This window comes from Dyella kyungheensis, from assembly GCF_016905005.1.
In the GTDB taxonomy this organism is placed as follows: Bacteria; Pseudomonadota; Gammaproteobacteria; order Xanthomonadales; family Rhodanobacteraceae; genus Dyella; species Dyella kyungheensis.
The window spans coordinates 1-56178 of sequence record NZ_JADIKC010000004.1 but is presented as its reverse complement, the minus strand read 5'-3'; the positions used below and the strand labels follow the sequence as shown (position 1 = coordinate 56178).

General features: G+C 63.1%; 55 protein-coding genes and 1 rRNA gene (1 of these 56 only partly in view). 16 read left to right on the top strand and 40 right to left on the bottom strand.

From position 1 onward, the window contains the following. From ftsX to ISP20_RS10200, 3 genes are all read right to left on the bottom strand, one after another. On the bottom strand, positions 1–342 hold the 5' end (the start) of the coding sequence (gene ftsX / locus ISP20_RS10210; protein WP_239535649.1) for a permease-like cell division protein FtsX. The gene continues 660 nt to the left of window position 1, outside the view; only the first 342 of its 1002 coding nucleotides appear in the window; it begins with the start codon at positions 340–342; its stop codon lies beyond the left edge, outside the window. Continuing rightward, positions 339–1016, bottom strand: a complete 678-nt coding sequence (gene ftsE / locus ISP20_RS10205) for a cell division ATP-binding protein FtsE (RefSeq protein ID WP_204635992.1) — start codon at positions 1014–1016, stop codon at positions 339–341. Before ftsE ends, ftsX begins: the two co-directional genes overlap by 4 nt. 118 nt (positions 1017–1134) lie before the next feature. Next, positions 1135–2844: a DEAD/DEAH box helicase gene (locus tag ISP20_RS10200; RefSeq protein WP_204636196.1), complete on the bottom strand. Its 1710-nt coding sequence runs from the start codon at positions 2842–2844 to the stop codon at positions 1135–1137. Between the two features lie 451 nt (positions 2845–3295). Between ISP20_RS10200 and trxA the strand changes: the two genes are divergently transcribed. Continuing rightward, the gene (gene trxA / locus ISP20_RS10195) at positions 3296–3622 is read left to right on the top strand and encodes a thioredoxin TrxA (protein ID WP_204635991.1); all 327 of its coding nucleotides are present in this window, start codon (positions 3296–3298) and stop codon (positions 3620–3622) included. A 182-nt stretch (positions 3623–3804) separates the two neighbouring features. After that, positions 3805–5553, top strand: coding sequence for a transcription termination factor Rho (gene rho / locus ISP20_RS10190; RefSeq protein WP_204635990.1), 1749 nt, complete (start codon positions 3805–3807; stop codon positions 5551–5553). A gap of 72 nt (positions 5554–5625) precedes the next feature. Here rho and ISP20_RS10185 read toward each other — a convergent pair whose 3' ends face one another. The 4 genes from ISP20_RS10185 to ISP20_RS10170 all read right to left on the bottom strand — a co-directional run bounded on the left by ISP20_RS10185 (position 5626) and on the right by ISP20_RS10170 (position 8871). Further along, the gene (locus ISP20_RS10185) at positions 5626–6204 is read right to left on the bottom strand and encodes an OmpA family protein (protein ID WP_204635989.1); all 579 of its coding nucleotides are present in this window, start codon (positions 6202–6204) and stop codon (positions 5626–5628) included. A 253-nt stretch (positions 6205–6457) separates the two neighbouring features. Next, positions 6458–6706, bottom strand: coding sequence for a hypothetical protein (locus tag ISP20_RS10180; protein ID WP_204635988.1), 249 nt, complete (start codon positions 6704–6706; stop codon positions 6458–6460). An 84-nt stretch (positions 6707–6790) separates the two neighbouring features. Then, on the bottom strand, positions 6791–8341 hold the full coding sequence (locus ISP20_RS10175; protein WP_204635987.1) for a methyl-accepting chemotaxis protein: 1551 nt from the start codon (positions 8339–8341) through the stop codon (positions 6791–6793). A gap of 134 nt (positions 8342–8475) precedes the next feature. Next, positions 8476–8871, bottom strand: a complete 396-nt coding sequence (locus ISP20_RS10170) for a GFA family protein (protein WP_239535647.1) — start codon at positions 8869–8871, stop codon at positions 8476–8478. An 85-nt stretch (positions 8872–8956) separates the two neighbouring features. Here ISP20_RS10170 and ISP20_RS10165 point away from each other — a divergent pair, with 85 nt between their 5' ends. Then, a complete protein-coding gene (locus ISP20_RS10165) occupies positions 8957–9832 on the top strand; it encodes an endonuclease/exonuclease/phosphatase family protein (RefSeq protein ID WP_204635986.1) in 876 nt (291 codons plus the stop codon). 114 nt (positions 9833–9946) lie between these two features. Here the strand turns inward: ISP20_RS10165 and rsgA are convergent, their stop codons facing one another. From rsgA to ISP20_RS10140, 5 genes are all read right to left on the bottom strand, one after another. Then, positions 9947–11005: a ribosome small subunit-dependent GTPase A gene (gene rsgA, locus ISP20_RS10160; RefSeq protein WP_204635985.1), complete on the bottom strand. Its 1059-nt coding sequence runs from the start codon at positions 11003–11005 to the stop codon at positions 9947–9949. Between the two features lie 280 nt (positions 11006–11285). Beyond that, positions 11286–11675 (bottom strand): hypothetical protein, encoded by a 390-nt coding sequence (locus tag ISP20_RS10155; RefSeq protein WP_204635984.1) that lies wholly within the window; start codon positions 11673–11675, stop codon positions 11286–11288. 72 nt (positions 11676–11747) lie between these two features. Further along, complete coding sequence (locus ISP20_RS10150) at positions 11748–12266, bottom strand: PH domain-containing protein (RefSeq protein WP_204635983.1); 519 nt, start codon at positions 12264–12266, stop codon at positions 11748–11750. A gap of 84 nt (positions 12267–12350) precedes the next feature. Then, positions 12351–12704 carry a YciI family protein gene (locus tag ISP20_RS10145; protein ID WP_204635982.1) on the bottom strand — a complete coding sequence of 118 codons (354 nt, stop codon included), beginning with the start codon at positions 12702–12704 and terminating at the stop codon, positions 12351–12353. Positions 12705–12754: 50 nt separating this feature from the next. After that, the gene (locus ISP20_RS10140; protein WP_204635981.1) at positions 12755–13399 is read right to left on the bottom strand and encodes a glutathione S-transferase family protein; all 645 of its coding nucleotides are present in this window, start codon (positions 13397–13399) and stop codon (positions 12755–12757) included. 112 nt (positions 13400–13511) lie between these two features. On the opposite strand from ISP20_RS10140, the gene ISP20_RS10135 reads away from it, so the two are divergent. Continuing rightward, positions 13512–14099 (top strand): TetR/AcrR family transcriptional regulator, encoded by a 588-nt coding sequence (locus ISP20_RS10135; protein WP_204635980.1) that lies wholly within the window; start codon positions 13512–13514, stop codon positions 14097–14099. Here ISP20_RS10135 and ISP20_RS10130 read toward each other — a convergent pair. The 3 genes from ISP20_RS10130 to ISP20_RS10120 all read right to left on the bottom strand — a co-directional run bounded on the left by ISP20_RS10130 (position 14086) and on the right by ISP20_RS10120 (position 15677). Continuing rightward, positions 14086–14403: a hypothetical protein gene (locus ISP20_RS10130; RefSeq protein ID WP_204635979.1), complete on the bottom strand. Its 318-nt coding sequence runs from the start codon at positions 14401–14403 to the stop codon at positions 14086–14088. The genes ISP20_RS10135 and ISP20_RS10130 overlap by 14 nt on opposite strands. 346 nt (positions 14404–14749) lie before the next feature. Further along, positions 14750–15280, bottom strand: a complete 531-nt coding sequence (locus ISP20_RS10125) for a DUF6630 family protein (protein WP_204635978.1) — start codon at positions 15278–15280, stop codon at positions 14750–14752. Positions 15281–15359: 79 nt separating this feature from the next. Next, positions 15360–15677 carry a hypothetical protein gene (locus ISP20_RS10120; protein ID WP_204635977.1) on the bottom strand — a complete coding sequence of 106 codons (318 nt, stop codon included), beginning with the start codon at positions 15675–15677 and terminating at the stop codon, positions 15360–15362. A 196-nt stretch (positions 15678–15873) separates the two neighbouring features. Between ISP20_RS10120 and ISP20_RS10115 the strand changes: the two genes are divergently transcribed. After that, entirely contained in the window at positions 15874–16866 is a 993-nt protein-coding gene (locus ISP20_RS10115) for a restriction endonuclease (protein ID WP_204635976.1), read from the top strand. A gap of 107 nt (positions 16867–16973) precedes the next feature. Continuing rightward, complete coding sequence (locus ISP20_RS10110; RefSeq protein WP_204635975.1) at positions 16974–17570, top strand: TMEM175 family protein; 597 nt, start codon at positions 16974–16976, stop codon at positions 17568–17570. A 431-nt stretch (positions 17571–18001) separates the two neighbouring features. Here the strand turns inward: ISP20_RS10110 and ISP20_RS10105 are convergent, their stop codons facing one another. After that, positions 18002–19045: a YbbN family protein gene (locus ISP20_RS10105; RefSeq protein ID WP_204635974.1), complete on the bottom strand. Its 1044-nt coding sequence runs from the start codon at positions 19043–19045 to the stop codon at positions 18002–18004. A 298-nt stretch (positions 19046–19343) separates the two neighbouring features. Continuing rightward, positions 19344–20126 (bottom strand): AAC(3) family N-acetyltransferase, encoded by a 783-nt coding sequence (locus tag ISP20_RS10100; protein WP_204635973.1) that lies wholly within the window; start codon positions 20124–20126, stop codon positions 19344–19346. 38 nt (positions 20127–20164) lie between these two features. Between ISP20_RS10100 and ISP20_RS10095 the strand changes: the two genes are divergently transcribed. Together ISP20_RS10095 and ISP20_RS10090 are read left to right on the top strand one after the other, a co-directional pair. Next, positions 20165–20512 carry a hypothetical protein gene (locus ISP20_RS10095; RefSeq protein ID WP_204635972.1) on the top strand — a complete coding sequence of 116 codons (348 nt, stop codon included), beginning with the start codon at positions 20165–20167 and terminating at the stop codon, positions 20510–20512. A gap of 419 nt (positions 20513–20931) precedes the next feature. Continuing rightward, positions 20932–21132: a hypothetical protein gene (locus tag ISP20_RS10090; RefSeq protein ID WP_204635971.1), complete on the top strand. Its 201-nt coding sequence runs from the start codon at positions 20932–20934 to the stop codon at positions 21130–21132. Positions 21133–21377: 245 nt separating this feature from the next. Here the strand turns inward: ISP20_RS10090 and ISP20_RS10085 are convergent, their stop codons facing one another. The 3 genes from ISP20_RS10085 to ISP20_RS10075 form a co-directional block, all read right to left on the bottom strand. Beyond that, a complete protein-coding gene (locus tag ISP20_RS10085; protein ID WP_204635970.1) occupies positions 21378–21743 on the bottom strand; it encodes a hypothetical protein in 366 nt (121 codons plus the stop codon). A gap of 10 nt (positions 21744–21753) precedes the next feature. Beyond that, positions 21754–22095, bottom strand: a complete 342-nt coding sequence (locus tag ISP20_RS10080) for a HigA family addiction module antitoxin (RefSeq protein WP_204635969.1) — start codon at positions 22093–22095, stop codon at positions 21754–21756. Positions 22096–22233: 138 nt separating this feature from the next. Further along, a complete protein-coding gene (locus tag ISP20_RS10075; RefSeq protein ID WP_204635968.1) occupies positions 22234–22578 on the bottom strand; it encodes a hypothetical protein in 345 nt (114 codons plus the stop codon). 376 nt (positions 22579–22954) lie between these two features. Here ISP20_RS10075 and ISP20_RS10070 point away from each other — a divergent pair, with 376 nt between their 5' ends. Next, a complete protein-coding gene (locus ISP20_RS10070) occupies positions 22955–23896 on the top strand; it encodes an alpha/beta hydrolase family protein (RefSeq protein ID WP_204635967.1) in 942 nt (313 codons plus the stop codon). A 225-nt stretch (positions 23897–24121) separates the two neighbouring features. On the opposite strand, the gene ISP20_RS10065 is transcribed toward ISP20_RS10070, so the two are convergent. The 5 genes from ISP20_RS10065 to ISP20_RS10045 all read right to left on the bottom strand — a co-directional run bounded on the left by ISP20_RS10065 (position 24122) and on the right by ISP20_RS10045 (position 30850). After that, entirely contained in the window at positions 24122–24619 is a 498-nt protein-coding gene (locus ISP20_RS10065; protein WP_204635966.1) for a hypothetical protein, read from the bottom strand. A gap of 117 nt (positions 24620–24736) precedes the next feature. Beyond that, a complete protein-coding gene (locus ISP20_RS10060; RefSeq protein WP_204635965.1) occupies positions 24737–26824 on the bottom strand; it encodes an AAA family ATPase in 2088 nt (695 codons plus the stop codon). 221 nt (positions 26825–27045) lie between these two features. Continuing rightward, complete coding sequence (locus ISP20_RS10055) at positions 27046–27792, bottom strand: TSCPD domain-containing protein (RefSeq protein ID WP_204635964.1); 747 nt, start codon at positions 27790–27792, stop codon at positions 27046–27048. A gap of 209 nt (positions 27793–28001) precedes the next feature. Then, entirely contained in the window at positions 28002–28586 is a 585-nt protein-coding gene (locus tag ISP20_RS10050) for a histidine biosynthesis protein HisIE (protein ID WP_204635963.1), read from the bottom strand. A 116-nt stretch (positions 28587–28702) separates the two neighbouring features. Beyond that, positions 28703–30850, bottom strand: coding sequence for an adenosylcobalamin-dependent ribonucleoside-diphosphate reductase (locus tag ISP20_RS10045; protein WP_204635962.1), 2148 nt, complete (start codon positions 30848–30850; stop codon positions 28703–28705). A gap of 350 nt (positions 30851–31200) precedes the next feature. On the opposite strand from ISP20_RS10045, the gene ISP20_RS10040 reads away from it, so the two are divergent. From ISP20_RS10040 to ISP20_RS10020, 5 genes are all read left to right on the top strand, one after another. Beyond that, a complete protein-coding gene (locus ISP20_RS10040) occupies positions 31201–32571 on the top strand; it encodes a Do family serine endopeptidase (RefSeq protein ID WP_204635961.1) in 1371 nt (456 codons plus the stop codon). A 267-nt stretch (positions 32572–32838) separates the two neighbouring features. Then, the gene (locus tag ISP20_RS10035) at positions 32839–34020 is read left to right on the top strand and encodes a LysM peptidoglycan-binding domain-containing protein (RefSeq protein ID WP_204635960.1); all 1182 of its coding nucleotides are present in this window, start codon (positions 32839–32841) and stop codon (positions 34018–34020) included. An 11-nt stretch (positions 34021–34031) separates the two neighbouring features. Beyond that, positions 34032–34727, top strand: a complete 696-nt coding sequence (locus ISP20_RS10030) for an HAD-IA family hydrolase (RefSeq protein WP_204635959.1) — start codon at positions 34032–34034, stop codon at positions 34725–34727. A gap of 510 nt (positions 34728–35237) precedes the next feature. Then, positions 35238–36617, top strand: coding sequence for a leucyl aminopeptidase family protein (locus ISP20_RS10025; RefSeq protein ID WP_204635958.1), 1380 nt, complete (start codon positions 35238–35240; stop codon positions 36615–36617). Positions 36618–36904: 287 nt separating this feature from the next. Further along, complete coding sequence (locus ISP20_RS10020) at positions 36905–38641, top strand: M1 family metallopeptidase (protein ID WP_204635957.1); 1737 nt, start codon at positions 36905–36907, stop codon at positions 38639–38641. A gap of 282 nt (positions 38642–38923) precedes the next feature. Here ISP20_RS10020 and ISP20_RS10015 read toward each other — a convergent pair whose 3' ends face one another. The 12 genes from ISP20_RS10015 to ISP20_RS09960 form a co-directional block, all read right to left on the bottom strand. Further along, complete coding sequence (locus ISP20_RS10015; RefSeq protein ID WP_204635956.1) at positions 38924–41176, bottom strand: carboxy terminal-processing peptidase; 2253 nt, start codon at positions 41174–41176, stop codon at positions 38924–38926. An 18-nt stretch (positions 41177–41194) separates the two neighbouring features. After that, on the bottom strand, positions 41195–42196 hold the full coding sequence (gene lipA / locus ISP20_RS10010) for a lipoyl synthase (RefSeq protein WP_204635955.1): 1002 nt from the start codon (positions 42194–42196) through the stop codon (positions 41195–41197). A gap of 10 nt (positions 42197–42206) precedes the next feature. Then, positions 42207–42875 carry a lipoyl(octanoyl) transferase LipB gene (gene lipB / locus ISP20_RS10005; protein ID WP_156171363.1) on the bottom strand — a complete coding sequence of 223 codons (669 nt, stop codon included), beginning with the start codon at positions 42873–42875 and terminating at the stop codon, positions 42207–42209. A gap of 129 nt (positions 42876–43004) precedes the next feature. Further along, a complete protein-coding gene (locus ISP20_RS10000) occupies positions 43005–43292 on the bottom strand; it encodes a YbeD family protein (protein WP_204635954.1) in 288 nt (95 codons plus the stop codon). Between the two features lie 13 nt (positions 43293–43305). Further along, positions 43306–44538, bottom strand: a complete 1233-nt coding sequence (locus ISP20_RS09995; protein WP_204635953.1) for a D-alanyl-D-alanine carboxypeptidase family protein — start codon at positions 44536–44538, stop codon at positions 43306–43308. 58 nt (positions 44539–44596) lie between these two features. After that, positions 44597–45541, bottom strand: coding sequence for a septal ring lytic transglycosylase RlpA family protein (locus ISP20_RS09990; protein WP_204635952.1), 945 nt, complete (start codon positions 45539–45541; stop codon positions 44597–44599). Continuing rightward, positions 45538–46566, bottom strand: a complete 1029-nt coding sequence (mltB, locus tag ISP20_RS09985; RefSeq protein WP_204635951.1) for a lytic murein transglycosylase B — start codon at positions 46564–46566, stop codon at positions 45538–45540. The genes ISP20_RS09990 and mltB overlap by 4 nt, the downstream gene beginning before the upstream one ends. 155 nt (positions 46567–46721) lie before the next feature. Beyond that, positions 46722–47792, bottom strand: a complete 1071-nt coding sequence (gene rodA, locus ISP20_RS09980) for a rod shape-determining protein RodA (protein ID WP_239535675.1) — start codon at positions 47790–47792, stop codon at positions 46722–46724. A 44-nt stretch (positions 47793–47836) separates the two neighbouring features. Beyond that, positions 47837–49840, bottom strand: coding sequence for a penicillin-binding protein 2 (gene mrdA, locus ISP20_RS09975; RefSeq protein WP_204635949.1), 2004 nt, complete (start codon positions 49838–49840; stop codon positions 47837–47839). 4 nt (positions 49841–49844) lie between these two features. Then, entirely contained in the window at positions 49845–50330 is a 486-nt protein-coding gene (mreD, locus tag ISP20_RS09970) for a rod shape-determining protein MreD (RefSeq protein ID WP_204635948.1), read from the bottom strand. Continuing rightward, entirely contained in the window at positions 50327–51316 is a 990-nt protein-coding gene (gene mreC / locus ISP20_RS09965) for a rod shape-determining protein MreC (protein WP_204635947.1), read from the bottom strand. The genes mreD and mreC overlap by 4 nt, the downstream gene beginning before the upstream one ends. Before the next feature lie 26 nt (positions 51317–51342). Next, positions 51343–52389 (bottom strand): rod shape-determining protein, encoded by a 1047-nt coding sequence (locus tag ISP20_RS09960; protein ID WP_204635946.1) that lies wholly within the window; start codon positions 52387–52389, stop codon positions 51343–51345. A 281-nt stretch (positions 52390–52670) separates the two neighbouring features. Between ISP20_RS09960 and ISP20_RS09955 the strand changes: the two genes are divergently transcribed. Then, the gene (locus ISP20_RS09955; RefSeq protein ID WP_204635945.1) at positions 52671–53606 is read left to right on the top strand and encodes a carbohydrate kinase family protein; all 936 of its coding nucleotides are present in this window, start codon (positions 52671–52673) and stop codon (positions 53604–53606) included. A gap of 56 nt (positions 53607–53662) precedes the next feature. On the opposite strand, the gene glpK is transcribed toward ISP20_RS09955, so the two are convergent. Together glpK and ISP20_RS09945 are read right to left on the bottom strand one after the other, a co-directional pair. After that, positions 53663–55162 carry a glycerol kinase GlpK gene (gene glpK, locus ISP20_RS09950; RefSeq protein ID WP_204635944.1) on the bottom strand — a complete coding sequence of 500 codons (1500 nt, stop codon included), beginning with the start codon at positions 55160–55162 and terminating at the stop codon, positions 53663–53665. 64 nt (positions 55163–55226) lie between these two features. Then, the gene (locus tag ISP20_RS09945) at positions 55227–55787 is read right to left on the bottom strand and encodes a TIGR00645 family protein (RefSeq protein ID WP_204635943.1); all 561 of its coding nucleotides are present in this window, start codon (positions 55785–55787) and stop codon (positions 55227–55229) included. 23 nt (positions 55788–55810) lie between these two features. On the opposite strand from ISP20_RS09945, the gene ISP20_RS09940 reads away from it, so the two are divergent. Then, on the top strand, positions 55811–56089 hold the full coding sequence (locus tag ISP20_RS09940) for a hypothetical protein (protein ID WP_204635942.1): 279 nt from the start codon (positions 55811–55813) through the stop codon (positions 56087–56089). 10 nt (positions 56090–56099) lie between these two features. On the opposite strand, the gene rrf is transcribed toward ISP20_RS09940, so the two are convergent. After that, positions 56100–56178 (bottom strand): 5S ribosomal RNA (rrf, locus tag ISP20_RS21840); the annotation flags it as partial.

The following is a 56178-nucleotide window of genomic DNA, read 5'->3' as shown; positions in this document are numbered from 1 at the left end:
CTTCTTGGCCAGCATGTCCGCCGACGACACGCTCTGTCCCGGCTGCAGGAACAGGCTGATGGTCTGGTTCTGGCCCAGCGCATCGCCCATTTTCTGCAGGTTGCCCAGCAGCAGGTAGAAGGTGAGCGGCAGGGCCAGCGCAATGGCCATCACCGCGACCGTGAGCAAGGTGCCCACCGGACGCGACATCAGCCGGCGCAGGCTCGCGGCCGCGCTCCAGCCGTGATGCTCGCGCCAGCTGGCCACCGGCCGCGGCTTGCTGCGGATGCCGCGCGACTGGTCGGAGGTCAGCGGGCTTTCCATGGGAAATTCTTTCTGGGGAAATTCAAACTGGTTGCTCATAGCACCTCCTGTGCGGCCACGTCGGCTACCAGGCGACCGTGATCGAGCACGATCACGCGCTTCTTCATGCGCTTGATCAGCGGCAGGTCGTGGCTGGCGATCAGCACGGTGGTGCCCACGCTCTGGAATTCGGCGAACAAGCCCATGATTTCCACCGCCAGCGTGGGGTCGAGATTGCCGGTGGGTTCGTCCGCGATCAGCAGCGTGGGTTTGGCCACGATGGCGCGGGCGATGCCCACGCGCTGCTGCTCGCCCGCCGAAAGCGTGGCCGGCAGTTGGCGTTCGTAGGAAAGCAGGCCCACCTTTTCCAGCGCGGCGCGGACGCGCTTGCTGCGTTCGGCAGGCGCCATGCCGCCGATCATCAGCGGCAGCTCGACATTGGCGAAGATGGTGCGATCCATCAGCAGGCGGTGATCCTGGAACACCATGCCCAGGCGGCGGCGCAACTTGGGAATGCCTGCGCGGCCGATCTTGGCCAGGTTCTGCCCGTCGAGGGTGACGATGCCGTGCGAGGGCCGCTCGATCAGGCCGAGCAATTTGAGCAAGGTGCTTTTGCCGGCGCCCGAGTGGCCGGTCACGAAGGCCATCTCGCCGGTCGCCACTTCAAAGGAAAGTTGCGACAGGGCCTCGTGGCCGCCTTCATAGCGTTTGCTGACTTGGTCGAAGCGGATCACCGCGTGTCCCCGATCCTGAATGGACGAAGGATAAGGGATGCGCGCGTGAAGGTCAGTGCTTTTGCGCAGCCGTGCTGCCGCGGGTTCAGCCCGCGACAGCCTTAGGCAAACGAGATGCTCAGCGACCGGTGAACAAACGGCTCAGTCGACGGAAGAAGCCGACCCTCTTCGGCGCTTCCAGCGCATCGCCCGACTTGCTCGGGGTGATGGCGACGTGGCGCGACGGACGCGAGTGGGCGCTCTCGCCATTGCTGCGCTCACGCGGCGGACGACGCTCGCCACGCGGTGCGCGCGTGCCTTCGGCGGCCGTGTTGGCCGTGCCCTCGGCGACGGCGACATCACCTTCGCGACGACGGTTGCGACCGCCACGACGGCGACGACGCTTGCGCTCGGCAGCCTCGCCCGTTTCGGCCTGGGCCGCAGCCGGAGCGGCGTCCTTCTGCACCACGGCTTCGGCCACCGGCGCCTCGACCCGCGGCTTCCTCGGCTCACGCGGCTTGTCGCCACGCGGGCGATCGCCGCCACGGCCACCGCCGCTGCGCGAACCCTTGCGGGGCGAACCGTCCTTCTCGCGCTGTTCGACCTTGTCGCCGAACGCGGCGCTGTCGGCGGCGACTTCCGCCATGTACTGGGCATCCTGCTCGCGCGGCTTGGGCATCACCAGCAGCTCGGCTTCGATGTTCGCCACCGGGATGCGCTGGCCGATATAGGTCTCGATATCGGGCAGGCTCATCGCGTAGAGGTCGCAGGCGAAGCTGATCGCATCGCCCTCGGCACCCAGGCGCGCGGTGCGGCCGATGCGGTGCACGTAATCTTCCGCATCCTGCGGCAGGTCGTAGTTGAAGACGTGGCTGACGGCCGGGATGTGCAGGCCGCGCGCGGCCACGTCGGTGCACACCAGGATGTCGAGCTGGCCTTCCTGGAAACGCTGCAGCAGCTTCTGGCGCTTGAGCTGGGGCACATCACCCGACAGCGCGCCCACGCGGTAGCCGTAACGCTTGAGGCGATCGGTGATCTTCTCGGCGGCGGCCTTGGTGTTGACGAAGATGATGCTGCGCTCGGCCTTGGTGCGCTCGAGCAGGTTGAGCAGCAGCGGCATCTTCTCTTCCTTGGCGGGGAAGTAGACCAGCTGGCGCACGCGGTCGGCGGTGACGTTTTCCGTCTCCACTTCCAGCTTTTCGGCGTTGTGCATGTGCTCGTAGGCCAGCTCCAGCACGCGATGGCTGAGCGTGGCGGAGAACAGCAGCACCTGGCGCTGCTCGCGCGCCGGCAGGCGGCGGAAGATGAAGCGCACGTCCTTGATGAAGCCGAGGTCGAACATGCGGTCGGCTTCGTCGATCACCATCACTTCGACGGCGTCGAGGCTGAACACGTGCTGCTTGAAGTAGTCCAGCAGGCGGCCCGGCGTGGCGATGATGATGTCGCAGCCATCCTTGAGCTGTTGGCGCTGCTTGTCGTAATCGACGCCGCCGTAGATGAGCGCCGTGCGCAGGCCGGTGTAGCGGCCGACGGACTTGGCGTCCTTTTCGATCTGGATGGCCAGCTCGCGGGTGGGCGCAATGACCAGGGCGCGCGGATCGCTGTCCTTGCGCTCGGCCACGGCCGGCGTGGTCAGCAGGCGATTCATCATCGCCACCAGGAACGCGCAGGTCTTGCCCGTGCCCGTCTGTGCCTGGCCGGCGACGTCGCGTCCGGCCAGCGCGACCGGCAAGGTCAACGCCTGGATCGGCGTGCAGCGGGTGAAGCCCGCTTCGTCGAGGCCTTGCTGGAGCAGCGGATGGAGGTCGAAATTGGTGAAAAAGGTATCGGTGAGTACGGTTTGGGACATTGCCATATGGGATTTGATGCAGGCAGCGCCGTGAGGCGGCCGCCTGGCTCCTTGCCGGTGAGACGCAAACAAGGAACGGGTGGATGGTCGGCGCGGCCGGGACGTGGCGACAGGCGGAATCCATGCGGATTGCGCGGGCCGGCGACACGTGTCCCAGGCTGGCGCCGGCGGGAGCGGCGACGTTGCGACAGCTCCGCTGGCATAGGTCAAAGCACTGCAATCAGCTAAGCCCTTGTTCAACAAGGGCTTCCCTTTCACCTATGTCAACGGAGCCGTCCTTGGCCGCCCTTGAATCGCTTGAATCGCGCCCCGAGTTACGTTGCAATGGAGGCCTGCCGCAACGGCTTGAAGACTTCCTTTCGGTACGACCCCGCGTTTCATGGGCACCCCAGTGTAGCCGATGCTGGGCGCGCGGTCGTGAAACCCTCATACGCTACCTTCGGAGACCCCGGTGAGCGACCTGATTACCCATGTAAGCGATGACGCCTTCGAGCAGGAAGTGCTCAATTCCGATACCCCCGTGCTGCTCGACTTCTGGGCGGAATGGTGCGGCCCGTGCAAGGCCATCGCGCCGATCCTGGACGAGCTGGCCCAGCAGTACGAAGGCAAGCTGCGCATCGCCAAGATCAACATCGACCACAACCAGAAGACGCCCCGCAACTACGGCGTCCGTGGCATCCCGACCCTGATGGTGTTCAAGAACGGCAAGGTCGAGGCCACCCAGATCGGTGCCGTCAGCAAGGGCGCGCTGACCCAGCTGATCGAGAAAGCCATCTAAGAGCCTGTCATCCAGGCCCTTCAGGAAAATATTTCTGAACTTTACCGGCCGCGGCGCTTTACGCCGCCGCGGACCGGGTGCTAGATTCGTTCGACGTTCGTCGGGACAGTCCTGTCCCCCGCGCCATCCGCGCGACGCAACCCTCCCTCCTTTTTTCAACGGCGCCCCGCAGAGGTTTGCCCGTGTCCGATATCGAAAGCAAAGATTCAAACGACGCCAAGAGCGCCGACGCCAAGCCTGTGGCTGAAACCCGCACGCGTGCACCACGCAAGTCCGCTGCCGCCGCTGCTGCCGAAAGGGCAGAAAAGCAGGCCCAGCTGGACATGCCGCCGCTGCCGCCAGTGGAACGCGCCGCACCGCCCGCCGTCGAAAGCCACGCCCCCGCTTCCGCGCCGGCCGCCGACTCGGCGTCCAACGACGGTGGCCAGCGCCAGCCGCAGGAAGCCCGCGAGGGCGGCCAGCAGCAGAACGGCCAGAACGGCGGCAACCCGAATTTCAACCGCAATGACCGCAACGACCGTGATGGTCGGGGCCGTCGTCGCCGCCACGAGCGCAACCAGCCGCGCGGCCCCGGTGGCCAGGGCGGCGGTGGCGGCCAGCAGCACGCCCGCAACAACAACGGCCTGCCGGTGGACGACGAGTACGCCGACGCCGGCAGCAACGACCGCCTGATCAACCTGACCGAGCTCAAGCGCAAGAATGCGCTGCAGCTGCTGGAATTCGCCGAATCGCTCGGCGTGCAGGAAGGCGTGGCGCGTGCCCGCAAGCAGGACGTGGTGTTCAACATCCTCAAGGCTCATGCCCGCTCCGGCGGCGGCATCTGGGCCGAGGGCGTGCTGGAAATCCTGCAGGACGGCTTCGGCTTCCTGCGCTCGGCCGACGAGTCCTACCTCGCCGGCCCGGACGACATCTACGTGTCGCCCAGTCAGATCCGCCGCTTCAACCTGCGCACCGGCGACTACATCACCGGTCGCGTGCGCCACCCGAAGGAAGGCGAGCGTTACTTCGCGATGCTCAAGGTCGACGACATCAACGGCGATCCGCCGGAGGCGTCGAAGAACAAGATGCTGTTCGAGAACCTCACCCCGCTGTTCCCGCGCAAGGCTTTCAAGCTTGAGCGCGGCAACGGTTCCAGTGAGGACATCACCGGCCGCATCCTGGACCTGGTCGCCCCGATCGGCCGCGGCCAGCGTGGCCTGATCGTCTCGCAGCCGAAGTCCGGTAAGACGATGATGCTGCAGAACATCGCGCAGGCCATCACGTACAACCATCCCGACGCGCACCTGATCATGCTGTTGATCGACGAGCGTCCGGAAGAAGTGACGGAAATCGCCCGCACCGTGCGTGCCGAAGTGATCTCCTCCACCTTCGACGAGCCGGCCGTGCGCCACGTGCAGGTGGCCGAAATGGTGATCGAGCGCGCCAAGCGCCTGGTCGAGCACAAGAAGGACGTGGTGATCCTGCTCGACTCCATCACCCGCCTGGCCCGTGCCTACAACACCGTGGTGCCCAGCTCCGGCAAGGTGCTCACCGGTGGTGTGGACGCCAACGCCCTGCAGCGTCCCAAGCGCTTCTTCGGCGCCGCGCGCAACGTGGAAGAAGGCGGCAGCCTGACCATCATCGCCACCGCGCTGACCGACACCGGCAGCAAGATGGACGAGGTGATCTACGAAGAGTTCAAGGGCACCGGCAACATGGAAGTGCACCTGAGCCGCCGCATCTCCGAGAAGCGCGTGTACCCGGCCATCGACATCAACCGCTCCGGCACCCGCCGCGAGGACCTGCTGATCGAACCGGACATGCTTTCGAAGATCTGGATCCTGCGCAAGCTGCTGCATCCGATGGACGAGCTGGCCGCGATGGAGTTCATGCTCGACAAGATGAAGAACACCAAGTCCAACGACGAGTTCTTCAATTCGATGAAGCGTTGATCGCTCGTCGATAGCTCCACACAAAGGCCGCCCTCGGGCGGCCTTTGCTTTTGCAGTGAATCAATCGCAGGCTCAGGTACCCGCGAAATCCGTGGTCAGCGACACACGACGATTGGGCATGCCCTGCTCTCCCGTGGCACCCTTCACGACCTGGCGATTGCTCACCTTGCCGTAGCCCACCGCGCGCACCTGGTCGGCGTTGAGGCCGCCCGTCTGCACCAGATAGTCACGCACCGCCTGCGCCCGCTTCAGTGCGAGCTGCTGGTTGTAGCCGGCCGGCCCGGAGGGATCGGCGAAGCCTTCGGCGGTGATCACCGCGTTGGCATGGTGATCTTTCATCACCTTGGCGAAATCATCGAGCCGTTGCTTGTCCTCGTCGCGCAACGTGCTCTGGTTGGTGTCGAAGTGCGCAATCGTGTCCACGCTGATACGGCCTGCCATGGCCGTGATCTGGGTGTCGTATTGGGCAAACTTCGTGTGCATCTCCTGCGTGATCGCATCGATCTGTTGTTGTTGCTTTTGATCGTTGCTACGCAGCTCCGCGATGGTTGCATCGTAATCGCTTTTCTTGACGTAGTTGCTGCAGCCACAAAGTACGGCGACGAACAGCACAGCCACGCCACGACCGATGCGAGAGCGGGTAATTGCCATGTAGATATCTCCTCTCGTTAGCGGTGCGCCAACGCTGGCCGCCGTGGGCGACAAGCGCATTCGCACAAGGAGTATGCACGGTGGGCGTCAAGCTGACGCCAATATGCTGAATTGCCTGTTTGGACGTCTATTTGCCAATCGCAGGCGCGCGAAAACCGCAGCCATGCCCCTCATGGCCGCAGTCCATTCCACCATGCGCCAAAAATCCAAAACACCGCATGAATACGACCGAGAAAACAGGCCGGCGGACGGCTCAGGACCGGCCACTCACCTTGCGAAAGCGCCGCTCCTGCACGATCCACATGGCCGCACCGAAGCCGGCGCCGGCGATCGCCACCCACAACAGGGCCGACTGCGCCACCGTGAGGCGCGGATGGGGAATCACATAGGTCATGATGAGAAACATGGGCAGGCCGTAGAACACCACGCCGTTCAACAGCACGTAGCGGAGCGCTCCCTGCGCCCGGATCCTGGCCCAACGATCGAATTCCGTGCCTTGCATGCGTGCCCCGAAGCTCCGCTCTGAGTTGGAACATGCAGGGAACGCGCGAACAGGTCATGCGTTGAATCGGACCGCTCGATTCGTTCAGCGCCGGGACCCAGGCTGGCCCTGCAGGCTGAAAAACGCCACCTGGTTCACCAGCGCCTGAGACAGGTCAAGGGTGTTGCGGCTGGCGGCACTGGCTTGCTCCACCAGGGCAGCGTTCTGCTGGGTCACTTGATCCAGCGTGATCACGGCGGTGTTCACTTGTCCGATACCGGCGGCCTGCTGCTCGGAGGCAGCGGCAATGATCTCGATGATGGTGGTCACCTCGCGCACGTCGCCGGCGATATGATGGAGCGCATCGCCCGTGCGCTGCACCAGCGTCGCGCCTTCGAACACCTTCTCCGTGGTGTACTGAATCAACGACTTGATGTTCTTCGCGGCGGCGCCGCTGCGCTGCGCCAGGTTGCGCACTTCCGTCGCCACCACGGCGAAGCCGCGACCTTGATCGCCTGCACGCGCCGCCTCCACGGCAGCGTTGAGCGCCAGCAGGTTGGTCTGGAACGCGAGCTCGTCGATCATCGCCACGATCTCGCCCACTTCCCTGCTTGCCTGCGTGATCGCGTCCATCGCGTCCACGGCGGAGCCGGCGATGGCGCGACCTTCCTCCGCGTGCTCGCGCGTGCGTACCGCCATGTCGCGCGCCTGGCGCGCCCCCTGCGCATTCTGCTTCACCGTGCTCGACAACTCTTCCATCGAGGCGGCGGTTTGTTCCAGCGAACTCGCCTGTTCCTGCGTGCGCTGCGACAGGTCATCGGTGCCTTGCGACAGATCGCTGGCGGCCAGCGTGACCTGCTCGGCGACGTCGCGCACCTGCGTGACGATGCTTGCGAGTTGGCGATCCATCGCGTCGAGCGAATGCAATGTGTCGCTGAATTCATGGTTGCCTGCGATGTCCGTGGCGTTGCAGAGCTTGCCTTGCTGGATGGCGCTCGCCAGCCTGCGCGCCTGTTCGAGCGGGCGCGTGATCGTACGTATCAATCCCAAAGCCGCGCCCGTCAGCAACGCCAGCGCCAAGATCAACACGGCAAGCGCCATCTGCCAGGTGTGCCGGAAACTGGTCGCGGCGGCTTGCGCGGACTCTGCCGCCTGCTGCGCGTTGATGAGCCTCAGGCGGTCGATGATGGCCATGGCGCGCCCCATCGCATCGGCCACCTTGCTCGCATGCAGCCGACGCGCCTCGTCGGTCTTGCCTGCGTCGAGCAGCTCGGCCTCGCGGCGCACGACGGGTTCGGTTTCGGCCATCTGGCTGACGAACTCCGTGGCCACCGTGCGCTCCTCACCGTCCGAGACGAGGGCCGGGTCGTAGCGCGTCCATGCTGTCATCAAGCGGTCGTGACCAAGCTTGATCTGCGCGATTGCGTCGCGACGCGACGGGTCGATCAGGGATCGGTCGAGCGCCTGGCGATCATCTACGATCGCCGCGCGCGCAGCACTGACCGTGACAATCGACATCACGTTGTTCTGGTACATCCGGTCGGCCCCGGCGTAGGTACTGCGCACGCCGTACAGGCCGATCAGCCCTACCGCCAGGGCAAGCACCAGAGCGAGGCTCATGGTCGCGATGATTCGCAGACGAATAGTGAAACGCATGGCGCTGACTTCCCTGATCAGGATGGCTCATCCTGTTAGGGAGATCGGCGCAATTGGCGCACCCTTGACGGAAAATAGTCCGCGCAACACGGTAAGCCAGCGCCGACACAGCGCCCATCAACCGCGCGAACGCGTCAATCCATGTGTTCGATGCCGTCCGGCAGCGCGATCCATGGGTGCATGCATTCCTCGAACACCGAGATGCTCGGCGCGGGGAAATCCGGATTGGAAAACGCACCCACGGGTACGCCGATCAGGCCCTGGACCGAGTCGAGCCGGTAGTACACCGTGGCGCCGCACACCGGGCAGAAATGGAAGGTAGCGGAGCCACCCGAATCGCCGTGCCGCACATAGGCCGTCGAGTTGCCGCGAATCACCAGGGCACTCTCGCGAAACCGCGCCTGCACGCCGAACACGCTGCCGGTGCGGCGCTGGCAGGCGTTGCAATGGCAGATCGAGACGCGCAAGGGCTCTTCCGTGGCGCGGAGCATGAGCTGACGGCAACTGCAGGTGGCAATGCGCTGTGGCATGGCAGGGTCTTGAGTGCGAAGAACGAGGCGACGCGCGCACTATACGCGGACGCCTGCGGCGGGGGTGTCTCATCGGCAAAGGCTCATGCTACGGTCGACACACCCATCCTCACGGAGCGTGCTCGTGACCTTCCCCCGTGCCTGGCTTGCCGCCACCCTGCTGCTCACCCTGGTCAGTTTTCCGCTCGCCGCGCAGACCTTGCGCGTGATGAGCTTCAACGTGCGAGTGCCCGTGGCCGCCGACGGCCCGAACCGCTGGGAAGCGCGGCGCGATCTGATGGTACGCACCATCCGCGAACAGCATCCCGACCTGATGGGCACGCAGGAGCTGCATCAGGAACAAGGCGACTACATCGTCTCCAAGCTGCCCGAGTACACCTGGTTCGGCATTGATCGCCGCGGTGGTCACAGCGACGAACACATGGGTGTGTTCTATCGCAAGGACAAACTCGTGCTGAAGGATTCGGGCAACTTCTGGCTATCGGATACGCCCGATGTACCCGGCAGCATCACCTGGGGCCATCCCTTCCCGCGCATGGTGACGTGGGCCTTGTTCGAGGACAAAGCCAATCACCGCCGCTTCTACTACTACAACACGCACCTGCCCTATCAGGAACAGGACGAACCCGCGCGCGTCAAAGGCGCCAAGGAAATCGTGAGCCGGCTAGCCGCACTGCCGGCGAACGCACCCTTCATCCTCACCGGCGATCTCAACACCGACGCCAACAGCCCCACCTATGCGGAGCTGACCAAGGTGCTGACCGATACGCGCAAAGTGGCGCCGAAAGTCGAAGGCCCGGAAAAGACCTTCCACAACTTCACCGGCAACCCGACCGAGCACATCGACTTCATCCTCGAACGCGGCTTCAAGCCGACGTATTTCGCTACGGTGACGACGCAGCAGGATGGGCGTTATCCGTCGGATCATTTCCCGGTGGTGACGGACCTAAGCTGGAAGTAGCACCAACCGCGCCCGACCCTCTGTGGGAGCGCACTTGTGCGCGACTGGGCAAGCCTCTGTCGCGCACAAGTGCGCTCCCACACAAGGCAACCATGATGAGGGCGGGGCGATACATCACCGTCCCAGCCTATCCCGCTTCGCCCGCATCACCTGCTTCGCCATCGCGCCGAACTGACGGCTCTGTTCCCGCTGCTCGCGCAGACTCTGCTGCGCACGCATTGCTTCACGCAGCAGCTTGCGGTAGTTGGCAAGGCGACGCGCATCCAGCGCACCCTCGGCAACAGCGGTCTCCACCGCGCATCCCGCATCGCCATCATGGTGACAATCGCGAAACCGGCATTGCGAGGCGAACGCCACCACATCGGCGAATACCGTCTCCAACTCCGGCTCGGCCGTCGCCAGGCGCAACTCGCGCATGCCGGGCGTATCGATCACCCAGGCGCCCGATGCCGTGGAAAACATCTCGCGCGCCGTGGTGGTGTGGCGGCCACGGGCATCGTCTTCGCGAATGCCGGAAGTCAGTTGCTCGGCCTCGCCGATCACGCGGTTGGTGAGCGTCGACTTGCCCACGCCCGACGAGCCGACGAACGCCACCGTCTTGCCCGGCGCCAGCCACGGTTCGAGCTGTGCCACCGAGGCATCGTCCAGCGCGTTCACCGCAATCACCGGAACGCCGATCATCAGCTGCTCGGCGTCGGCGACATAACCGGCCACGCCTTCGCCGATATCGGCCTTGGTCAACACGATCACCGGCGTCACGCCCGCATCGAGCGCGAGCGTGAGGTAGCGCTCCAAACGCGAGGGATTGAAGTCGTCATTGCACGACGACACCACGAACAACACATCGAGATTGGCCGCAATCGACTGGCGTTGATGATCGCCACCAGCCGCCACCCGCTCCACCAGCGACCGCCGGTCGAGCACGCAGCGCACGCGATCCGCATCGTGCTCGACCATCACCCAATCGCCTACAGCCACATTGGCGTGGGCGTCGGACAGCTGATGCGGCAGCACCACCGAACCGTGACCGCGCGAAGAGAGCACGGCCAACCCACTGCGATGCACGGCGGCGACGCGTGCCGGATAGCCAGCCTCGAAATCGGCCAGCGTCAGCTGCTGTGCGTACTCAGCGCGCCAGCCGAGCTGGTGCAGCGAAAACGTCTGAAAAGACATGGAAACACCCTGGGAACAGAGAAAACGACGGCCACGCAAGAGGGGCCGAACGAAGTGCCGGGGTGCGAAACGAGAAATGAAGCGCGAGCCAGCCGAGGGCTGGCAGGAACATCAGAAGCGCGACGACCCGGCAGAGGCTGCAGCTACAACATTCATTGTTATTTCCTCCTAAGGCTGGGTTGACGGGAGGCGCAGAGTAGCGACGCCACGCATGGCTTGCAAGTACTTATTTTCGTTAGGTGTTACGCAAACCGAGGGCGTGACATGCTTCCTCTCGAAACTAGTCGCCGAAAGCCGCCTTGTAGGCCGCCCTGTCGACGACCAACGCGTGGCGTGCACGCTCCTCAGTGAGTCGACGCCATGTCCACGTGTAAATCATGGCACCGCGTCCATTCTCACGGTTTCCCTGCACCATGGCCAATAAGTAAGCATTGTGGGGGCCTCGACAAATCCAAGACGCGTTACAAGCGCACTTCTCAAGAAAGGTGCGCGAGCGATAAAGCACGGTGACTTTGCCGGCAGGCACTTCCTCATCGTCTATGGGAATCGTCTGTTCTGCAAAGGATGCCTGCATGCCATTGTCCAGCCCCCGCGACGACAAGTAGTAACCGACCACCGGTGACACGATGGCGAGCAGAGCGAAAAGACCGATGGCCCACATGTCATCCATATCCGCCAGCTCCCTGCCTGCATGGGTCGGTCACACCACAGAGCGGGCGGCACCCGCCTGCGCGTTCCATCTTTACATCTGCTCCACTGGCAACACCCGCCGACGCGAGCGCTCGCGCAGCGAACAATCGCGCAGCGTATCGGCCATCGCCTCCAGGTTCGGGATACCATACAGGTACACCGATGTCATGCCCGCATCGGACGAATGCAGATGCACCGTGCTGTAGCCCAGCAAGCGTTGCCCCAGCGGCTTGTGCAGGTCGATGTGGTCCACGCGGAACAGTTCCAGGTTGTCCTGCATCTTGGAGAACAGCCCTCGCTCGATGCGCACGCGCTGCGTGGTGATGGTGAAACGCGTGGAGAGACTGCGGATCCAGTAAACCAGCAAGGCGATGCCGAGGGTGACGACGATGAGCAGGTACTGTCCCGCCGAATACACGACTGCCGGATGCCCTTCGAAAAGAGTCCGTTCCGTCGTGGCCTCACGCGCCGCCACATAGGCATCGATATCCGTACCGCAGAACCGGCACTTGTGCGCCGTGGCCATGATCATCTCGCCACAGGCCGGACACGGCTTACGCTGCTCGTCCATCTCTCACCCCACTGGTTAGTCCCGTGGGGATTATGCGGCCTGCGGCTGCAAACTGGCTGAGCGTACGGCTAACCCAGCCCAGACTTACCCGGGCAGCGGCAGGCACTCCATGATTTCCACCGAATCGCCCGGGAAGATCGAGAAATGCGGGTGGCCCTCGAACAGCTTGGCTGCCGCCTCCTGCGATTCGGCCCGCACCACGGTGTAGCCGGTCATCTGGTTGCGGATGCTTTCGATGCCGCTCTTGGAGGTACGCAGCGTTTTGCCGAGCGGCGCGCCAACATCGACGATGACATCCTTATGCGCCTGCACCCAGGCGCCCCAGGCCTGAATGCCCTGCTGCGTCCGCGCCTGCCGCTCCGCTTCGCTCAACTCATCCCAGCCCGATGCCTTGTGCGTCGCTTCCGAGCCGATATAGACCGCGAGAAACTGTTTCATGGTTGCCTCCTGGGTGAATGGACGGATAGTGCCAACATCACGTTTCAGTCCTACGCCAAGGCGCCTTCTTTCTTGGCAGCGGCGGCTGGCCACGGGTCGGCCCAGGCCGGCAATTGCATCAAGCCATCGAGCCAGCGCACCACATTCGGATAATCACCGAGTGGCATCTGCGAACGCCGCCACTCGCAAGCCATCGAAGCGAGCTGGAAGTCGGCGATGGTGAGGCGGTGGCAGGCGACGAATGGCCGGCCCTCCAAATGCTGGTTCAACACGGCCGCGAACTTCTTCAGATCGGGCATCACCGCCGTCATCTCCGCCTCGTCGGGCTCGCCGATATGGAAAGTCGCCTTCACCACATGCTCGAAGTAGAACGGCGCCACCGCACTCGCCCAATGCTGGTCGTTCCACGAGAGCCAGCGCAGCACCTCCACCTGTTCGGCGGGGTCGCGCGCCGGCCACATGTCCGAGCCGTGCTTGATGCACAGGTACGCCATGATCGCGGACGACTCCCACAGCACCGTATCGCCATGGACCAGGGTGGGCGCCTTGCGATTGGGATTGAGCGCGGTATAGGCCGGCGTTTTCAGGCCGCCACCCATCAGGTCGAGCTCGATGCATTGCGCCTCGATGCCCAGATGCTTGACCAGCGCCAGCACACGGCGCGGCGCCTGGGCCTTGATCCAGTAGATCTGCATGCCTTCCTCCGCTACGGGGTTCGGTTACCGGCGACCACCTTACCCGGCCGCAAAATATGTTAAAGAACATAATTTAAGCGCCTGCTATACCTGTCCCACGGAGGTTGCAGCCATGCCTTACAGTCCTGAACACAAGGTGCAGACGCGGGCACGCGTGGTCGAATCCGCGCGGCGCCTGTTCAATCGCCACGGTTTCGAACAGGTCACCATCGACCAGGTGATGGCCTCCGCCGGGCTCACCCGCGGCGCGTTCTATCACCACTTCGACAGCAAGGACGAGCTCTACGCCGCCGCCGTCGCCAGCTTCACCAGTTGCAATCCGTTCGCCGTGAAAACAGCGCAGTCGGCGGAGGCCATCGACGATCCAAAACAGATGGCGCAGATGCTGATCGATCTCTATCTCAGCGACGAAGTGCTGGATAACATCGACATGCACTGCCCGCTCTATGCACTACCTTCCGACGTAGCGCGCGCCGGGCTGGAACCGCAGCAAGCCTATACCGATCTGATCCGCGGCATGCGGCACATCTATCGCGTGGCGCTCAATGGCATGCGCGATGCGGACCGGCGCGCCGATGCCATGGTCTCGCTATGCGTGGGCGGCATGGTGCTGGCGCGCACCACCAACGATCCGGAATTGCGCAGGTCGCTGCGTGCTTCGGCTCGGCATCAGGCGCTGGCGTTGCTCAAGACGGAGTAGCGTCGGCGCCGCTGTCCCTGGGCACGTTCGCGTCGATCCAGTGGATGATGAATTCATCGATGGCCACCCGCTCGGGAACCTCGATACCCGCCTCACGCACGAACGCGGCTGCCGCCTTGATCAACGACTGCCTCGAAAGACTGCTGGCCTGGCGCGCAGCGGCCTGCTTCTGCCGCAACTGCACGATATGCGCCGACGGCTTCCCCGGCTTGGCGTACTTTTGATAACGGCGCAATTCGTCGGCCGCCAGGGTTGTGTCGAACGCTGCCTGCAAGGTGGCCTTGCGAGCCCGCAGGAGTGCCATCAGAGCCTCCGTGAGGGCACCGGCATCGCCCCGCCCCGGTAGAACGCGCGCCAGCGCAGCGTGGCCGTCGGCTCCCTGCAGATCGGCGAAGAAAACGGCGTAGGGGAAAGGGGCAGAGGGGGTCATGGCGATGGCCGGATGCAGATGGCCTCGCACCATACGCGCTTGCGGTTCGAACTGCGACGAAGACGGTTGCAGGGTGAGGCACGTTGGTCGCGCACTGGGTGCGCTCCTACAGGATATTCGATCGAGTGTGGAGATCCCATGTGGGAGCGCACCCTGTGCGCGACGCTCTCCGTCACAACTCCAAAACGCCCCTCAAGAACACCCCGCGAGCAAGCCACCCTCACCCGATCTCGTTACCACGATGCAGATGAATCCCCAGCTCCGGCGCCAACTCCCGCATCGGCTCGATATCGCGACTCAACGACATCCACCCCGCCACGCTGTCATCGTCCGTATCGCGCACCCACAACGTGTAACCGTGCGGCGCGAGATTGTCGTAAGCGGTGCCAATCAAATCGGCGGCATCGATATCGGCATGAAATTCGTCTTCGTCCGTATCGCCATCCCAATCGATGGTCAAATTCCAGCGCGCCGCCAGCTCATCGATCGCCTGCACCAGCGCCCGCGTGTCGTCGGCATCCACATGGAACGTGGCCCGCCAATCCGCCACCTGCCCGATCACCTGAGCCACATCGATCTCGTCTTCGGATAGCTCCGCCACCGCCTCGCGATAACCCGAGAACTGCTGAAACGCCGCGTCGTCATCGCCCGGATTGATCAGCAGCAGGAGCTGCCACACCTTGGCGTCGAGCGAATCGTCGTCATCGTCGAAGGGCTGGGTGGTGTCGAAATCGTCGTCGGAGGAGTTCATGGCGGGGGCATCCAGGGTCAGGAGGACATCATCTCACCCCCGACTGTCTCCGAGAACCGCCGGCGGAAATGTCCTTCTATCAGCCGAAAATGAGTCCCAGCAGGCCCAGCGCTGCCAGTAGCAACGGCAGAGCAACGACGGCCAGCTCCAGCAGGCGCCGCTTAGGCCTGGGCGGCTGTAGCTGCCGATACGCAAGCACGCCGAGCACCAAAGCCACGACGGATAGACACCCCGACACCAACAGCGCCTGGAGATACAAACCCAGGATCGGCATACCGCACGCCCAACCTTGAGCCTGCAGCTGCATCCGTATCACCGACTCTCCTTGCATGTACGCCAATAGCGGCACCACGAACAAAGCGAGGACCGTGATCAGCAGCGATAGCGCACGTTTCATCGTTCACCCGTTCTTTAGCGCGGAGCGCTTACTGATTAACTGGTCTCTTCGCCATGCAGCGCACGCAAGCCTACATCGATCAGCCGAGTGGCAATCGATTCTGCTTATCGGATTCAATCACCCCGGACTCGTTGCCCTTCGCGCGAGCTCGGTCACTATTCTAAGAATAAGCGGTGCTAACGACTCAGGGGGAGTTATGCCGAAGCGCAGGGAAAGTGGCATCGAGTTTGTCGCCACGCTGGTTTGGCCAGCGGGCATCGTGCTCGGATTCTTGGCGTTTATCGGCATTCAATACGGCTTGAACTGGATATGGAGATCCAGCGACAACCCATTTCTATCCGGACTTGGCAAAGTCGCCGCCACAGGGATGCTTGCACCCTTCGCCTGGCTCATTCTTGTCGCCTTTTGCGCGGCGTCGGCGGCATCGTTCTTCAGTAGACGCAAACGCCGCCAGTTGCTGGACGCTCAAACAGGCATGGATAGCCTGCGCAGCATGGACTGGCGGACGTTTGAATTGTTAGTCGGCGAAGCTTTTCGGCAGCAGGGTTACGCCGCGGAGGAGACGGGACAGGGCGGCGCCGATGGAGGCGTGGATCTGGTACTTCGAAAGAATGGCCAGAAGATCCTTGTCCAGTGCAAGCAATGGCGCGCCCAACGGGTCGGCGTGCAGGTCGTACGTGAAATGTTTGGCATCCTGGTCGACCAGGACGCAGCTGCGGTGAAGATCGTGGCGCTCGGCGGCTATACGCCGGATGCCGCAGCCTTTGCACGTAACAAGCCTATCGAACTCATCGATGGCCGAACGCTGCTTTCTACCGTCACGCGCTTGCAGGCCAAGAAGGAGCCTGACGGCCCTTTGGACAACCCCCTGCTGTTCGCGGGAAGCCTTGCAGCCTGCCTGCTGATTGCATTTGCATTGCCCAGCCGGCAGTCACAGCCGTCCTCTCCTTCCACCGGCCGGTCGATATCATCGGTCGACGACGCGAAGGCACCAGCGACATTTTTGCCCACCGCTTCCATGGCGCACCCCATTCCTGCACCCGTAGCCACCCAGCCAACCAAAAAGATCTACAAAGCGTCCGCGCCTATGTCCAGTGAGGAACTTCGCGACTGGGAAAAACGCAATCGCGAGGCGATGAAAATCATGGAAAAGACCACGCCCGAACTGGAGGCACCGCCACCCCATTGAAGTTTGCCGCAAGCCGGGGTGTAGGCATTCACGTTAGATCCGACCACACGCTTCCGCCCCCAACCGATGACGATTACCATGCGGCAAACCTCAAACTGGCCAACGTCATGGCTAAGGCAAAGGAAGGACTAGCCCGCTTCTACGCCCTCTCCGACGGCGTCTTTGCGGTCATCATCACCGTGATGGTGCTGGCGTTCAAACCGCCCAGCGGCCACAACCTGCAGGCGTTGCTTGGCTTGTGGCCCGACCTGATCAGTTACGCGGTGAGTTATGCCTTCATCGCCGTCGTCTGGTTGAATCATCACGCGACGCTGCGGCACGCGCAATATTTGACGGGCACCCTGGCGCTGGCCAACTTCACCAACCTGTTTGCGATCTCGTTCATCCCCTTCACCACCGCCTGGCTGGCGGAAAGCGAACTGGCAACCTTTCCGCTGACGCTTTATGCCTCGGTGTTTTTTCTGGTGCAGGCCACCTACATGGTGTTGATGCGGGAAAGCTATTCCCACCGGCCGGACGGCATGGACCCGCGCTCCCGGAGGCGGCACTGGTACCGGGCGTGGATCATGTTGGCGGTGTTTTTTGTCGCCGCGCTGGTGGCCGTTATCCCGCCGTTCCTGCGGCTTGGCCTGCTGGCTTCGTTTCTGATCCTGTATTGCCGGCCTGATCCGTTCGAGAAGACCGACTTGGATTCGCCCGCGTAGGGTGCCCCAGGAATCTGCTTTGAGATGACCCAGGCCGCCCGAATCCGCAAATTCATGCAAAACGGGTTGCGTTTTTACGACTTACTAAGGTTCTCCTGATGATGGCGCAACGATTGGTCGCTTAATCTGAAATTGCTCCCGAGTCGGCAGGACGATTCGGCCAAGCATGCGACCGCCCTACTGGCGGAGCACCAACGGTCCGCCTAACGGCGGAACTGGCTGGACTGATGGGCGGACGCATTTGCGCCGCCCATTTCCTTTTCTGGGGTTTGCACGGACAGGGAACCACCCGTCCTCGCTCACTGAATCCGCCTCCTCGCACTCCAGCAGCGTCCAAGGCGTTTGCGCGATCTGCTCGCTCAGTTCGCGGTACCCATGTTTCCGCGACTTGAACGCGCGGGCACCACGCACAGGTCAAACCTCCCTGTCAGTCAGTGCAACCCCAGCTTTTCCAGCTCACCGCGCAGCGCCCGCTCGCCCTCGCCGCCCGGCGCCCACCCGCTGAGCTTGCCCACGGGCTTTCCGTTCCTGAAGAAGTAGAAGGTGGGCGTTGACCACGTATCGATGGCTGTCCAATCACCCTGTCGGTAGATGTAGTCCATGCGGGCAAGAGGGTGCGCGACATTCCACGCGGCGACGGTACGAGGTCGCATGCGGCCATCCTGGGGCATCAGCCAACGGGCGTGACTGGCGAACACAGCCTTCAGGCGAGCATCCGCTTCGATGGCCGCCACCGCATCGCGGGAGAAGTGGCACAGCGGATGCCCGATCACCACGATATCGACCGCCCCGCTCAACCTGATGGGCCGTTGGCTAGCCGACGAACCGTCTTCGCTCAGGACCAGAGCCGACGGCCCTCGACCGTCGACCAGCGCGCCAACGATGGTCGGAGCAGGCTCACTGCTCGCCGTCGGCTGGCTGGCAAGCACGGCACGAGCGGCGGCGAAGTCACGCACGCCAACCAGCGTCACGTACAGATCCTGGTAATGATGCAGTTCATCGGCGTGCAGCGCACGCAGCCGATCGAGATCGGCCTGCAGGTCTTGTACGTAGCGTCGATCAAGCGTGTAGAACGCCGTGTCGTAGGTGGCACGAAACAACAGATCAACTGAGTCCGAGGGCAGTTCCTGCAAGACTGACGTCTTCTGCTGGCTCGCGATGTTCGCCGAATAGAATTCCGTCATGGCTGCCGAACGGGCACTTGGCGGTACCGCATCCAATGCGGCCTCCGCCTTTTGGAAGCGGTCGTATAGCCGGGCGATGGCTGCGGCTCGCGGTACATCCTGCGCCGTGGCCACCCCCGCATGAAAGATCATCAGAAGTGTCAGCGCGATCCATGAAAGTGGCCTGGCGATGAACCGGGCGTCGTGCATGGGATTCTTGCTCGTTGGTCTCAGCACGCCAAGAACCGTGACCGCAGAATTCGAGCGTATCGTCATTGCCATCTCCCATGGGATGAAAGTTGGAACAGTCATCAGCGGAATCTCCCGATCTGCAGATCGAGGCCAGCGCCGGAGATTTACCGGATACCGCCATGGAGAAAGACAAACAATTCGCCCGACACTGAATCAGACGTAGCCATAGAACCTTGCACGCGTACGCTCGCACCTGCGCGCTCTGGCACTATTTTTTCCGAGGAAGGCGACCAACTGTCGCCAGCGGGAGCGCGCCGCAGCAGTCAGGTTAGTAAGGCAGCTTGATCAGATATCGCCGATCGTTGCGGCTGTCGTCGCCGCGCCGCATGCTCGTAACCTTTAATAAGCTCTGAGCTTATTAAAGGTTACCGACAAGCAGCGCTTCCAACCGCGACCTCGCAAAGTCCACAAACGGCACGCACTCCATAAGCTGGCAACGCGCAGACCCAATCATCGTGCTGCGAATCAAACCCGCAGCCTCGGCTTCCGCACCGATCTGCGGAAAGTACTTTCCGTTGTCGTCACCCACGTCCGGAACTTCCACCCACACACGTTCGTTTCCGATCATGTAGGGAAACCGACGGAGCTTGGTTCGATGATTGGCAACCAACGACTCGGCGTAATGCAGAAACGAGTTGCGATTGTGGCCAACGCCTAGCAACAGGATGTAGGCGCCCAACCGATACATCTTCTCGAACGGCGAATCCTTGCCGAGTGCATAGATGAAGGGCTGGTCTTCCGTGATCTCTCGAGCCCTGGCGCCTATTGCAGCAACGGATGCTTGCGGATGGCGGCCGCGCTGGCAATCGGGATGCGCCAGCACTGCATTGGGTGCCGCCCCCATGGGGGTTGCCAGATGTTCGTGGAAGAGGGGCACGCTCTGGCGGTCGCGAATGATCTGCGGATCATCGAACGAAGGCGACTGCGGGTGAGGATCGGAGACTTGAGGGGTGAAGGTCGGCACGACCAGGGTGCCGGACTCGCCGATGGCGTGCAGAAGCGCATCGACGATGGCTTGAGCTCCGCCATTGACGGCGCCGAAGGCGGATAGCGAGGAATGGACGACGACGGCAGCGCCACGCGGTATGCCGAGGATCGTGAGCGCGTTTTGGATGAATGCGCTGTCAATAGGCTTTGCCATCGTAGAAGCCATAGTTTTTTCATCCGATCCATTCAGAAATGACGGCCAGAGTCGCACCCGCCACTCTCAATCCCCGAGACAACGTCAGCGCGTTTTTCCTCTTGCTACAAAGAGAGCCAACAAGGGGGCCGCTAATTGTCCCCGACACCATTTCCAGAACCTACTTCCTCGCGGTAGACGGGCCCAACAACACTTCCGTGGTCTACCAGGCAACGACGGTCGACGCGCTCGACAACCCTCGGCAGCCCCATCGTGAGCTGACGGGCGGGCGCTATCTGGTAATGAAGCCGGTAGCCAATCCATTTACCAGCTTGGCCGACACCATGCTGAATTTCTATCGCGCACAGCCTGTGGGATGGACCAAAGAATTCACTCCCGAGCGGTGAAAAGTGACCCACCCGATTCTTGCTGGGCTGATGGGCGGTCGCGAATGCGCCGCCCATTTCCTTCTTGTCGCCACCACCACCGGTGAGCGCCTTCAATCGCCCACCGAACTCCCCTCCTCCGACTCCAACAGTTCCCACGCAATTTCCGCCGCCTACTCGTTCAACATGTAGAGCGCCGCAAACAGGCCCTCGGCGAGTGCAGGAGGGAGCGGTGGTTGGCGGAGCAAACGGGACGGAGGAAGTTAATTCGAACAATGGCGGTGCGATTTAACTACCTCCGTTCCGTTTGTCAGAATCGTCCCGCTTGTCGGGATCGAGATTGTGAGGAGAGGCTGGAACTGCGGGGCGGCGCAAAATCTTGCTCCCTCATGGCGTTGCGGCGTAGCATCCCCACAAGATCACGGTTTAGGAGCAGCCTCATGAAATGGAAACTTCTTGGATTCCGCGTTGCCTTCTTCAGCTTCGTGGCCTGGTGCGCTCTCGCGCTCTATGCGGTGCTTATCGGCCCGTCTTCGGTGATGGAGCGCGGCACCGGTCTTTGGATGTTGATCGCTCTGGGCTTAGTCGTGCAGGGCCTCACGTACGTAGGGGAACGTTTGTTTCGCCCAGCGCGGCATTGAGAGATGCCTAACTGCATAAAAAGCCCCCACCTCGATGGGGGCTTTTTCTTATTTAGTTCTGACGCGTGCAGACGGTGCCACCATTACTTGTAACGCAAGCGACGAGCGCTGGTGCAGCAGGCGAAGGCGCGCTGACCTGAGGCAAGAGCAAGCGGGACGGAGGTGGTTAATCGGAGCAGTGGTGATGGCAATCAACCAGCGCCTTCCCTGCTGTTACTGCTGTTACAAACGGGACGGAGGCGATGTCATTTAGCTCCCTCCATCCTGGTGTCAGGCTCCAACATTTCCCACGCAATTTCCGCAGCCCGCTCGTTCAACATGTAGAGCGCTGCAAACAGGCCCTCGGCCAGCGCGGGAGAGAGTGGCAAGTTGGCGGGCGGATAGCCGGACGAGCTTTCCTGGATGACCCGGTAGGCCTCGCTATTGGCTAGCACGCAGGACACGGCTTGAATGGCTTCAGCAAGCGTTGCGCTGGTGGCCGCCAGGCGCTGTGCCGGTTCTGGAAACTCGTCGAAGATCCAGTAGCGGCGGCTCAACGGGTTGACGGGTTTGCTTGGGTGGGATGGTGCGGCGTTGCGGCGTTTGCGCGCCGTAGGTTTGGATCTGGCCATGATCCACTCCTTAGTAGTTGGTCGTGGTTAGCGGACCGTCATCCACGAGAGGACGATAAGCGCGGATCACCGGCTTCGCCTTCTCCAAGTCGTAGCGCGCTTGAAGCGCCAGCCAATAAAACGCGGTGGTGTCGAAGGTCAGCGAAAGGCGCAAGGCGATCTTTGGCGTGATGGGTTGGGTGTCGGCGATGAAGGCTTTGATGTGGTGAGCGGGTATGCCGGTGCGTCGGGCGAGTTGGGCGGGGTTGAGTGCGCTTGGGATCAGGTAGGCGTGCAGCAGGATGTCGCCGGGGGCTCGCAGGGGTTGCGAGGGGTCTACTTCCGAGTGCGGGGTGAGCTGGATCAGTTCCATGGCTGTTCTCCCTGTCGGACACGGCCGTGCAGCGGATCAGCGCTTACAGCGCTCCGTGTCAGTGAATGCTTGGTGGCTTCGTCGGTGATCGCCCGAATGTGGCGCATCGCCATGCCGGCCGATGCGCCGAAACGGCGATCATCGGAGGCGTGTGGTGTTCACTCGAGGCTCGTCACCGAGCAGGCGGGCGTATTGCTGGAGGCAGTGAATCGCCGTGCCCAGGCTGGCCGTGACGGCCACGGGAAGCGGCCATGACAGCGGTCTGCCGGGGAATCCTCGCGCCTGAGCGTGGCGGCACTGCTCGCTGTCGATACGCAAGCGCGTGAGGGCGAGCACCGCCAGGGCGATGTCACCGCGCGTGGCATGACGCAGGGCTTCGGGCCACGCCACAGTCGTGGATGGCGGGCCGTCAGGCGAAGGAGTGAGGGTGCCGCCAGGGGGAACGGACGCGCGAATGCGTACCGTATGATCGCGGATAGCCATGATCAACTCTCTATAAGTTGGTGATGGTTAGCGGGTCGTGGGTGTTGTCGCACTCACGGCCCGCGCCTCATGACTTGGTAGTCATGGTCATTCGCGAGGCCGTGCAACACGACAGCGCGAGTGACTGACGGACCGTAGCAAGCAGGGTTGGCATCGTCTGTCAGGGATCGGCGAGATGGGTGTCTACCTGGGTGAGGTGAGGCGTGACGGCGCAAGGCCGGCTAGGTGTCAGCACCATTCCCCTGCCCCGTCCCCTTTATTCGGCGCCTTGATCACGTCCAGATAACGCGGCCTGCCTTGAACTACGCCCGGACCGGCGAGCCTATGGCCGCGGTCCTCTGGGGCATTCACTGATCCGGTCTTTCCTGAGGGAGTCATGCTGATGATTCGCCTGATGCTTTTGGCGTGCCTGTTCGCGGGTGCCAGCTTGCCCGTTGCTGCAGCCGTTCAACCCTTTCCGCCATCGTTCCGCGTCCAGGACATCCAGACGGACGGGGCCACGATCCACGTTCGCGTTGGCGGGAAAGGGCCCGCCGTCGTCCTGTTGCATGGCTTTGGGGACACCGGCGACATGTGGGCGCCGCTGGCGGCCGACCTGGCGCGCAATCACACCGTCGTCGTGCCCGACCTGCGTGGCATGGGCCTGTCCTCACATCCCGAAAGCGGCTACGACAAGCGCACACAGGCCGCGGATATTCGCAGCGTGCTGACCAAGCTGGGCATCGATCACGCGGCCGTAGTGGGGCACGACATCGGCACCATGGTGGCGTACGCCTATGCCGCCCGCTATCCGGACAAGACCGATCGCCTTGTCGTGATGGATGCCCCCGTGCCCGGCATCCCGCCGTGGGACCAGATCGTGCGCTGGCCTGCGCTATGGCATTTCGATTTCGGAGGCCCGGATATGGAGCGCCTCGTTGCCGGCCGCGAACGTATCTACCTGGACCGCTTCTGGAACGAGTTCGCCGGCGATCCACCGAAAGTGGACGAAGCCACCCGCCAGCACTACGCCGAGCTCTACGCCCGACCGAACGCCATGCACGATGCGTTCGCGCAGTTCCGCGCCATTCGCAAGGACGCCGAAGATAACCAGGCGGCCATGGCGACCAAACTCACGATACCCGTGCTCGCGATCGGCGGCGAAAAGTCGTTCGGCGCAAACGAAGCCATTGTGATGCGCAATGCCGCCACCAACGTCACCGAGCTGGTCGTTCCGCAGGCCGGTCACTGGCTCATGGAAGAAGCGCCCGGCACTACCATCGCGGCGGTTCATAACTTTATCGACGGGAAGCCGGTGGCGGCTGCCGGGGCGAAGTAGGTCAGAGCAAAGGGGCGGAACACTTCTCTGGAAGCGCACCGCTTCGGAACTAGGTTGCGTGGCGAAGATTCGGCCACGAGGCAGGCCTGGAAAGTGCTCTGACCCCATTTGTTGGTTGATTCGAACAATGGCGACGGGACCCAGCTATCTCCGTCCTGTTTGCCCTTGGCTAAAGGCTTAGCTCGGCGTAAATATCCTCTCGCCGAGCCAAGGCCTAGCATCGAATCACAGTGAGCTCGCCTGCATCTGATTTCCATAGATGCACTTGTACGTTACGGAAACATGCAAGTTGTCCATAAGTTCATGAGCTGCATTCAGTGCGTCTTTGTTCTTTGGTTCGGTGAACATAAAGACCACTAGGTCGGTACCCGGACGAATAGGCGTATCCGGCGAAATGTAGTAAGTATGAGTGGCGATATTACCTAGAAGATGTTGCGGATATTGCTTGGCCAATTCATCGAGTTCCTTTGGCGAAGTTAGCTCGTAGGTCCGCCCCTTATATTTCGCCAATATCGATTTAATGATCGCCGGCCCTAGCCCATGATTTCTGAGTTCAAGCACGGCTAAATTGTGGTCCAAGCCGAAATAGACGTCGACCAATGGTCTAGTTTGAAGCCGATTGTGCTGCATGACGGCACGAACTTGGATAATCGAGACGATCAGCGCACATAACGCAACAACTCCTGAGCCGATTGCCGTGTAGTCGCTACTCTGTAACGTCATTCCCTCCCCCTTGATTTGGCTCTAATTATCTAACGAAGAACAATCCGGCTTCACTTATAACTCGCCCTTAGAACGTAGCCGCTAAGCCGATCGCACCAGCGACGTTTGACGGATCAATTAGCTCGCGACATCGATAACTTTCGATAACACTTTGACCATCCCGCTCGGCCTGTGACCGTCTTGACTCATTTTTGCCAAGATGAGATTGCGCAAAGCCTCGTAAGAAACCGTAATGTTCAATTTTTGAACCAACCGTCGAAGGACATCCCTTCCCGGGAATATCTTCATCCAAGACTCGCCCGAAAGTCCGTTCTGATAGTAAGAGTTCCGCTCTTCTGCGAAGACTCGCAGAAGATCTGCATTGAGTCCTAGCGAGGCCTTGCTTAGCTTATCCATGGAACGAACAACTGCTGCCGCTGCAGCATCTGCTAGATCTGGCGCAGCCGGATCAAACTCAGTATTAATGGATCTAACAAGGGCAACATTTGTGTGCGCGGAAAGGTCACGGCGAAGAAGCACGGGTAATGTATCTTTCGCCGCGCCCCAAAGAGCGTTATGGACATCATCCCGTGTTAAGGCCCTGCCCGGTTCCAGCTCCTTGACTACACGCAGGATATAGTCCGGATCGAGAAAATAATTCTCGATGTGATATACATCCCAACTGAATTGATTCGTTCGCTCTGTCGAAAGCGACTCACCATCACTATCAGTTATGCAGAAGAACTTTAGGGGAACATCGCCCTCAACTGCTGCTTTTTCAAGGATATCTAGTAGTGCCTTCACTCGCTGCTTGTTCGTCCCAGAGATTAGGTTTGCCTGCCGTCCAATCTCTGGAAATAGGGTCGAGACGACTCGCTTGTCAAAGTCTGAGTCACCACCACCCTCGAGAATTATGACCTTTGCGCCCGGATGGTAAGCCGCCAGATCTCCAACCATATCAATGAGCGCAAGATCGAGATCCTCCTTCACGGAGAGAGCCTTCAATTGGTTGTCACCAGGAGTAACGGAAGCACATGGAAGCATGTGATAGACGTTATATGCCTCTCGCCCCACGACCTCTCTCAGCAATGCGTCCGAGTGTGTTACGAGCCATATCTGATTTTCCAGGCTTTCACCTAGATTCTTCCTATAAAACTCAGGCAACCCGCGAATAAGTCTCGGATTCAGATGGAGCTCTGGCTCGTCAAGAAGAATTATTGAATAACGAGGCGCCGAGTTTCTAATTCGCAGATAGCCGTACAATATCTCTTTCTCGCCGGCGCTCAATTCGTCGAGATCATGAGCGCTGTTCTCACCAATCCTGACGGGAAAAGTCAGAGATCCAGCTTTCGTTGGCTGCGGACCTAGAAATACTTTTTCAGGAAAGAATGTCTGAAAGAGTTCCTGAAGGGTCTCTGTCAAAGTCGATTGCCTTGCGTCATCAAATCCCGCGCGCTCTGCAAGAATCTCCTTAACATAGGAGGCAGCCATTTCGCTCTTTACGTTATTGTACTTGGCCGCATAGTTGTAGAGCGCAGTCTGGCTCCGCTGCTGTTCGTTTGCATCAAGGTTGAGATTTATTCCCTGGACACTTTCGCGTCCGTAGTGGCGCTGCGCTCCGTGAAAATCGACAACGCCGATCTGCCGCGGCCTAAAAGTGCTGAAAACAATGGATAGAGCGATCGAGTTTCTAATTTCGGGAGGCATTCCAGGTCGAATGCAGAAGGCTGCGCTAATAGTCGGCCCCTGCAGCTCGGACATGAGCATCGCGTATTCTTGCTCAACTCGATTCGCAACCTCAGCTTCTCGATCTCTAACCTGGGTGGCGAACATGCTTGCCGTCCTACCCCAGGAGTAGGCCTCGGGCAGAATCACCTTCCAAATTTTCTCGCGCAGCAGGTCGCGGGCGTTGTTCGCAATGAAAGCCCGCTCCTCGCTCGCCATCTTAAACTCGCAATCGATGATTACATCTCGCTGCGGATTGTTGAAAATTGACGTGAAATCAGCGGCACTATTTGTCAGATTGATCTGGAACTCGCCCATCCATTGCTGCCATTCATTTGCTTGGTAACCGCCGTATACCGACTTAACCAATCGAATGGCATCAAAAACGCATGATTTCCCTGAGCCGTTCTGGCCGGCGATGATCACGATGTTGCCAAGATCTCTCATCGAAACATCGGCAATGCCTCGAAAGTTCGAGATGCGCAGGCTTTCAATCTTCATTGATCATCTCTCCGTTCCATTCGTCAAAATGCGAACAAGGAAACGGGGTCAGGCTCACTTCTTGGGCGGCGAGAAGTGAACCTGGCCCCGTCCTTTCTTATTAAAGATCGATTTTAGGGTTGTGCTAATCCCCCTAAAACTCAGCCATTAAGTCTATGGACAAAAAAAAGGGCGGCATCGCTGCCGCCCTTTTCCTTTAATCGGCGCTCACGCGTAGAACTTTAGCCGCACTTGCTATACCCACAATTCAAACAAGTCTGGCACCCATCCATCAGCACCAGCGCCTGCGTATTGCACTTGGCGCAAAGGGTCGCGCCAGGCGGGAAGCCGGTGGCGGATTCGGTGGTGGCGGTTTCAGTGCTCGCGGTAGCAGCCTTCTTGCCGCTCGCAGCCGCCTCATAGGCAGCGCGCTTCTCGGCGACCAGCTTGCGGGTGGACTCGTCCATTTCCGGGTCGTGGATCAGGCCGATCATCTTCATGTGCTGCTCGATGACCGCGCCGATCTCGGCGACGATGGAGGGCATGTAGATGCCGCCGGCTTTGAAGTAGCCGCCGCGGGGGTCGAAGACAGCCTTCATCTCTTCGACCAGGAAGGTGACGTCGCCGCCTTTGCGGAACACGGCTGAGAGGATGCGGGTGAGCGCCACGATCCACTGGAAGTGGTCCATGTTCTTCGAGTTGATGAAGATCTCAAAGGGGCGGCGCTGTTCGTGCGGGGTGCCGGCGTTGAGCACGATGTCGTTGATGGTGACGTACAACGCGTGCTCGAACAGCGGCGACTTGATCTTGTAGGTGGAGCCGACCAGCGTCTCGGGACGCTCCAGGCTCTCGTGCATCTGGATGATTTCCGCCTTGGGCGCTTCTTTGGAAGCTGCCGGCGTGGCGGCGGGTGCGGCGGCGGACGCGGCCTTGTCCTCGGGCTTTACTACGTTGTAGCCCTTGATCTTTTTTTCGATCTTGATCGCCATGGTGTGTTCTTCCGACGGGTTGGCGGCGCGGCGGTTTGTTTTTACTAAGAACCGGCGTCTTGAGGTGGTCGCGCGTATGGGCGCGGTCGCTACTGGATTCCGGCCTGCGCCGGAATGACGAGCTGAAAGGCTGACGAGCTAAAAAACAATGACGAGCTTGGAACGATCCGGCCCGGCGTGTTGAGCGCCGGGCCGGGTCGCGTTACGGCTTACTTACGGCGTGCGGCTTTCTTGGCCGGCTTGCGCACGACCTTCTTCACGCTCGCCTTCTTGCTGGCAGTGGACCTCTTGACCGCCTTGGCGGCGGTCTTCTTACCGGCGGCCTTGCGGGCCGTCTTCTTAACTACGGCTTTCTTGGCCGTCTTCTTGCTGACCTTGCGAACGGCCTTCTTGGCAGCGGTCTTGCGCACTGCCTTCTTCACGGCCTTCTTGGCAACCTTCTTGGCGGCTGCCTTCTTCACGGCTTTCTTGGCGACCTTCTTGGCTGCTGCCTTCTTGACGGCCTTCTTGGCAGTCTTCTTGACGGCGGCCTTCTTCACGGCCTTCTTGACGGTCTTCTTGGCTGCAGCCTTCTTGACCGCCTTCTTCGCGGTCTTCTTGCCGGCAGCCTTCTTGACGGCCTTCTTTGCAGAAGCCTTCTTGGCCGGAGCTGCCTTTTTGGCTGCGCTGGACTTCTTGGCACGAGCCTTCTTGGGCTTGGCGGCCGGGGTCACTTCGACCACGGGCACTTCGACCGGCGCGTCAACGACCTGGGTGTTTTCGTCTTTCACATCAAACTCTGTATCGATGGACATGTATGTAATCCCCTCCGACGTGGATACTGGAAGCTATGTTGAGCCTTGCCGCAAGGTAGTTACGGTGGTGCTCTTGGCAGTGGGCTGATACCCGTGATCAGGCATCGGCGGTTAGTTTAGAACTTTCCGTAATACCCTTCCTTCAAGGCATCGAACAGGTTGGCGGCGGTATGCATTTCGCCGTCGTATTCCACTTCTTCGTTGCCTTTCAGTTCGACAACACTACCGTCCTCCAATTCGAAGCGGTAGAGGGTGCTCTCAAGATCGGCTTCTTTGACGAGCACGCCTTGGAACGCTGCGGGGTTGAAACGGAAGGTGGTGCAACCCTTCAAACCCTGCTTATACGCGTAAAAATAGATGTCCTTGAAGTCTTCGTACGGGTAGTCGGTGGGGACGTTCGCCGTCTTGGAGATGGACGAGTCGACCCACAGCTGCGCGGCGGCCTGGATGTCGACATGCTCCTTGGGGGAGATGTCGTCGGCCGAAACGAAGTATTCGGGGAGCTTGGACTTGGGATCGTCGGAGAACGGCAGCGCGTCGGCATTGATGAGCGCGCGGTAGGCGAGCAGCTCGTAGCTGTACACCTCGACCTTTTCCTTGGTCTTGCGGCCTTCGCGGATCACGTTGCGCGAGTAATGGTGCGCAAAGCTCGGCTCGATGCCGTTGCTGGCGTTGTTGGCCAGCGACAGCGAGATGGTGCCGGTGGGCGCGATCGAGCTGTGATGGGTGAAGCGCGCGCCGGTTTCGGCCAGCTCGGCCACCAGGTTGGGCGCCACGCTGGCAACGCGCTGCATGTAGCGGCTGTACTTGGCGTGCAGCACGCGGCCCGGGATGCTATCGCCCACCTTGTAGCCGTCGGCGGCCATTTCCGGACGCTTGCGCAGCATTTCGCCGGTGACGGTGTAGTCGCGAGCCAGCACGGGTGCGGGGCCCTTTTCCTTGGCCAGGTCCAGCGCCACTTCCCAGCCGGCGACGGCCATCTCACGCGAGACTTCTTCGGTGAAGGCCACGGATTCGCTGGTGCCGTAGCGCATCTTGAGCATGGTGAGCGTGGTGCCGAGGCCCAGGAAGCCCATGCCGTGGCGACGCTTGGAGAGGATCTCGTGGCGCTGCTGTTCCAGCGGCAGGCCGTTGATCTCCACCACGTTGTCGAGCATGCGGGTGAAGATCTTCACCACTTCGCGGTATTCGTCCCAGTCGAAGCGGGCCTTGGGGCCGAACGGGTCGCGCACGAAGGTGGTGAGGTTCACCGAGCCCAGCAGGCACGAGCCGTACGGCGGCAGCGGCTGCTCGCCGCAGGGGTTGGTGGCGCGGATGTGCTCGCACCACCAGTTGTTGTTCATCTCGTTGACCTTGTCGATCAGGATGAAACCCGGCTCGGCAAAGTCGTAGGTGGACACCATGATCATGTCCCACAGGTGACGCGCACGGATGTGCCCGTAGACCTTGCAGGCCACCAGGCCGTCCTCGCGCCCCACGTAGTTTTCGTGGGTGGGCCACTCGCGCCAGACGATCTTCTCGGCGTCGGTGAGGTCGACTTCGTCCTTTTCCTTCACGTGCACCGGGAACACCAGCGGCCAGTCGTGATCGTGCTCCACCGCCTGCATGAAGCCGTCGGTGACCAGCAGCGAGAGGTTGAACTGGCGCAGACGACCGTCTTCGCGCTTGGCGCGGATGAATTCCTTCACGTCGGGATGGCTGACGTCGAACGTGCCCATCTGCGCGCCGCGACGGCCACCGGCCGAGGACACGGTGAAGCACATCTTGTCGTAGATATCCATGAAGGACAGCGGGCCGGAGGTGTACGCACCGGCGCCGGACACGTACGCGCCGCGCGGACGCAGCGTGGAGAACTCGTAGCCGATGCCGCAGCCGGCCTTCAGCGTGAGACCGGCCTCGTGCACCTTCTCCAGGATGTCGTCCATGGAGTCGCGGATGGTGCCGGACACGGTGCAGTTGATGGTGGAGGTGGCGGGCTTGTGTTCCAGCGCGCCGGCATTGGAGGTGATGCGGCCGGCGGGAATGGCGCCGCGGCGCAGCGCCCACAGGAAACGTTCGAACCAGTGTTCGCGCAGTTCCGGTGTGGCTTCCACCTCGGACAGTGCGCGGGCGACGCGCTGGTAGGTTTCGTCGACGCTGCCATCCACGGGCGCGCCGGACTTGGCCTTCAGGCGGTACTTCTTGTCCCAGATATCGTACGAAGCCGGCTGCAGCGGAATGGCAGTGGCATCACGGTTAACGGCTGGTGCACGCGCGGTGCTCATCGGCTTCCTGACCTCTCGGTATGGCCTCACGGCCCCGTGTTGGTGTTGTTCTGATCGGCTAAGCCGCTTGTATCGAGCCGCGCCTGAAAAGCAAAAGCCGCGCGTAGTGCCCGATCCTTGCGTTCCTTGCCCGACCCTTCGGCAACTCCCCCCCCTGAGAGTGCCCTGTGACACCAGCTCTTGGGTGGATGCCCGGCTTGGTCACACAACATGTTGTGGTCGCGAACGAGGGAAAGTTACCCCCGCCCTTTCGCGATGTAAAGTGATTTCGTCAATGCGGGATCGATGGAACCGTGGACGCTGCGCTGAGTCGAATGAGCACCGATTCAACTCGTCATGAAGGAGACTCCATGTTTGTCCGATGCATCCGCCGGCTGGCCGCTGCAGCGCTGGTACTGCTGGCCGCGACACCGCTGGCCGGCCATGCCGCCATTCCCACCTCGATCGATGGACAGCCGCTGCCCTCGCTGGCGCCGATGCTGGAGAAGGTGACGCCGGCGGTGGTGAACATTTCCACCAAGACGCGGGTACAGGTGCGCGATCCGTTCTTCGACGATCCGGTGTTCCGCCAGTTCTTCGGCCTGCAGGGTTCGCCGCGTTCGCGCGTGGAGCAGAGCCTGGGTTCGGGCGTGATCGTGGATGCGGCCAAGGGCTACATCCTCACCAACAACCATGTGGTGGGCGGCGCCGACGACATCACGGTGACGCTGCAGGACGGCCGCGACTTCAAGGGCAAGCTGGTGGGCACCGACCCTGACACCGATGTCGCGGTGGTACAGATCCAGGGCACCAACCTGCAGGCGCTGCCGATGGCCGATTCCTCGCAGCTGCGCGTGGGCGACTTCGTGGTGGCGGTGGGCGACCCGTTCGGGCTCGGGCAGACGGTGACTTCGGGCATCGTGTCGGCGCTGAGCCGCTCGGGGCTGGGCGGCTCGGGCTACCAGAACTTCATCCAGACCGATGCATCGATCAATCCCGGCAACTCCGGTGGCGCGCTGGTGAATCTGCGCGGCGAGCTGGTGGGCATCAACACCATGATCCTGTCGCCCTCGGGCGGCAACGTGGGCATCGGCTTTGCCATTCCCACCAATCTCAGCCGCGAGGTCATGCAGCAGCTGGTGACCAACGGCAAGGTCAACCGCGGCAACCTGGGCGTGGAGACGCAGGACATCAACGCGCGCATCGCCAAGGTGCTGGGCCTGAAGGATAACAACGGCGCCGTGGTCACGCGTGTTACCAGCGGCTCGGCGGCCGACAGCGCGGATATCCAGGTGGGCGATGTGATCACCGCGCTCAACGGCAAGCCGATCCGCAACGCGCAGGACCTGCGCAACGCCGAAGGCCTGATGCCGCTGGGCAGCAGCGTGAAGCTCACGGTGCAGCGCAACGGCAGCGCGCGCGACGTCACCGCCAAGCTGGTGCCGGAGAAGCTCGCCACCGTGGACGGCGGCAAGCTCGATGCACGCCTGGCTGGCGTGACCTTCAGCGAACTCTCGCAGAACCTGCGCGCACAGGGTGTCGGCGGCGTGGCCGTGGGTGCCGTGCGTGCGGGCAGCCACGCGGCGCAGGCCGGTTTGCAGGCCAACGACATCGTGATCGGCATCGGGAATGCGCGCATTCCCGATCTGCGCACGCTGCAGCAGCTGGCCGGCGTGAATCCGCGCCAGTTGGTGCTGGTGGTGTCGAGCGATGAGGGCGTGCGCTACGTGGACATCCACTGATGTTCGCCCGCACCGCGTTGCGGCGGCAGCGCGGTGCGGGGCCCGATCACGTCGCAAATGGAGCTGCGACACCTTGATCTGCGGGAACGGGGGATGAACGCGGCGGGGAATGCGTGCCGGATGTCGCGTTTTTACACGATGCAAGGGGGCGAATTCGCTTGCGGTTTGTGCGGGAGCTGGCTGAAATAGCCGGGTTACATCTCTTGCACGCACGCCCCACTCAAGCGGCCTGCGAACCATCATCATCATTCGAGGTTCCCCACCGCCATGTCACGACGCCTTTCCCGCCTGCTCATCGTTGCGCTGCTAACCGCATGCGCCGCCTCCGGCGCACTCGCCGCCGCCGGCAAGACCACCAAGTCGACCAAGAAGCCGACCACCCCGCCGCCTCCGGCACTGGTTTGGCGCGGCGACTACGCCACCGCCCGTGGCGTGGTGGAAGACGTGAGCAAGGCCTGGGAGAAGAGCGGCAAGGGTCGCATCGAGATCCAGCCGTTCAACACGGCCTCGGGCCTGGATGCCGTGGCGCACGGCCTGGCCGACATCGCCGGCAGCGCGCGCAACAGCGCCGGCGGCGTCGAGGGCGACCTGGTGTTCACCCCGGTGGCGTTCGACGCGCTGGTGATGATCACGCATCCGTCCAACGGCACCGGCAACCTCACCGTCAAGCAGCTGCACGACATCTACTTCGGCAAGATCACCAACTGGAAGGACGTGGGCGGCAAGGACGCGCCGATCAACCTGTATGCCGTGGCCAGCCCGGGTGACGGCGTGGAATACAGCCTGCGCCGCCTGATCTTCGGCCGCGGCAACCAGCCGGTCGCCGCACCGCGTCTGTACGTCAACACGGCCAAGCTGGAAGAAGCCGTGACGCTCGATCCGAATGCGCTGGGCGTGACCACGCTCTCGGGCGTGGCCAGCAACAGCAAGGTGAAGATGGTCAGCGTGGACGGCGTGCGTCCCAGCGTTTCCACCATCACCGATGGCAGCTATGTGCTGTACACCCCGCTCTACCTGGTCACCAACAAGGAAAGCCCGAAGGCCGCGCAGATCACCGCCTTCATGGAATTCCTGCACACCGACCAGGTGCGATCGCTGGCCCGCGCCCATCAGCTGGTGCCGTACACCGATGCGCCGCAGCTGGCCGAGAACGACAAGGCCCGCCGCGAGAAGCTGCTCGCCGAGAACGGCATCAAGATGGACGTGGTGGCCGATCCGATCCCCACCGCAGCGGCCGTGTCGATGCCGGCAGCGCCCGCGGCGGCTGACGCCTCGCCGGTCGCCGAGAAGGCGGCTGCATCCGGCCAGACCTATACCGTCTCCAAGGGCGATACGCTGGGCGTCATTGCCAAGAAGTACTCGGTGTCGGTGGCGGATCTCAAGAAGTGGAACGACCTGTCCAGCGACAACGTGAAGATCGACCAGGTGCTGAAGGTGAGCGGCAACTGATCTCGCCGCACGTGCGCATCCGCGCCCTGACGCTCGACCTGGACGACACCCTGTGGCCGGTACTGCCGGCCCTGGAGCGTGCCGACCGCGATCTCGACGCGTACCTGCGCCAGCACTATCCCGACGTTGCGCGCGCATGGCCCATCCCGGCCATGCGCGCGTTGCGTGCCGAGGTCGCCGCCGAGCGCACCGACCTCGCCCATGACTTCACCACGCAACGCCACCTCACCATGCAACGCGCCTTCACCGCCTGCGGCATCGCCGAGGCGCCGCTGGAAGCGTTGTGGGAGGTGTATTTCTCGGCGCGCAACAGCGTCGAGCTCTATCCCGACAGCCTGCCCGCCCTCCAGCGCATCGCTGGACGCTGGCCGGTGGTCAGCCTCACCAACGGCAACGCCGACCTCGACCGCATCGGCATCCGCGGACACTTCACGCATCACGTGTGTGCGCGCGACGAGGGCGTGGCCAAACCCGACGCACGCATTTTTGAAGCGGCCGCCGAACGCCTTGGGCTGAGGCCCGAAGAAATTCTCCACGTCGGCGACGATCCCGAACTCGACGTCGTCGGCGCCCGCGACGCCGGCCTGCGCACCGCCTGGATCAACCGCCACGGCCACCCCTGGCCCGGCCTACTGGGCACCGCCCCGGACCTCGACCTGCGCGATATGAGCGCGTTGGCGGATTGGTTGGAGGCGCAGGGGGAGTAGCTGCCCGCATCGGGACTTGCCGCCCTCCCCTTTGTGGGAGCGCACTTGTGCGCGACTGGCCACACCGGGTGTACCGCTCCGTCGGCTTGTCGCGCACAAGTGCGCTCCCACAGACAAGCGCCGCGCCGCGAAGCCAGGCTTCGCTTTAAGTCCTTACGAGCTCCAGGATCACGCGCTTCTGCAGAGGCTCGGTTGTGGCACAAAGGCAAGAGCGCCCCTCACCCCAGCCTCTCTGCCCGGAGAAGAGGGAAAAGTGCAGTGCATGGCTATTGGCGCCCCCTTGTGGGAGCGCACCCTGTGCGCGACAAGCCGACGGAGCGATACACCCCAGCGTGGCTGTCGCGCACAGGGTGCACTCCCACAGTGGCTTCGCTTTAAATCCTCTGATGCGCCGAAGCCCGCTCCAGGATCAACCCCAAATACCGTCTCGCCCCCGCCCCCAAAAGCGCGCATCATTCACCATCACCAGGCCGCCACCGCGGCCCGTGCACGCATCGCGCAAGGAACTCCATGTCCGTCCTGATCGAACGCAAAACCAGCGACCGCAACAGCATCGCCATCGAAACCACCGACGCCCAACACCTTGCCGCGACCAAGCGCCGCCTGACGGCCGCGCAGCGCCGCTGGGTCGCCGACTCCGCGTTCGAGGCCGCGCCCGGGACGTTCGCCCTGATCGCGGATGAGAGCGGCAAGCTGGTGCGCGTGCTGGTCGGCGTGGATGCAGGCGATGCACTGGGCGCGCTCGGTGCGCTGCCGCGCGCGCTGCCGGATGCCACCTATCATCTCGCCGACGAGGGCGTGCTGAAGGACAAAAAGCAGGCCGCGCTCGGCTGGGCGCTCGGCGCCTACGAGTTCACCCGCTACCGCAAGGCCCGTCGCGCGCCGGCCAAGCTCGCCATCGCCGCGGCCGATCTCGCCACGCTGCAGCCCCTGGCCGAAGCCACCACGCTGGTGCGCGACCTGGTCAACACGCCCACCGAAGACATGGGCCCCAAGCATCTCGCCGACGCCGTGAAGCAGCTGGGCAAGACGCACAAGGCCAAGGTGCGCGAATGGGTGGGCGACGAATTGCTGACCGCTCGCTTCCCCACCATCCACGCCGTGGGCCGCGCCAGCCATCGTTCGCCGCGGCTGATCGAACTGAACTGGGGCAAGAACACCGACCCGAAGATCGCCGTGGTTGGCAAGGGCGTGTGCTTCGACACCGGCGGCCTGGATCTGAAGCCCGCCGACGGCATGCGCTGGATGAAGAAGGACATGGGCGGCGCCGCGCACGCGATCGCGCTGGCCGGCCTGATCATGCAGGCGAAGCTGCCGGTGCGCCTGCAGCTGCTGATTCCCGCGGTGGAAAATGCGGTGTCGGGTGCAGCGATGCGTCCGGGCGAAGTGATCACCACGCGCGCCGGCATCACCGTCGAAGTGGACAACACCGACGCCGAAGGCCGCCTGGTGCTGTGCGATGCGCTCACCTACGCCAGCGAGCAGAAGCCGGAACTGCTGATCGACTTCGCCACGCTCACTGGCGCGGCTCGCGTGGCGCTGGGTCCCGACCTGCCGGCGCTGTTCGCCAACAACGATGATGCCGCCGACCGCGTGATCGCCGCCGGCCGCGCCAGCAACGACCCGCTGTGGCGCCTGCCGCTGTGGCGCCCGTATCGCAAGATGCTCGAGTCCTATCTGGCCGATATGGCCAACGCCGGTGCCTCGCGCCATGCAGGCGCGATCACCGCCGCGCTGTACCTGGAGCGCTTCGTGCCGGACACGACGCCATGGCTGCACCTGGACACCTACGCCTGGAACGATGGCGACCGCCCGGGTCGCCCGCGTGGTGGTGAGGCGTTGGGTTTGCGTGCGTTCTTTGCGTTCCTGCAGGAGCGCTATAAGCGCTGAGGCCCGCTTCGATTCCGTACGGAGAAGGCGACGCACTGCGTCGCCTTTTTTTGTGCACACGCCCCATCTGTAGGAGCGCACCCTGTGCGCGACCGCGGAACCACCCACCGCACCTGTCAACGGCTATCACGAAGACGCTGAGGCTCCATCCAACAAAGAGGTATCGACCTGGCGCCGCGGTCGCGCACAGGGTGCGCTCCTACAGAGTCACGAAAGGACGGCCTCCCTCGGTGACATCGCCCCCATCGGCTGGCATCCTCCGACCAGTTCACCCCGAGGCCTCTTCCATGACGCGTCTGCGCCCGCTTTCTCTCGCTCTCTGTTTCGCGCTCTGCGCCGCGTCCCACGCTGAAGATGCCCAACCACCTACCCAGCCGCCGCTCACCGAGCAGACGCAGCGTTCGGGCGGCGAGATGCCGGCCGAACAGCAGCGCGTGAGTTTCGATCACGCCGAACTGCATTTCAGCGTCGACCCAGCGCAACAAAGCCTGGATGCCGAAGCCATCCTCAGCTTCACCGCGCGCGAGGCAACCGACGCGCTGCTGCTCGACTTCGATCCGCATCTCACCATCTCCAAGCTCACCGTCGACGGCAAGACCCTGAAGCCCGACCAGTGGAGCAATCCCGAAGGCCGCCTGCGCATCGCGCTGCCCAAGCCGCTCGCCAAGGGCGGCAAGGCGGTGGTCGACATCCGCTACGGCGGCAACCCGCACGTGGCCAAGAAGGCGCCGTGGGACGGCGGCTTTGTGTGGAGCCACACGGACGACGGTCAACCGTGGATCGCCACGGCGGTGGAAGGCGAAGGCTGCGATCTGTTCTGGCCGTGCATCGATCATCCGCAGGGCAAGCCGGCCCTGGTGGATACCTATGTGACCGTGCCCAAATCGCTGGCGGCGCCGGGCAACGGCGTGCTGGTCGAGATCAAGGAGCATGGCGACACGCACACCTATCACTGGCGCGCGAAGCATCCGACCACCTATGCCATCTCCATCAACATCGGCCCGTTCGATGTGTTGAAGGGCGATTACCACAGCCGCTACAGCAACACGATTCCGATGCAGATGTGGTATCTGCGCGGCCATGAAGCGCAGGCCAAGCAGCTGTTCGCCGAGTTCCCGCGCATGCTCGATTTCTTCGAGCAGGAAATCGGCCCCTACCCGTTCGGCGACGAGAAAATGGGCGTGGTGGAAACGCCGCACCTGGGCATGGAACACCAGACCATCAACGCCTACGGCAACGGTTATCCGCGCAGCGAGTACGGCTTCGACTGGCTGCTGCAGCACGAGTTCTCACATGAGTGGTTCGGCAACCAGATGACCAATGCCGACTGGGACGACATGTGGCTGCACGAGGGTTTCGGCACCTACATGCAGCCGCTCTACGGCCAGTACCTCTACGGCGACATGCCGTATTTCTCGATGCTGCAGAACGAACGCAGCATGGTGAAGAACGCCTATCCCGTCGTGGCAGGACGCAGCCAGTACGAAGAGGACGTGTACGACGCCAAGCGCGGTCCCGGCAACGACATCTACTACAAGGGCTCGCTGATGCTGCACAGCCTGCGGCAGCTGATCGGCGACGACGCGTTCTTCGAAAGCATCCGCCGGCTGGTCTACGGCCGCCCCGATCCCAAGCCCGGCAACTTCACCCCGCATTACGCCACCACGCGCGACTACATCGACATCGTCAACCAGGTGACCGGCCGCGACCTCAACTGGTTCTTCGACGTCTACCTGCGGGAAGCGGCCTTGCCGAAGCTGGAAACGCGCCAGGAAGGCAAGACACTGACGCTTCATTGGCAGGTCCCGCACGACAAACCGTTCCCGATGCCGGTCGAAGTGCAGGTCGGCGACAAGCTGCTGACCGTGCCGATGATCGGCGGCAATGCCTCGGTACCCGCACCGGCCGGCACGCTGGTGATCGTCGACCCCCGCAGCAAACTGCTGCGCGACCTGCCGCACTTCGCGGACTATCAGCAGTGGAAGAAGGAACAGGCCGATAAGAAGGCCAAGGCGCCGAAGTAAACCCCACTGTCACCGCCACTGCTCCACTGTGGGAGCGCACTTGTGCGCGACAAGCCAACGAAGCGGATACATCCCGGCGCTGCAGTCGCGCACAAGTGCGCTCCCACATGAAGGTCCCCAGTCGGTGATTTCTTGTGGGAGCGCACCCTGTGCGCGACAAACCTACGGAGCGATACACCCCAGCGTGGCTGTCGCGCACAGGGTGCGCTCCCACAGGGTCTCGGGTGAGGCCATAAAAAAAGGGCGGCACCGGGCCGCCCTTTCCTTTCGATAGGAAACCGATCAGTGCGCTGCTGGCTGCGCCTTCTCCGGCGCTCCCGCGGCAGCGGTGGCATTGACGTTCGAGTACTTGCCGCCGTACGGCAACACTTCCGCCGCCAGCTTCGAGTCGCCCTTGATCAGGCCCACCGCGTCGAACAGGATGTGCGCCGTTTCGTCGAGCTGCGGATCCGGTGCCTTCTTGGCGTCCTTCTCCTGCTTCAGCTCGCTCTTGAGGCTGCGCTCGTTGGCGTTGAGGCCATCGTCCACCGCCAGCGTGTCGTCGTCGTCCGAGCCGTTGCCGTCGATCGCCTTGTGGCGGGCGCGGAAATCGGCCTGGAGCGCGTCGAGGTCCTTACGCTCGGTTTCGCGCTGGGCGAAGTTGAGCGAGATGGTGGTCTTGTCGCGCATCTTGCGGTACTGCGCCAGCTCGTCGAGCATCAGCTTCCACGCGGGCGACTTCAGTGCGCGCGCGTCGTGCTTGCCCTGCAGCTGGCCGAGGTAGGCCTTGAGGTCGGCGACCGGCTTGTAGTCGGCCGGCGCGATCTGCGTCCACGGCAGCGCGTTGTCGTAGGTCGACTCGCCGAAGTCCTTCTCGTCGCCGTTCTTCGGGAACTGGATGTCCGGCGTCACGCCCTTCAACTGGGTCGAACCGCCGTTGATGCGGAAGAATTCCTGGATAGTCATCTTCAGCTCGCCGAACTGCGGCTTCTCGCTGGTGTTGCGGGTGAAGCGGTCCAGGTCCACCAGGTTCTGCACGGTGCCCTTGCCGAAGGTCGGCTGGCCCACGATCAGGCCGCGGCCGTAATCCTGGATCGCCGCTGCGAAGATTTCCGACGCCGAGGCCGAACCACGGTTCACCAGCACGGCCATCGGACCGCTCCAGGACATGCCCGGCTCGTCGTCGCCCTGCACCTGCACTTCGCCGCGCGCATCGCGCACCTGCACCACCGGACCCTGGTCGATGAACAGACCGGTGAGCTCGTTGGCTTCGGCGAGCGAACCGCCGCCGTTGTTGCGCAGATCGATCACCACGCCTTCCACGTTCTCGGCCTTCAACTCGCCGAGCAGCTTGGACACGTCGCGGGTGGCGCTCTTGAAGTCCTTGTCGCCTTCGCGGCGCGCACCGAAGTCGGAATAGAAGCTCGGCAGGTCGATCACGCCGATCTTGCGCGTGACGCCGGCGTCCTTGATTTCGATGACCTTCTTCTTGGCGGCCTGCTCTTCGATGCTCACCTTCTGGCGAACCAGGCTGATCATCTCGTGCTTGCCGTCCACGCCCGCGTCGGCCGGGAGGATTTCCAGGCGAACCGTGGTGTCCTTCTTGCCGCGGATGTGTTTGACCACGTCATCGAGGCGCCAGCCGATCACGTCGGTCATCGGGCCGCTGGTGCCTTCACCGATCGCCACGATGCGGTCACCCACGTGCACCTTGCCCGACTTGGCGGCCGGACCGGCCGGCACGATCTCGCGGATCGCGGTGTATTCGTCGCGCGCCTGCAGCACCGCGCCGATGCCTTCCAGCGAGAGCTTCATAGAGATATCGAAGTTCTCCGCCGCGCGGGGACCGAGGTAGTCGGTGTGCGGGTCGGTGGATTCGGCATAGGAATTCATGAACGACTGGAACGCGTCCTCGCCATCGAGCTGCTTCACGCGGTCGATGTAACCGGCGTAGCGCTTGTCCAGCGTCTTGCGGATGTCGTCGTCGGTCTTGCCAGCAAGCTTCAGGCGCAGCCAGTCGTTCATGGTGCGCTCGCGCCACAAGGTGTCGAGCTCGGCCTGGTCCTTGGGCCAGTCGGCCTTCTTGCGGTCGTAGTTGTAGCTTTCCTGCGTGTTGAAATCGAAGCCCTGCTTCAACAGGCTGCGCGCATAGGTCATGCGCTCGATCGCACGGGTGATATACAGGTTGAACACCGAGAACGGGCCGCCGAGGTCGCGGTTCCAGATGGCGTCGTCCATCTGCGTCTTCAGCGGCGCGAACTTGGCCAGGTCGGCCTGGGTGAAGAACACCTTCTCGCCGTCGAGGCTGTCGATGTAGGCCTTGTAGATCTTCTGCGACATCGCATCGTCGAGCGGCTTCGCGTCGTAATGGAAGCGCGTGAGGAAGCGAGCCGAGAGCTCGGCCGCCTGACCCTGCGTGACGGTGGGCTTGAGCGGCAGCGTGGAGAACTTGCGCGGAGCATTGCCGTCGGTGAGATCGGCGGCCGATTGCGCATACGCGCCGGCGCCGCTAACGGTCAGAGCAAACAGCAGAGCAATCGAGGGGCGCAGTTTCATAGAATCTCTTGGGCCTCTTCAGGCGTTCTCAGTGACGCCCGCGGCGTGAGCCTGCAGGTCAGCGTGGTAGGACGAGCGCACCAGCGGGCCGGAGGCAACGTGATGGAAACCCATCGCTTCGCCGGCTTCGCGCAGTTCGTTGAATTCGTCCGGCGTCCAGTAACGGACCACCGGGTGGTGATGCGGCGTCGGCTGCAGGTACTGGCCGATGGTGATCATGTCCACATCGTGCGCACGCAGATCGCGCATGGTCTCGAGCACCTGCTCCATCGTCTCGCCCAGGCCCAGCATGATGCCGGACTTGGTCGGCACGTCCGGATGCTGCGCCTTGAAGCGCTTGAGCAGGTCCAGCGACCACTGGTAATCGGCACCCGGGCGCACTTCGCGATAGAGGTGCGGCACGGTTTCCAGATTGTGGTTGAACACGTCCGGCGGGAAATCCTTCAGCACTTCCAGCGCGCGTTCCATGCGGCCCTTGCCGCGGAAATCGGGCGTGAGGATTTCGATCTTGATGTTCGGCGCCGCATGGCGCGTGGCGCGGATGCAGGCGGCGAAATGCTCGGCACCGCCGTCACGCAGGTCGTCGCGATCCACCGAGGTGATCACCACGTACTTCAGGCGCATGTCGCGGATGGTCTCGGCCAGGCGTGCCGGTTCCAGCGGATCGGGCGCGGCCGGACGGCCATGGGCCACGTCGCAGAACGAGCAGCGGCGGGTGCAGACCTCGCCCAGGATCATGAAGGTGGCCGTGCCTTTGCTGAAGCACTCGTGGATGTTCGGGCACGAGGCTTCCTCGCACACCGTCACCAGCGAGTTTTCGCGCAGGCGCGACTTCAGCTGCTGCACCGCGTTGCCCTGCGGCAACCGCACGCGAATCCAGCTCGGCTTGCGCAGCGTCGGCACGTTGGTGTCGAAACCGGCGCGGTTGAGCCCGATCTTGTCATTGCCGAGCTGCTTTTCGACGGGGGCACCGCCAACGACGCTGATCGGGATGACTTTGGAAGAGGACATATCGCTCATGTAGGCAAGCTCAGACCGCTACGCGAGCGGGTAGTTCAGGGAGTATGGGGGGCGCCGCCTCGGCGACGAATCCAAACTGGCGGCAGAACTCCTCCACCAGGGCGTCCTCGACATCCGACAGGCGCGACGGACCGCCCAAGTCTAACACCTGAGTGACCGCCAAACCCTTGTAGCCACAGGGATTGATGCGGTGATACGGCTCAAGGTCCATGTTCACGTTGAAGGCCAGGCCGTGGAAGCTGCAGCCGCGGCGCACCCGCAGGCCCAGCGCCGCCACCTTGGCGCCCGCCACGTAGACGCCCGGGGCGCCCTCGAGGCGCTCGGCGCCGATGTTCCAGTGGCCCATGGTGTCGATGATGGCCTGCTCGATCTTGTTGACCAGCTCACGCACGCTGACACCCGCACGGCGCAGATCGATCATCGGGTAGCCCACGATCTGGCCGGGGCCGTGATAGGTCACCTGGCCGCCGCGATCCACATGGATCACCGGGATATCGCCCGGCGCCAGCACGTGTTCGGTCTTGCCGGCCTGGCCGAGGGTGAATACCGGATCGTGTTCGAGCAGCCACAGCTCGTCGGGCGTGTCCGGGCCCCGGTTGTTGGTGAATTGGCTCATCGCCTCCCAAGTCGCCTCGTAGGGCTGGCGACCGAGACGACGAACTTTGAGCGGCAGGGACATGGAGGAATGACCTGGGGACGGAGGTGATTATCTGCGGTCGTGAGACCACCCTTGCAAGGGCTGGAAGTCACTGAAGGCCTGGTGGGCGCGAAAGCCCGCCAGGCCTCGAGGTCCCGACGCGAGCACGCCTCACAGCGTGTAGCGGATGTCCGGATCGGCCCGCAGCGAGGCGTGCGCCTCGTCGTACTGTTCGCGCGTCTCGGCGCGGAAGCTCACCGTCACCGAGATGAAGTTGCCTTCGCGCGAATGGCGCTGCTTGACCGTCTCATGTAGCACGTGCACGCCGATGCCTTCGAGGATCTGCGGCACGCGGGCCGGCAGATCGGCGCTGGCGTTGCCCATCGCGGTGATCTCGAATTCACCGGGAAACTGGAAGCCTTGGCCTTCTTGGGCCTCGATGGAGTCGATATCGCGCATCAGTGCACCTCACTCACTTCTTTTCGTCGGGCTTCTTGTCGCTATGGAACCACAGCATGATGCTGTCCCACAGGCGCCCGAAGAAACCGGCCTGCGGGGCATCGGCCAGGGCGATCAGCGGCACGTTCTGCACCGGCTGGCCGTCCAGCGTGACGCGTAGCGTACCCACCTGCTGGCCCTTGGTGAACGGCGCGACCAGCGTCGCCGGCACGTCCAGGGTGGCCTGCAGCTTGTCGTAGTCGCCACGCTTGACGGTGACCAGCACGTTGTCGCTCACGCCCAGCGGCAGCTGGTTGGACTGGCCCTTCCACAGCCTGGGCGTGGCCAGCGGCTTGCCGCTGTCATACAGCTTGTGCGTCTCGTAGAAACGAAAACCGTAGCTGAGCAGCGCCATGGCCGCGTCGGCGCGGGTCTTCTCGTTGGTCGAGCCCATCACGATGGCGATCATGCGCGAGTCGCCCTGCTTGGCCGAGGCGGCCAGGCAGAAACCGGCCGCGGCCGTGTGGCCGGTCTTGATGCCGTCGACGGTCGGGTCGCGCCACAGCAGCAGGTTGCGGTTGTGCTGCTTGATGCCGTTCCACTCGAAATCCTTGATCGCCGAGATCGCATAGTCCTCGGGGAAGTCGTGGATCAGCGCGCGCGAAAGAATCGCGATGTCGCGCGCCGTGGAGTAATGGTTGGCGATCGGATAACCCGATGCGTTCTGGAAGTTCGTGTTGGTCATGCCCAACTGCTTGGCATAACCGTTCATCAGGCCGGAGAACGCCTGTTCCGAGCCGGCCGTGTGTTCGGCCAGCGCAATGGCGGCGTCGTTGCCGGACTGGATGATCAGGCCGTACAGCAGGTCCTTCAGCGGCACCTGGCTGTTGAGCTTGAGGAAGCTGGTGGAACCGTCGGTGCCCGCGCCGCCGCCGCGCCAGGCGTTCTCACTGATGGTGACCGGGTCGTTCATGTGGACTTTACCGTTGGCGACTTCGGCAGACACCACATAGTCGGTCATGATCTTGGTGATCGAGGCCGGCTCCACGCGCAGGTCCGGCTCCTTCGAGGCGAGCACCTGGCCGGTGGCGTAATCCATCAGCACCCAGCTCTTGCCATCCACATCCGGCGGCGGAGGCACCGGGGCCTCAGGCATCACCGGGCGCGGCACCGGGACGGGCTTGGGCGGGGTCTGCTGGGCAACGGCCGTGCCGACGACCAGGGCGGCCACGGCAAGCGAGGAGAGGGTACGGCGGATCAGGTTCATCGTTCGATTCGGTCCAATGGCTATCGCGGCGCCGTGGCGCCGCAAGAATTTCAATACATCAGTCTACCGCGACCTGCGGCCTGGGCAGGCCCATGCCCTCGATCCGCGTGGTCACGTCGTCGGCCTGGTCGACGCTGGCGAGGGGGCCCACGCGCACGCGGCGGATCGTGCGACCGTTGATTTGCGCATCCACCACCTGTACCGGCGCAAAATTGGCAACACGCAATTGCTGCGCCACGCGCTCGGCGTTGACCCCGTCGGAGAATGCGCCCACCTGCAGGAAAATACCGGGCCCCGGGCTGGCGGGTTTGGGCGCGGGCGGTGGCGGCGGCAGGGTCTGGGCGGAAAGCGGCTGCGCCGGATCGATCGCCCGCACTTCCACCAGGCCGGTGCCCTTGGGCCAGACGCCAATGCGCACGGCGGCGGCATAGGAGAGATCGATCACGCGGTTCTCGTGGAACGGACCGCGATCGTTGATGCGCACGATCACGCTCTTGCCGTTTTCCAGGTTGGTCACGCGCGCATAGCTGGGAATCGGCAGCGTCTTGTGCGCGGCGCTGAACTGGTACATGTCGTAGTCCTCGAGACTGGACGTCTTGTACCCGTGGAATTTGTTGCCGTAGAACGAGGCGATGCCGCGCTCCACATAACCGTTCGGCGAGGCCAGCACGTTGTAGGTCTGGCCCAGCACGGTGTAAGGCGACTTGTTGCCGTAGAGCGCGCGCGGCTCCACCTTCGGCACCGGCTCGGGCAACTTGGCGATCACTTCCGGCGGCGGGCCGGCCGGCACGCTGTCCGTGTCGTCGCGATAACGGCTGCTCTGCGGGCGGCTGGTGTCGTCGTTGACGCCGCCGCGCGATGGCGCGGACGATCCGCTGCTGCTGCCCGAGGCATAGGGACCACGCGAGGTGGAGCCATGGCTGCTGGAGGGACGGGTCTTGCCGCCGCTGCAGCCGGCCAGCAGCGCCATCAACAGAAGTGGCAGCGCAAGCCGCCAGCTCATTGCGTCGCGTCCATCCCGTCGTTCCCCGGCCCGTTCGCCCCTTGCGCGATGGCCTGCGCCAGCTGGTGCACCGCCAGCGCATAGAGCGGACTGCGGTTGTAGGTGGTGATCACGTAGAAATTCTGGAAGGTGAGCCAGTACTCCATGCCATCCGCGCCCTGCAGCGACTGCAGGCTGGTGGGCTGCCCGGGATTGATCGACTGCAAGGGTGCGTAGCCCCACGCTACGAGCTGCTCGAGCGGCCATTGCGGTTTGGAGTCCTTGACGGAAATGGGCTTGGCGGCGCCATCGGCCCGCGCCGGCGCGGCCACCAGGCCACCGGTCTGCCAGCCATGCTTGGCGAAGTAGTTGGCGACGCTGGCAAAGATGTCAGGCAGCGAGTTCTTCAGGTCGATGCGGCCATCGCCATCGGCGTCCACGCCGAAGTCGCGGATGCTCTCGGGCATGAACTGCCCCCAGCCCTGCGCGCCCGCGTACGACCCGGTAAGCGCGTCGACGGGGCCCGCCAGATGGTTCTCCGGCAACTCCAGCAGCACCTTCAGCTGTTGGCGGAAATAGGTGGCACGCGGCGGGTAATACAGGCCCAGCGTCACCAGCGCATCGAGCACCTTGTATTTGCCGGTGATGCGACCGTACGAGGTTTCCACACCCACGATGGCCACGATGTACTCGGGCGCCACGCCGTATTGCTTGCCGATACTTTCCAACAGGGCGCGATGCTCGCGATAGAACGCGATGCCGTCGTTGATGCGCTGGGGCGTCATGAAGATCGGCCGGTAATCCTTCCACGGCTTGGCTTCGGCGGGACGGCTGATCGCATCGAGGATGCTCTGCTGCTTCTTAGCGCCATCCAGCAAGGCATTCAGCGATGCACTGCTCTTGCCCGTATCGCGGGCCACTTCGCTGACCAGCTGATCCTGTCCGGGATGGGTTTGCGCGAACGCCGGCATGCTTGCAGCGGCGAGAAGGAGGCCCAGCGTGGCAACAAGGCGACGAGTCGGGAGCGACGCGGGAATCGAGGGCATGAATGACTTCGCTGTCGTAAACGGCTACGAAGGTAGCCTAGCATGCGGGCTGGCGAAAACCGCTGCTTTTTCGCGAGAACCTGTCGCGCACAAGTGCGCTCCCACAAAGTCAGTCCCCTTGTGGGAGCGCACCTGTGCGCGACAGCAATGTGCCTCTACTTGTGGATCTTGCGGTTGGCGTAAATCGACATCAGCACCCCAAACCCGGTCAGCAGCGACACCGCCGAGGTGCCGCCGTAGCTGATCAACGGCATCGGCACGCCCACCACCGGCAACATGCCCGCCACCATGCCGCCGTTGACGAACACGTAGACGAAGAAGCTCATGCCGATGGCGCCGGCGAGCAGGCGCGAATAAGTGTCGCGCGCCTCCATCGCAATCCACAGGCAGCGGCCGATGATGAAGGCGTACAGCAGCATCACGCCGATCACGCCAACCAGGCCGAATTCCTCGGAAAACACCGCAAAAATGAAGTCGGTGGTGTGCTCGGGCAGGAAGTCCAGGCGCGACTGCGTGCCATGCTGCCAGCCCTTGCCAAACACGCCGCCGGAACCCACCGCAATCTGCGACTGGATGATGTGCCAGCCGTTGCCGAGCGGATCGGATTCCGGATCGAGCAGCGTGCGCACGCGATTGCGCTGGTATTCGTGCAGGAAGTGCCAGGCCACCGGAACCATCGCGCCCACGACGGCCAGCAGGCTGCCGATCTTCCACCAGCGCATGCCCGACAGAAACAGCGCGAACGCGCCCGCCGCGGACACCAGCAAGGCCGTGCCCAGATCCGGCTGCTCCGCAATCAGACCGGCCGGAATGGCGATCAGCATGCCGACGACGACGATGTCCTTCCAGCTCGGCGGCAGCTGCCGCGGATGCAGGTACCAGGCCACCATCATCGGCATGGTGAGCTTGAGCAGCTCCGACGGCTGGAACGACACCACGCCCAGATCCAGCCAGCGCTTGGAGCCGCTGCGCACCTCGCCGATGCCCGCCACCACCAGCAGCAACATCACGCTGCCGGCGAACAGCCACGGCGTCCAGGTGCGCAGCATCGACGGCGGGATGCGCGAAATCAGCATCACCAGCACACCGCCCATGACGAAGCGCGCGGCCTGTCCGCCGATCATCGCCATATTGCCGCCACTGGCGCTGTACAGCGTGACCAGGCCCACGCTGGCCAGCAGGATCAGGCCGAAGGCGAGCGGAATATCGATGCGCGGTCGCGTCATCAGGCGGCGGATGAAGCGCACCAGGCGTACCTGCAGCTCGTCGATCACGGGTTGCCTCCGTCGTCGGGCGGCGCCGTGCTGGTGCTGTCGGCGGGCATGGCGGACATGTCGGCGGGTGTGGCGACCGGTGTGTCTTCGGGTAGTTCGGGCGTGCTGGACGGCGTGGCGGGAACGTTTTCCAGCGTATTCGTCGGCGGTACCGGGCCGCCTGTCGAGGCAAGCCATGCTTCCATCACCTTGCGCACGATGGGGCCTGCGTCAGAGGCACCCCAGGCGCCGGATTCCAGCATGGCCACCACAGCGATGCGCGGCGCTTCGGCCGGCGTATAGGCGATGAACCAGGCGCGGTGACGCGTTGCCAGATACGCCAGATTCTTGTTGTTGTCGTAGTCGTTGGTGCGGCGGGAAAAGCGCTCTGCGGTGCCGCTCTTGCCGGCTACGACAAAAGGAAAGCCGGTGAACTGGCCCTTGGCGGTACCGCCCGTGATCACCGCCTCCATGCCCTGATTCACCACTTCCCATTCATGCGGTTTACGAATGACCGACGGCCCGGACGGCGGATTCGGCAAGGGCACGGGATGCTCCTTCACGACAGCAGTCGCCATGACGAGACGCGGCGCGTAGGGCGTGCCGTGTCCAGCGAACGTCGCCGTGGCGTGCGCCAACTGCAATGCAGTGACGGTCCAGTAGCCTTGGCCAATGCCCGCGATGATGGTTTCGCCCTGGAACCAGGGGAATTTGCTGCGCGTCGCCTTCCATTCACGCGAAGGCAAAATACCTTCCGCCTCACCTAGCAGATCGATACCGGTCTTCTTGCCGAAACCCAAGCTACCCATCCAACTGGCGAGCCGATCAATGCCCATGTCCAAAGCAAGTCGATAGAAATACGTGTTGGTCGACTTCTCGATCGCACGCACCATGTTCACCGTGCCATCGCCGCCACGCGTGTCATCGCGATAACAACGCTGCTGCCCCGGTATGCAGAACTCGCCCGTCGACAACACGGTGTCTTCCGGACGACGAATACCCAGCTCCAAACCACCCAACGCCAGGAACGGCTTCACCGTCGAACCCGGCGGATACGCGCTCTTCAGCGCGCGATTGAGCAGCGGCTTGTCTTCGGCGTTCATGTAGCCGGTGTAGTCGGCCTTGCTGATGCCGTTGACGAACAGGTTCGGATCGAAGCTCGGCACGCTGACCATCGCCAGCACCTGGCCATTGCGCGGATCGATCGCCACCGCCGAGCCCGGCCGCCCCTGGAACGCATCGGTGGCTGCCTTCTGCACGCGCACGTCGATGTTGAGATAGAGATTCTTGCCGGGCGTGGGTGCGTGGGTTTCCAGCACGCGCTGCACGCGGTTGTCGGCGTTCACTTCGACCAGCTCGTAACCGGGTTCGCCGTGCAACACGTCCTCATAGGAACGCTCCAGGCCACTGCGCCCGACATGGCTGGTGCCCTTGTAGCGATCGGCATCGAGCCGGGTCAGGTCGTCGGCGTCGATGCGGCTCACGTAGCCCACCACATGCGCGAACAACGGGCCGTAGGGGTAGCGACGAGTCAGGTACGGCACCACGTCCAGCCCCGGAAAACGCCAGCGATTGATGGCGAAACGGGCAATCTCGTCTTCGGTCAGGTGCAATTTCAGCGGCACGCTGTCGAAGCGGCGATTCTGCTTGAGCTGCTTCTTGAACGCGTCGATGTCGCTGTCGTCCAGCGGCACGACTTCGCGGATGGCGGCCAGCATGGCCGGCAGATCCTTCACCTGCTCGGGCACCACTTCCAGGCGGAACGCCGGCACGTTATCGGCCAGCAACACGCCCGAGCGGTCGAAGATGAGACCGCGTGCCGGCGGAATCGCACGCGGCTTCACGCGATTGTTTTCCGAGCGCAGCGCGAATTCGTCGTGACGCTGCACCTGCAGGTAGTGATAGCGCACCACCAGCACGCCCAGGCCCAGCAGGATCAGCGCGAAACCCACCATCGCGCGCACGCGAAAGAGCGTGGCTTCGCCGCGGGTGTTCTTGATGGATCGTCGCCGCAGGGCCATGGCGTTACTGGATGCGCAAACGCATGCGCAGGTCGTCCATCAGCAGGAACAGGAACGGCCATAGCGCAGCGCCGACGAACGGCGAGATCCACCACGTGGCGGGCGGCAACGCGTCACCCGCGAAGGTGCGCACGATCAGCAGCAGCACGCGGTCGTTCAGCAGCAAGGCCAGCACCGCCAGGGTCTGCTGCCACATCGGGAAGAAGCGCAGGCGCGAACGGAAACGCAGCACGATGAACACCAATGCGCACAACCGCATCGCCTGCTCGCCCAGCAACACGCCGTCGAGCAGGTCGGCGCTCAGGCCGATCACGAAAGCCAGGCCAAGCGTCACGCGCTCGCCCGACTCCAATGCCCAGTACAGCAGGAACAGCGCCGGCCAATACGGCTTGAACGGCTGCAGCGGCGCCGGCAGCGGAATCAGCATGGACAGCACCGCGAAGACCAGCGTGCCGACGAACCAGATCAGGCTGATGCGAGGTTTGCTCATGGCTGCACCGGATTCGTGGTGGCCGGCGGCGTTTGCGCAGGCGTCGCGTTGGCGCGCGGCGGTGCCGCCGCACTGGCGCTCGGTGCAGGCGCGAGGTCGGCGGGCGGACCCACCGGTGCGGCTGGTGCGGGCGGACCTGCCGGTTCGGCCAGATCGTGCAGCAGCAGCACGTTGTCGCTGCGATCCAGATCCGCCGAAGGACGCGCGCGCCCTTCCAGGAACATGCCCGACGCCGCCGGTTCCACGCTACGGATTTCGCCTACAGGGAATCCCGGCGGGAAACGACCGCCCAGACCGGAAGAGAGCAGCTTGTCGCCCGGATGCACGTCGGCCGCCATGGAGATGTTCGGCAGGCTCAGCAGGTCGCCATCGCGCGTGCCGTAGGCCACGGTGCGCAGGCCGGTGCGCTCGACAACCACCGGAATGGCATGGTCGGGATCGGTCACCAGCATCACCAGCGAGGTGCGCGGCATCACTTCCACCACCTGGCCCATCACGCCGTGCGCGTCGATCACTACCTGGCCAGGCTTCACGCCATCGTGCGAGCCCACGTTGACCAGCATGCGGTGACGGTACGAGCCCAGGTCCACGTCGATCACGCGGGCCAGCTGTACGTTGAGATCGAGGCTGTGCTGCGTATCCAGCAATTGCTTGAGACGCTCGTTCTGCTCGGCCACCGCCGCCATGCGGTTGAGCTTGGCGTTGGCGAGCAACAGGTCTTCGCGCAGGCGCTGGTTCTGCTCGGTCAGCAGCTTGCGGTCGGAGAACGCCACGCTGAGCGTATGCATGCCGGACGCCGGCAGGCTGGCCAGCCGATACACCGGCTCCACCAGCACCGAGGTGGCATAACGCAGGCGCCAGATCCAGCCGTTGCGATGGTCGAGCACCATCAGCACCATGGCCAGCGCAAGATAAAGAATGAGCCTGAGGGTACCGGCGACGGTACCGGCAAACAGGGGCGAGGATTCCTCGCGCGCAAGCGCCATGGCTTAACCCGCCCCTGTCGTATGGGTTACTCGGGAGCGAAGAAGTCGCTGCCGTGCTGATCGATCAGCTCCAGCGCCTTGCCGCCGCCACGGGCCACGCAGGTCAGCGGCTCATCGGCCACCTGCACGTGCAAGCCGGTTTCCTCGGAGATCAGGCGATCCAGGTCGCGCAGCAGCGCGCCGCCGCCGGTGAGCACGATGCCGCGCTCGGCGACGTCGGAGCACAGTTCCGGCGGAGTCTGCTCAAGTGCCGACTTCACCGCCGCCACGATGCCCGACAGCGGCTCGTGCAGCGCTTCCAGCACTTCGTTGGAGTTGATGGTGAACATGCGCGGCACGCCTTCCGCCAGATTACGGCCGGAAATCTCGATTTCCTTCACGTTGGTCTGCGGGAAAGCGCAACCGATCTCAAGCTTGATGCGCTCGGCGGTGGATTCGCCGATCAGCGTGCCGTGGTTGCGGCGCACGTAGTTGATGATCGCTTCGTCGAAGCGGTCGCCGCCCACACGCACGGACTGCGAGTAGACGATGCCGTTGAGCGAGATCACCGCCACTTCGGAGGTGCCGCCGCCGATATCCAGCACCATCGAGCCGCGCGCCTCGTGCACCGGGATACCGGCGCCGATCGCGGCCGCCATCGGCTCCTCGATCAGGAACACGTCACGGGCACCGGCGCCTTCGGCCGATTCCTTGATCGCGCGGCGTTCCACCTGGGTGGAGCCGCAGGGCACGCAAACCAGCACGCGCGGGCTCGGGCGGAGCATGCGCGACTTGTGCACCTGCTTGATGAAGTGCTGCAGCATGGCCTCGGTCATCGAGAAGTTGGCGATCACGCCATCCTTCATCGGACGCACCGTGGCGATGTTGCCGGGCGTACGGCCCAGCATGCGCTTGGCCTCGGTACCCACGGCGGCCACGGCACGGGGACCACCCGGGCCACGATCCTGACGAATCGCCACCACCGACGGTTCGTTCAGCACAATGCCCTGTCCCCTCACGTAAATAAGGGTATTGGCCGTGCCAAGGTCGATCGAAATGTCGTTGGAGAAAAAGCCGCGAAACTTCTTGAACATGGGTCCGCCGTGTGTCGGCTGTGGCTAAAAAGTAAGCGCGCCAGTCTAGTCAGCAACCCACAGGACCGCAAGGACATTCTCGTTAAGAAAGCCTTTGTTTACGCTGTGATATGAGACTTTTACGCGTCCTTTGTGTGGCTTTTGAGAGTTCCCTCAAATGCCCTGCCGCTCGCAAGAAAGTCGCGGGCCGCACAACTTCCCGGTATGATCGGGAACTTTGAGCCAGGCTGGCGTTACGCTGCCCGGACTGCCTATTCATCTGCCAGGAATATCCTCGCATCATGTCAGCCGTCATTTGCGGATCGCTTGCTTACGACACCATCATGGTGTTCCAGGACCAGTTCAAGAACCACATCCTGCCCGACCAGGTTCATATCCTGAACGTGTCGTTCCTGGTGCCCCGCATGCGTCGCGAATTCGGCGGCTGCGCCGGCAATATTGCCTATAACCTCAAGCTGTTGGGCGCCGATCCGCTGCCGGTGGCGACGGTCGGCCAGGACTTCGGCCCGTACCAGGTGCACATGGAAAAGTGCGGCATCCGCATGGACTACGTGCGCGTGTTCGACGACCAGTTCACCCCGCAGTGCTTCATCACCACCGATCTGGACAACAACCAGATCACCGCCTTTCACCCGGGCGCCATGCTGAGCGCGCACAAGAACCACGTGCGCGACATCCCGGAGATCAGCTTCGCCATCGTGGCGCCGGACAGCCGCGACGCCATGCTGCAGCACGTGGATGAGTTCGCCGCACGCGGCGTGCCCTTCATCTTCGATCCGGGCCAGGCCATGCCGTTGTTCGACGGCGCCGAGTTCCGCTCGATGATCGAAAAGGCGACCTACGTGATCGTCAACGACTACGAGTCGCAGCTGCTGCAGCAGCGCACCGGTTGGAGCGCGCAGGAGATCGCTTCGCGCGTGAAGGCGTACATCGTCACGCTCGGCCCGCGCGGCTCGCACATCCATACCGAAGGCACCACCCATGAGATCCCGCCGGCACGCGAGCGCCAGGTGGTCGATCCCACGGGCTGTGGCGACGCTTATCGCGCCGGCCTGATCTTCGGCATCATGAAGGGCAAGGACTGGCCGACCGTGGGCCGCATGGCCTCACTGATGGGCGCGCTGAAGGTGGAGCACCCGGGCACGCAGAACCAGCACTTCGACTACGCGCAGTTCTCCAAGGCGTTCGAAGACCAGTTCGGTTACGCCATCGACTGAGCTTTGCCGCACCATGCGTGAACGACGAGGCCTCCATCGCGGAGGCCTCGTTCGTTTCAACCCACGCGGAAACCCATGGTGGCGTTCACGGCGTCCTGCCAGCCGCGATAGAGCTGGTCTCGTTCGGTTTCGCGCATCTGCGGTTCGAAGCGACGGTCCACCTGCCACAGGCTGGCGATCTCTTCGCAGCTCTGCCAGAAGCCGACGGCCAAGCCCGCCAGATAGGCCGCGCCCAACGCCGTGGTTTCCTGCACGCGTGGACGCAATACCGGCACGCCGAGCATGTCGCTCTGGAACTGCGCCATGAAATCGTTCGCGATGGCGCCGCCGTCGGCACGCAGCTCCTTGAGTGCCATGCCGGCGTCCGCCTCCATCGCAGTGAGCACGTCGCGCGACTGGTACGCCATCGACTCCAGCGCAGCCCGCACGAAGTGCTCCTTGCTGGTGCCCCGGCTCAGCCCGAACACCGCGCCGCGGACGTCGCTGCGCCAATACGGCGCGCCCAGGCCCACGAAGGCCGGCACCATGTACACGCCATCGCTCGACGCCACCCGCTCCGCATACGCCTGCGAGTCGGATGCCTTGCCCAGCATGCGCAAACCATCGCGCAGCCACTGGATCACCGAGCCGGCCACGAAGATGCTGCCCTCCAGCGCATAGTCCACGCGATCGCCGAGCTGCCAGGCAATGGTCGTCAGCAGGCCATGCGTCGACGATACGGCCTGCTCGCCCGTGTTCATCAGCATGAAGCAGCCGGTGCCATAGGTATTCTTGGCCATGCCCGCAGTGAAACAGGCCTGCCCGAACAGCGCGGCCTGCTGGTCACCGGCCACGCCCGCGATAGGTACGCGCGCACCGAAGAACTGCGTCGGCGCCGTGTGTGCATAGACTTCGCTGCTCGAACGAACCTCCGGCAGCATCGCGCGCGGGATGTTGAGCATGGCGAGCAGATCATCGTCCCAGCAGCGACGATGGATGTCGTAGAGCAAGGTGCGTGCAGCATTGCTGACATCGGTGACGTGTGCCGTGCCACCGCTGAGATTCCAGATCAACCAGCTGTCGATGGTGCCGAACAGCAGCTCGCCGCGTGCGGCTCGTTGCTGCGCGCCATCCACGTGATCGAGGATCCAGCGAAGCTTGGTCGCCGAGAAATAGGCATCGATCAGCAAACCCGTCCGCTCGCGCACCAACGGCTCGCAGCCATCCCGCTTGAGTTGCTCGCAGATATCCAGGCTCTGGCGCGACTGCCAGACGATGGCGTTATGGATGGGCTGGCCGGTGGCGCGATCCCACACCACGGTGGTCTCGCGCTGGTTGGTGATGCCAATGGCCGCTATTTCACCAAGTTCGACCTGCGTGTTGGCCAGCAGCTCCGTCACCGTGACCAGGATGCTGGTGAGTATCTCGCGCGGGTTGTGTTCCACCCAACCCGGCTGCGGAAAGACCTGGGCAAATTCGCGCTGCGCGACGCCGACGACCGAGCCGGAGTGATCGAACAAGATGGCCCGCGAACTCGTCGTTCCCTGGTCGAGGGCAAGGATGTAACGCTGTTCCACGCCTGCCGGCCCCTGCTGCGCTTGGCTGATGCGCCAAGCGTAGCAGTTCGATCCTCGGGGATCGTCAGTGCGCGCCGGCCTTCTCGCCCGGCTGCATGATGCGATCGATGAAGGCGAGGGCCAGCGCTGACACCACGAACGCCAGGTGCAGCAGCACCTGCCATTTGATCGTCTCCGCGTTGAGGGTATCGGCCTTGATGAAGGTCGCGAGCAGGTGGATAGAGGAGATGCCGATGATGGCCATCGCCAACTTCACCTTCAGCACCGTCGCATTCACATGCGAAAGCCATTCGGGCTGATCCGGATGGCCTTCCAGCTTCAACCGCGAGACGAACGTTTCGTAACCGCCAACGATCACCATCACCAGCAGATTGGAAATCATCACCACGTCGATCAGGCCCAGCACGGTCAGCATGATGGTCGTCTCGGCGCTTTCCGCACCGGCACCTTCGACCACATGGCCAAGCAGCGTGGTGTCAACGAGATGCCACAGCTCGCGCACGAACTGCACGACATAGATTGCCTGGGCGGCGATCAGGCCCAGGTATAGGGGCAACTGCAGCCAGCGAGAGGAAAAGATCAGATAGGAAAGCGGACCAAGGCGGCTCTTCTGAGGAGTCGTCATACGCGTCACATGGTGGGTAGGGGATGTCCGATCATCGCAAATTTGTGCGACAGACAGCATCCCACTTCGCGTACTCATTCAGGCGCAGGCAAGAAGGCCGCGTCATCGCGGGGCCAGTCAGCGATGCAATCGCCGCCGAGGACGTCTGGACGTCTATTCGCGACGCGCCTGATGATCGGCGTCGACGGCCGATGCTCGGGCGCGATCGCGCCGGGCAAAAACAGCTGTTTTTACGGGGTTTTCAGCGGGATATTTCCAAACCGCACAAAGACAAACGCCTTCCCGGATGGGAAGGCGTTTGAGGGATAAAGCCCCTGGCGGTGACCTACTCTTGCATGAGAATTCACACTACCATCGGCGCAGCTGCGTTTCACTTCCGAGTTCGGGATGG

What these genes read in the sequence shown, in the direction of transcription:
- ISP20_RS10140 (WP_204635981.1), bottom strand. Translation starts at nt 13,399, where the DNA reads ATGCAGATCTACTGGATCAAGGCCCAGGCGCCGCGCCGTGTGCTGGCG.
- ISP20_RS10085 (WP_204635970.1), bottom strand. Translation starts at nt 21,743, where the DNA reads ATGGCCAGATCCAAACCTACGGCGCGCAAACGCCGCAACGCCGCACCA.
- mreD (WP_204635948.1), bottom strand. Translation starts at nt 50,330, where the DNA reads ATGAGCAAACCTCGCATCAGCCTGATCTGGTTCGTCGGCACGCTGGTC.
- ISP20_RS10145 (WP_204635982.1), bottom strand. Translation starts at nt 12,704, where the DNA reads ATGAAACAGTTTCTCGCGGTCTATATCGGCTCGGAAGCGACGCACAAG.
- ISP20_RS10070 (WP_204635967.1), top strand. Translation starts at nt 22,955, where the DNA reads ATGCTGATGATTCGCCTGATGCTTTTGGCGTGCCTGTTCGCGGGTGCC.
- ISP20_RS10115 (WP_204635976.1), top strand. Translation starts at nt 15,874, where the DNA reads ATGCCGAAGCGCAGGGAAAGTGGCATCGAGTTTGTCGCCACGCTGGTT.
- ISP20_RS10075 (WP_204635968.1), bottom strand. Translation starts at nt 22,578, where the DNA reads ATGGCTATCCGCGATCATACGGTACGCATTCGCGCGTCCGTTCCCCCT.
- ISP20_RS10165 (WP_204635986.1), top strand. Translation starts at nt 8,957, where the DNA reads ATGCTACGGTCGACACACCCATCCTCACGGAGCGTGCTCGTGACCTTC.
- ISP20_RS09995 (WP_204635953.1), bottom strand. Translation starts at nt 44,538, where the DNA reads ATGAACCTGATCCGCCGTACCCTCTCCTCGCTTGCCGTGGCCGCCCTG.
- ISP20_RS10125 (WP_204635978.1), bottom strand. Translation starts at nt 15,280, where the DNA reads ATGAACTCCTCCGACGACGATTTCGACACCACCCAGCCCTTCGACGAT.
- lipB (WP_156171363.1), bottom strand. Translation starts at nt 42,875, where the DNA reads ATGTCCCTGCCGCTCAAAGTTCGTCGTCTCGGTCGCCAGCCCTACGAG.
- ISP20_RS10025 (WP_204635958.1), top strand. Translation starts at nt 35,238, where the DNA reads ATGTCCGTCCTGATCGAACGCAAAACCAGCGACCGCAACAGCATCGCC.
- ISP20_RS10095 (WP_204635972.1), top strand. Translation starts at nt 20,165, where the DNA reads ATGACGGCCAGAGTCGCACCCGCCACTCTCAATCCCCGAGACAACGTC.
- rsgA (WP_204635985.1), bottom strand. Translation starts at nt 11,005, where the DNA reads ATGTCTTTTCAGACGTTTTCGCTGCACCAGCTCGGCTGGCGCGCTGAG.
- ISP20_RS10090 (WP_204635971.1), top strand. Translation starts at nt 20,932, where the DNA reads ATGAAATGGAAACTTCTTGGATTCCGCGTTGCCTTCTTCAGCTTCGTG.
- ISP20_RS10155 (WP_204635984.1), bottom strand. Translation starts at nt 11,675, where the DNA reads ATGGATGACATGTGGGCCATCGGTCTTTTCGCTCTGCTCGCCATCGTG.
- ISP20_RS10055 (WP_204635964.1), bottom strand. Translation starts at nt 27,792, where the DNA reads ATGGCGATCAAGATCGAAAAAAAGATCAAGGGCTACAACGTAGTAAAG.
- mreC (WP_204635947.1), bottom strand. Translation starts at nt 51,316, where the DNA reads ATGGCGCTTGCGCGCGAGGAATCCTCGCCCCTGTTTGCCGGTACCGTC.
- ISP20_RS10175 (WP_204635987.1), bottom strand. Translation starts at nt 8,341, where the DNA reads ATGCGTTTCACTATTCGTCTGCGAATCATCGCGACCATGAGCCTCGCT.
- ISP20_RS10040 (WP_204635961.1), top strand. Translation starts at nt 31,201, where the DNA reads ATGTTTGTCCGATGCATCCGCCGGCTGGCCGCTGCAGCGCTGGTACTG.
- ISP20_RS10015 (WP_204635956.1), bottom strand. Translation starts at nt 41,176, where the DNA reads ATGAAACTGCGCCCCTCGATTGCTCTGCTGTTTGCTCTGACCGTTAGC.
- ISP20_RS09940 (WP_204635942.1), top strand. Translation starts at nt 55,811, where the DNA reads ATGTCCGATCATCGCAAATTTGTGCGACAGACAGCATCCCACTTCGCG.
- ISP20_RS10170 (WP_239535647.1), bottom strand. Translation starts at nt 8,871, where the DNA reads ATGCCACAGCGCATTGCCACCTGCAGTTGCCGTCAGCTCATGCTCCGC.
- ISP20_RS10200 (WP_204636196.1), bottom strand. Translation starts at nt 2,844, where the DNA reads ATGTCCCAAACCGTACTCACCGATACCTTTTTCACCAATTTCGACCTC.
- rodA (WP_239535675.1), bottom strand. Translation starts at nt 47,792, where the DNA reads ATGACGCGACCGCGCATCGATATTCCGCTCGCCTTCGGCCTGATCCTG.
- ISP20_RS10050 (WP_204635963.1), bottom strand. Translation starts at nt 28,586, where the DNA reads ATGTCCATCGATACAGAGTTTGATGTGAAAGACGAAAACACCCAGGTC.
- ISP20_RS10035 (WP_204635960.1), top strand. Translation starts at nt 32,839, where the DNA reads ATGTCACGACGCCTTTCCCGCCTGCTCATCGTTGCGCTGCTAACCGCA.
- ISP20_RS10110 (WP_204635975.1), top strand. Translation starts at nt 16,974, where the DNA reads ATGGCTAAGGCAAAGGAAGGACTAGCCCGCTTCTACGCCCTCTCCGAC.
- ISP20_RS09990 (WP_204635952.1), bottom strand. Translation starts at nt 45,541, where the DNA reads ATGAGCTGGCGGCTTGCGCTGCCACTTCTGTTGATGGCGCTGCTGGCC.
- ISP20_RS09955 (WP_204635945.1), top strand. Translation starts at nt 52,671, where the DNA reads ATGTCAGCCGTCATTTGCGGATCGCTTGCTTACGACACCATCATGGTG.
- ISP20_RS09960 (WP_204635946.1), bottom strand. Translation starts at nt 52,389, where the DNA reads ATGTTCAAGAAGTTTCGCGGCTTTTTCTCCAACGACATTTCGATCGAC.
- lipA (WP_204635955.1), bottom strand. Translation starts at nt 42,196, where the DNA reads ATGAGCGATATGTCCTCTTCCAAAGTCATCCCGATCAGCGTCGTTGGC.
- mrdA (WP_204635949.1), bottom strand. Translation starts at nt 49,840, where the DNA reads ATGGCCCTGCGGCGACGATCCATCAAGAACACCCGCGGCGAAGCCACG.
- ISP20_RS10120 (WP_204635977.1), bottom strand. Translation starts at nt 15,677, where the DNA reads ATGAAACGTGCGCTATCGCTGCTGATCACGGTCCTCGCTTTGTTCGTG.
- ISP20_RS09945 (WP_204635943.1), bottom strand. Translation starts at nt 55,787, where the DNA reads ATGACGACTCCTCAGAAGAGCCGCCTTGGTCCGCTTTCCTATCTGATC.
- ISP20_RS10020 (WP_204635957.1), top strand. Translation starts at nt 36,905, where the DNA reads ATGACGCGTCTGCGCCCGCTTTCTCTCGCTCTCTGTTTCGCGCTCTGC.
- ISP20_RS10105 (WP_204635974.1), bottom strand. Translation starts at nt 19,045, where the DNA reads ATGACTGTTCCAACTTTCATCCCATGGGAGATGGCAATGACGATACGC.
- ISP20_RS10080 (WP_204635969.1), bottom strand. Translation starts at nt 22,095, where the DNA reads ATGGAACTGATCCAGCTCACCCCGCACTCGGAAGTAGACCCCTCGCAA.
- ISP20_RS10180 (WP_204635988.1), bottom strand. Translation starts at nt 6,706, where the DNA reads ATGCAAGGCACGGAATTCGATCGTTGGGCCAGGATCCGGGCGCAGGGA.
- ISP20_RS10060 (WP_204635965.1), bottom strand. Translation starts at nt 26,824, where the DNA reads ATGAAGATTGAAAGCCTGCGCATCTCGAACTTTCGAGGCATTGCCGAT.
- ISP20_RS10100 (WP_204635973.1), bottom strand. Translation starts at nt 20,126, where the DNA reads ATGGCAAAGCCTATTGACAGCGCATTCATCCAAAACGCGCTCACGATC.
- ISP20_RS10185 (WP_204635989.1), bottom strand. Translation starts at nt 6,204, where the DNA reads ATGGCAATTACCCGCTCTCGCATCGGTCGTGGCGTGGCTGTGCTGTTC.
- ISP20_RS10135 (WP_204635980.1), top strand. Translation starts at nt 13,512, where the DNA reads ATGCCTTACAGTCCTGAACACAAGGTGCAGACGCGGGCACGCGTGGTC.
- ISP20_RS10000 (WP_204635954.1), bottom strand. Translation starts at nt 43,292, where the DNA reads ATGCGCGATATCGACTCCATCGAGGCCCAAGAAGGCCAAGGCTTCCAG.
- ISP20_RS10130 (WP_204635979.1), bottom strand. Translation starts at nt 14,403, where the DNA reads ATGGCACTCCTGCGGGCTCGCAAGGCCACCTTGCAGGCAGCGTTCGAC.
- ISP20_RS10045 (WP_204635962.1), bottom strand. Translation starts at nt 30,850, where the DNA reads ATGAGCACCGCGCGTGCACCAGCCGTTAACCGTGATGCCACTGCCATT.
- ISP20_RS10150 (WP_204635983.1), bottom strand. Translation starts at nt 12,266, where the DNA reads ATGGACGAGCAGCGTAAGCCGTGTCCGGCCTGTGGCGAGATGATCATG.
- mltB (WP_204635951.1), bottom strand. Translation starts at nt 46,566, where the DNA reads ATGCCCTCGATTCCCGCGTCGCTCCCGACTCGTCGCCTTGTTGCCACG.
- ISP20_RS10065 (WP_204635966.1), bottom strand. Translation starts at nt 24,619, where the DNA reads ATGACGTTACAGAGTAGCGACTACACGGCAATCGGCTCAGGAGTTGTT.